The sequence below is a fragment of the Rhodococcus sp. G6(2025) genome (genome assembly GCF_058628105.1).
Genome location: NZ_CP179750.1, coordinates 6,271,503 through 6,325,804, shown reverse-complemented (window position 1 = coordinate 6,325,804; position 54,302 = coordinate 6,271,503). Strand labels below are relative to the sequence as shown.

The 54,302-nt window shown below is 68.4% G+C and carries 62 protein-coding genes (2 of these 62 cut by a window edge); 43 read left to right on the top strand and 19 right to left on the bottom strand.

Annotated elements, in window-relative coordinates:
- The 6 genes from ACLIVD_RS29360 to ACLIVD_RS29335 all read left to right on the top strand — a co-directional run.
- Positions 1–388, top strand: the 3' end of a protein-coding gene (locus tag ACLIVD_RS29360) for a DUF445 domain-containing protein (protein WP_491931065.1). It extends 884 nt beyond the left edge of the window; only the last 388 of its 1,272 coding nucleotides appear in the window; the start codon falls outside the window, past its left edge; it ends in the stop codon at positions 386–388.
- A 103-nt stretch (positions 389–491) separates the two neighbouring features.
- Positions 492–998, top strand: coding sequence for a helix-turn-helix domain-containing protein (locus ACLIVD_RS29355; RefSeq protein WP_005261063.1), 507 nt, complete (start codon positions 492–494; stop codon positions 996–998).
- On the top strand, positions 991–1,821 hold the full coding sequence (gene tadA / locus ACLIVD_RS29350) for a major lipid droplet protein TadA (protein ID WP_491931064.1): 831 nt from the start codon (positions 991–993) through the stop codon (positions 1,819–1,821). The genes ACLIVD_RS29355 and tadA overlap by 8 nt, the downstream gene beginning before the upstream one ends.
- 72 nt (positions 1,822–1,893) lie before the next feature.
- On the top strand, positions 1,894–2,187 hold the full coding sequence (locus ACLIVD_RS29345) for a DUF2516 family protein (protein ID WP_005251878.1): 294 nt from the start codon (positions 1,894–1,896) through the stop codon (positions 2,185–2,187).
- Positions 2,188–2,400: 213 nt separating this feature from the next.
- A complete protein-coding gene (locus tag ACLIVD_RS29340; protein WP_491931063.1) occupies positions 2,401–3,171 on the top strand; it encodes a MerR family transcriptional regulator in 771 nt (256 codons plus the stop codon).
- Between the two features lie 17 nt (positions 3,172–3,188).
- The gene (locus tag ACLIVD_RS29335) at positions 3,189–4,220 is read left to right on the top strand and encodes an alpha/beta fold hydrolase (RefSeq protein ID WP_280779854.1); all 1,032 of its coding nucleotides are present in this window, start codon (positions 3,189–3,191) and stop codon (positions 4,218–4,220) included.
- Positions 4,221–4,305: 85 nt separating this feature from the next.
- Here ACLIVD_RS29335 and purU read toward each other — a convergent pair whose 3' ends face one another.
- Together purU and ACLIVD_RS29325 are read right to left on the bottom strand one after the other, a co-directional pair.
- On the bottom strand, positions 4,306–5,190 hold the full coding sequence (gene purU, locus ACLIVD_RS29330) for a formyltetrahydrofolate deformylase (protein ID WP_317570161.1): 885 nt from the start codon (positions 5,188–5,190) through the stop codon (positions 4,306–4,308).
- A gap of 13 nt (positions 5,191–5,203) precedes the next feature.
- A complete protein-coding gene (locus ACLIVD_RS29325) occupies positions 5,204–6,037 on the bottom strand; it encodes a class I SAM-dependent methyltransferase (RefSeq protein ID WP_491931062.1) in 834 nt (277 codons plus the stop codon).
- A 57-nt stretch (positions 6,038–6,094) separates the two neighbouring features.
- Between ACLIVD_RS29325 and deoC the strand changes: the two genes are divergently transcribed.
- On the top strand, positions 6,095–6,760 hold the full coding sequence (gene deoC, locus ACLIVD_RS29320; protein ID WP_491931061.1) for a deoxyribose-phosphate aldolase: 666 nt from the start codon (positions 6,095–6,097) through the stop codon (positions 6,758–6,760).
- Positions 6,761–6,772: 12 nt separating this feature from the next.
- Here the strand turns inward: deoC and ACLIVD_RS29315 are convergent, their stop codons facing one another.
- A complete protein-coding gene (locus tag ACLIVD_RS29315) occupies positions 6,773–7,540 on the bottom strand; it encodes an LmeA family phospholipid-binding protein (protein ID WP_105416035.1) in 768 nt (255 codons plus the stop codon).
- Between the two features lie 113 nt (positions 7,541–7,653).
- Here ACLIVD_RS29315 and ACLIVD_RS29310 point away from each other — a divergent pair, with 113 nt between their 5' ends.
- Entirely contained in the window at positions 7,654–8,271 is a 618-nt protein-coding gene (locus ACLIVD_RS29310) for a type IV toxin-antitoxin system AbiEi family antitoxin domain-containing protein (protein WP_105416033.1), read from the top strand.
- An 18-nt stretch (positions 8,272–8,289) separates the two neighbouring features.
- Here ACLIVD_RS29310 and ACLIVD_RS29305 read toward each other — a convergent pair whose 3' ends face one another.
- The 4 genes from ACLIVD_RS29305 to ACLIVD_RS29290 all read right to left on the bottom strand — a co-directional run bounded on the left by ACLIVD_RS29305 (position 8,290) and on the right by ACLIVD_RS29290 (position 12,043).
- Positions 8,290–9,837, bottom strand: coding sequence for a TROVE domain-containing protein (locus ACLIVD_RS29305; RefSeq protein WP_317570159.1), 1,548 nt, complete (start codon positions 9,835–9,837; stop codon positions 8,290–8,292).
- A gap of 337 nt (positions 9,838–10,174) precedes the next feature.
- Positions 10,175–10,972 (bottom strand): hypothetical protein, encoded by a 798-nt coding sequence (locus ACLIVD_RS29300; protein WP_009474768.1) that lies wholly within the window; start codon positions 10,970–10,972, stop codon positions 10,175–10,177.
- 21 nt (positions 10,973–10,993) lie between these two features.
- Positions 10,994–11,494 (bottom strand): DUF2505 domain-containing protein, encoded by a 501-nt coding sequence (locus ACLIVD_RS29295; protein ID WP_073365587.1) that lies wholly within the window; start codon positions 11,492–11,494, stop codon positions 10,994–10,996.
- 51 nt (positions 11,495–11,545) lie between these two features.
- Complete coding sequence (locus ACLIVD_RS29290; RefSeq protein WP_491931060.1) at positions 11,546–12,043, bottom strand: DUF2505 domain-containing protein; 498 nt, start codon at positions 12,041–12,043, stop codon at positions 11,546–11,548.
- 25 nt (positions 12,044–12,068) lie between these two features.
- On the opposite strand from ACLIVD_RS29290, the gene ACLIVD_RS29285 reads away from it, so the two are divergent.
- Complete coding sequence (locus ACLIVD_RS29285) at positions 12,069–13,160, top strand: UDP-N-acetylmuramate dehydrogenase (RefSeq protein WP_491932931.1); 1,092 nt, start codon at positions 12,069–12,071, stop codon at positions 13,158–13,160.
- 32 nt (positions 13,161–13,192) lie between these two features.
- Positions 13,193–14,377, top strand: a complete 1,185-nt coding sequence (locus ACLIVD_RS29280) for a L,D-transpeptidase (RefSeq protein WP_491931059.1) — start codon at positions 13,193–13,195, stop codon at positions 14,375–14,377.
- A 290-nt stretch (positions 14,378–14,667) separates the two neighbouring features.
- Here ACLIVD_RS29280 and ACLIVD_RS29275 read toward each other — a convergent pair whose 3' ends face one another.
- Entirely contained in the window at positions 14,668–15,414 is a 747-nt protein-coding gene (locus ACLIVD_RS29275; RefSeq protein ID WP_037237881.1) for an SDR family NAD(P)-dependent oxidoreductase, read from the bottom strand.
- A gap of 9 nt (positions 15,415–15,423) precedes the next feature.
- Positions 15,424–16,371 carry a TauD/TfdA dioxygenase family protein gene (locus tag ACLIVD_RS29270; protein WP_317570152.1) on the bottom strand — a complete coding sequence of 316 codons (948 nt, stop codon included), beginning with the start codon at positions 16,369–16,371 and terminating at the stop codon, positions 15,424–15,426.
- 452 nt (positions 16,372–16,823) lie between these two features.
- On the opposite strand from ACLIVD_RS29270, the gene ACLIVD_RS29265 reads away from it, so the two are divergent.
- The 3 genes from ACLIVD_RS29265 to ACLIVD_RS29255 all read left to right on the top strand — a co-directional run bounded on the left by ACLIVD_RS29265 (position 16,824) and on the right by ACLIVD_RS29255 (position 18,884).
- Positions 16,824–16,976 carry a hypothetical protein gene (locus ACLIVD_RS29265; RefSeq protein ID WP_491931058.1) on the top strand — a complete coding sequence of 51 codons (153 nt, stop codon included), beginning with the start codon at positions 16,824–16,826 and terminating at the stop codon, positions 16,974–16,976.
- 33 nt (positions 16,977–17,009) lie between these two features.
- Positions 17,010–17,144, top strand: a complete 135-nt coding sequence (locus ACLIVD_RS29260; protein ID WP_491931057.1) for a hypothetical protein — start codon at positions 17,010–17,012, stop codon at positions 17,142–17,144.
- A gap of 465 nt (positions 17,145–17,609) precedes the next feature.
- Positions 17,610–18,884, top strand: coding sequence for an ROK family transcriptional regulator (locus tag ACLIVD_RS29255; RefSeq protein WP_009474758.1), 1,275 nt, complete (start codon positions 17,610–17,612; stop codon positions 18,882–18,884).
- A 91-nt stretch (positions 18,885–18,975) separates the two neighbouring features.
- Here ACLIVD_RS29255 and ACLIVD_RS29250 read toward each other — a convergent pair whose 3' ends face one another.
- A complete protein-coding gene (locus ACLIVD_RS29250) occupies positions 18,976–19,563 on the bottom strand; it encodes a DUF742 domain-containing protein (protein ID WP_283352844.1) in 588 nt (195 codons plus the stop codon).
- Between the two features lie 120 nt (positions 19,564–19,683).
- Between ACLIVD_RS29250 and ACLIVD_RS29245 the strand changes: the two genes are divergently transcribed.
- Positions 19,684–20,349, top strand: a complete 666-nt coding sequence (locus ACLIVD_RS29245) for a cysteine hydrolase family protein (protein WP_280779869.1) — start codon at positions 19,684–19,686, stop codon at positions 20,347–20,349.
- Here ACLIVD_RS29245 and ACLIVD_RS29240 read toward each other — a convergent pair.
- Both ACLIVD_RS29240 and ACLIVD_RS29235 read right to left on the bottom strand, forming a co-directional pair.
- Positions 20,342–21,373, bottom strand: a complete 1,032-nt coding sequence (locus ACLIVD_RS29240; RefSeq protein WP_283331003.1) for a tocopherol cyclase family protein — start codon at positions 21,371–21,373, stop codon at positions 20,342–20,344. The genes ACLIVD_RS29245 and ACLIVD_RS29240 overlap by 8 nt on opposite strands.
- Before the next feature lie 3 nt (positions 21,374–21,376).
- Complete coding sequence (locus ACLIVD_RS29235) at positions 21,377–21,781, bottom strand: PaaI family thioesterase (RefSeq protein WP_005251933.1); 405 nt, start codon at positions 21,779–21,781, stop codon at positions 21,377–21,379.
- A 63-nt stretch (positions 21,782–21,844) separates the two neighbouring features.
- Here ACLIVD_RS29235 and ACLIVD_RS29230 point away from each other — a divergent pair, with 63 nt between their 5' ends.
- Positions 21,845–22,489 (top strand): hypothetical protein, encoded by a 645-nt coding sequence (locus tag ACLIVD_RS29230; protein WP_491931056.1) that lies wholly within the window; start codon positions 21,845–21,847, stop codon positions 22,487–22,489.
- Here ACLIVD_RS29230 and ACLIVD_RS29225 read toward each other — a convergent pair.
- Positions 22,426–23,199, bottom strand: a complete 774-nt coding sequence (locus ACLIVD_RS29225; RefSeq protein ID WP_005251935.1) for a PIG-L family deacetylase — start codon at positions 23,197–23,199, stop codon at positions 22,426–22,428. The two genes, ACLIVD_RS29230 and ACLIVD_RS29225, sit on opposite strands and share 64 nt — an antisense overlap.
- A gap of 56 nt (positions 23,200–23,255) precedes the next feature.
- Between ACLIVD_RS29225 and ACLIVD_RS29220 the strand changes: the two genes are divergently transcribed.
- From ACLIVD_RS29220 to ACLIVD_RS29185, 8 genes are all read left to right on the top strand, one after another.
- Positions 23,256–24,458 carry an MFS transporter gene (locus ACLIVD_RS29220; RefSeq protein ID WP_491931055.1) on the top strand — a complete coding sequence of 401 codons (1,203 nt, stop codon included), beginning with the start codon at positions 23,256–23,258 and terminating at the stop codon, positions 24,456–24,458.
- Positions 24,404–25,231: an alpha/beta fold hydrolase gene (locus tag ACLIVD_RS29215; RefSeq protein ID WP_283331006.1), complete on the top strand. Its 828-nt coding sequence runs from the start codon at positions 24,404–24,406 to the stop codon at positions 25,229–25,231. The genes ACLIVD_RS29220 and ACLIVD_RS29215 overlap by 55 nt, the downstream gene beginning before the upstream one ends.
- Before the next feature lie 12 nt (positions 25,232–25,243).
- Complete coding sequence (gene mshA, locus ACLIVD_RS29210; protein ID WP_179443231.1) at positions 25,244–26,602, top strand: D-inositol-3-phosphate glycosyltransferase; 1,359 nt, start codon at positions 25,244–25,246, stop codon at positions 26,600–26,602.
- Positions 26,599–27,090 carry a type III secretion system chaperone family protein gene (locus ACLIVD_RS29205; RefSeq protein WP_105416006.1) on the top strand — a complete coding sequence of 164 codons (492 nt, stop codon included), beginning with the start codon at positions 26,599–26,601 and terminating at the stop codon, positions 27,088–27,090. The genes mshA and ACLIVD_RS29205 overlap by 4 nt, the downstream gene beginning before the upstream one ends.
- Positions 27,091–27,240: 150 nt before the next feature.
- Positions 27,241–28,833 (top strand): AMP-binding protein, encoded by a 1,593-nt coding sequence (locus tag ACLIVD_RS29200; protein WP_283352847.1) that lies wholly within the window; start codon positions 27,241–27,243, stop codon positions 28,831–28,833.
- A gap of 43 nt (positions 28,834–28,876) precedes the next feature.
- On the top strand, positions 28,877–29,632 hold the full coding sequence (locus ACLIVD_RS29195) for a phosphoglyceromutase (RefSeq protein WP_206031898.1): 756 nt from the start codon (positions 28,877–28,879) through the stop codon (positions 29,630–29,632).
- Between the two features lie 149 nt (positions 29,633–29,781).
- Positions 29,782–30,975: a sensor histidine kinase gene (locus ACLIVD_RS29190; RefSeq protein ID WP_280779878.1), complete on the top strand. Its 1,194-nt coding sequence runs from the start codon at positions 29,782–29,784 to the stop codon at positions 30,973–30,975.
- Positions 30,972–31,661, top strand: a complete 690-nt coding sequence (locus tag ACLIVD_RS29185; RefSeq protein ID WP_005251956.1) for a winged helix-turn-helix domain-containing protein — start codon at positions 30,972–30,974, stop codon at positions 31,659–31,661. Before ACLIVD_RS29190 ends, ACLIVD_RS29185 begins: the two co-directional genes overlap by 4 nt.
- Positions 31,662–31,747: 86 nt before the next feature.
- On the opposite strand, the gene ACLIVD_RS29180 is transcribed toward ACLIVD_RS29185, so the two are convergent.
- Both ACLIVD_RS29180 and ACLIVD_RS29175 read right to left on the bottom strand, forming a co-directional pair.
- The gene (locus ACLIVD_RS29180) at positions 31,748–32,083 is read right to left on the bottom strand and encodes a hypothetical protein (RefSeq protein ID WP_280779879.1); all 336 of its coding nucleotides are present in this window, start codon (positions 32,081–32,083) and stop codon (positions 31,748–31,750) included.
- Positions 32,084–32,152: 69 nt separating this feature from the next.
- On the bottom strand, positions 32,153–32,938 hold the full coding sequence (locus ACLIVD_RS29175) for a DUF3109 family protein (protein ID WP_280779880.1): 786 nt from the start codon (positions 32,936–32,938) through the stop codon (positions 32,153–32,155).
- A 66-nt stretch (positions 32,939–33,004) separates the two neighbouring features.
- On the opposite strand from ACLIVD_RS29175, the gene ACLIVD_RS29170 reads away from it, so the two are divergent.
- The 10 genes from ACLIVD_RS29170 to ACLIVD_RS29125 all read left to right on the top strand — a co-directional run bounded on the left by ACLIVD_RS29170 (position 33,005) and on the right by ACLIVD_RS29125 (position 41,512).
- Positions 33,005–33,958 carry a Ppx/GppA family phosphatase gene (locus ACLIVD_RS29170; RefSeq protein ID WP_105415996.1) on the top strand — a complete coding sequence of 318 codons (954 nt, stop codon included), beginning with the start codon at positions 33,005–33,007 and terminating at the stop codon, positions 33,956–33,958.
- The gene (locus ACLIVD_RS29165; RefSeq protein WP_491931054.1) at positions 33,955–35,187 is read left to right on the top strand and encodes an Rv0497 family membrane protein; all 1,233 of its coding nucleotides are present in this window, start codon (positions 33,955–33,957) and stop codon (positions 35,185–35,187) included. Before ACLIVD_RS29170 ends, ACLIVD_RS29165 begins: the two co-directional genes overlap by 4 nt.
- A gap of 7 nt (positions 35,188–35,194) precedes the next feature.
- Complete coding sequence (locus ACLIVD_RS29160) at positions 35,195–36,136, top strand: sugar phosphate isomerase/epimerase family protein (protein WP_280780020.1); 942 nt, start codon at positions 35,195–35,197, stop codon at positions 36,134–36,136.
- Between the two features lie 106 nt (positions 36,137–36,242).
- Positions 36,243–36,878: a MerR family transcriptional regulator gene (locus tag ACLIVD_RS29155; RefSeq protein WP_283352850.1), complete on the top strand. Its 636-nt coding sequence runs from the start codon at positions 36,243–36,245 to the stop codon at positions 36,876–36,878.
- Complete coding sequence (locus tag ACLIVD_RS29150; RefSeq protein WP_283352851.1) at positions 36,875–37,717, top strand: thioesterase family protein; 843 nt, start codon at positions 36,875–36,877, stop codon at positions 37,715–37,717. Before ACLIVD_RS29155 ends, ACLIVD_RS29150 begins: the two co-directional genes overlap by 4 nt.
- Positions 37,718–37,753: 36 nt before the next feature.
- A complete protein-coding gene (gene proC, locus ACLIVD_RS29145; protein ID WP_105415988.1) occupies positions 37,754–38,569 on the top strand; it encodes a pyrroline-5-carboxylate reductase in 816 nt (271 codons plus the stop codon).
- A 125-nt stretch (positions 38,570–38,694) separates the two neighbouring features.
- A complete protein-coding gene (locus ACLIVD_RS29140; protein ID WP_005258384.1) occupies positions 38,695–38,931 on the top strand; it encodes a helix-turn-helix domain-containing protein in 237 nt (78 codons plus the stop codon).
- A gap of 220 nt (positions 38,932–39,151) precedes the next feature.
- Positions 39,152–39,253, top strand: coding sequence for a 30S ribosomal protein bS22 (locus ACLIVD_RS29135; RefSeq protein ID WP_003402602.1), 102 nt, complete (start codon positions 39,152–39,154; stop codon positions 39,251–39,253).
- A gap of 199 nt (positions 39,254–39,452) precedes the next feature.
- Positions 39,453–40,496 (top strand): NAD-dependent epimerase/dehydratase family protein, encoded by a 1,044-nt coding sequence (locus ACLIVD_RS29130; protein ID WP_009474737.1) that lies wholly within the window; start codon positions 39,453–39,455, stop codon positions 40,494–40,496.
- Complete coding sequence (locus tag ACLIVD_RS29125) at positions 40,493–41,512, top strand: lysophospholipid acyltransferase family protein (RefSeq protein WP_016882763.1); 1,020 nt, start codon at positions 40,493–40,495, stop codon at positions 41,510–41,512. Before ACLIVD_RS29130 ends, ACLIVD_RS29125 begins: the two co-directional genes overlap by 4 nt.
- Before the next feature lie 15 nt (positions 41,513–41,527).
- Here ACLIVD_RS29125 and ACLIVD_RS29120 read toward each other — a convergent pair whose 3' ends face one another.
- Positions 41,528–42,514: an HAD family hydrolase gene (locus ACLIVD_RS29120; protein ID WP_164060735.1), complete on the bottom strand. Its 987-nt coding sequence runs from the start codon at positions 42,512–42,514 to the stop codon at positions 41,528–41,530.
- Positions 42,515–42,693: 179 nt separating this feature from the next.
- Here ACLIVD_RS29120 and ACLIVD_RS29115 point away from each other — a divergent pair, with 179 nt between their 5' ends.
- The 9 genes from ACLIVD_RS29115 (at position 42,694) to ACLIVD_RS29075 (ending at position 50,744) form a co-directional block, all read left to right on the top strand.
- Positions 42,694–42,954 carry a glutaredoxin family protein gene (locus ACLIVD_RS29115; RefSeq protein ID WP_283331011.1) on the top strand — a complete coding sequence of 87 codons (261 nt, stop codon included), beginning with the start codon at positions 42,694–42,696 and terminating at the stop codon, positions 42,952–42,954.
- A gap of 140 nt (positions 42,955–43,094) precedes the next feature.
- Positions 43,095–43,949, top strand: a complete 855-nt coding sequence (locus tag ACLIVD_RS29110; RefSeq protein ID WP_029539322.1) for a redox-sensing transcriptional repressor Rex — start codon at positions 43,095–43,097, stop codon at positions 43,947–43,949.
- Entirely contained in the window at positions 43,946–45,385 is a 1,440-nt protein-coding gene (locus ACLIVD_RS29105) for a glutamyl-tRNA reductase (RefSeq protein ID WP_016882766.1), read from the top strand. Before ACLIVD_RS29110 ends, ACLIVD_RS29105 begins: the two co-directional genes overlap by 4 nt.
- Entirely contained in the window at positions 45,382–46,347 is a 966-nt protein-coding gene (gene hemC, locus ACLIVD_RS29100; protein WP_283331012.1) for a hydroxymethylbilane synthase, read from the top strand. The genes ACLIVD_RS29105 and hemC overlap by 4 nt, the downstream gene beginning before the upstream one ends.
- Positions 46,348–46,422: 75 nt before the next feature.
- Positions 46,423–47,988: a bifunctional uroporphyrinogen-III C-methyltransferase/uroporphyrinogen-III synthase gene (locus ACLIVD_RS29095; RefSeq protein WP_005251986.1), complete on the top strand. Its 1,566-nt coding sequence runs from the start codon at positions 46,423–46,425 to the stop codon at positions 47,986–47,988.
- Positions 47,989–48,066: 78 nt separating this feature from the next.
- The gene (gene hemB, locus ACLIVD_RS29090) at positions 48,067–49,041 is read left to right on the top strand and encodes a porphobilinogen synthase (RefSeq protein ID WP_283352904.1); all 975 of its coding nucleotides are present in this window, start codon (positions 48,067–48,069) and stop codon (positions 49,039–49,041) included.
- A 28-nt stretch (positions 49,042–49,069) separates the two neighbouring features.
- On the top strand, positions 49,070–49,675 hold the full coding sequence (locus tag ACLIVD_RS29085; RefSeq protein ID WP_283331015.1) for a hypothetical protein: 606 nt from the start codon (positions 49,070–49,072) through the stop codon (positions 49,673–49,675).
- A 254-nt stretch (positions 49,676–49,929) separates the two neighbouring features.
- Positions 49,930–50,412, top strand: coding sequence for a transport-regulating membrane protein Mce1N (gene mce1N / locus ACLIVD_RS29080; RefSeq protein ID WP_105415978.1), 483 nt, complete (start codon positions 49,930–49,932; stop codon positions 50,410–50,412).
- The gene (locus tag ACLIVD_RS29075; protein ID WP_105415976.1) at positions 50,409–50,744 is read left to right on the top strand and encodes a hypothetical protein; all 336 of its coding nucleotides are present in this window, start codon (positions 50,409–50,411) and stop codon (positions 50,742–50,744) included. Before mce1N ends, ACLIVD_RS29075 begins: the two co-directional genes overlap by 4 nt.
- Here ACLIVD_RS29075 and ACLIVD_RS29070 read toward each other — a convergent pair.
- Positions 50,676–52,622: an acyl-CoA dehydrogenase family protein gene (locus tag ACLIVD_RS29070; protein ID WP_491931053.1), complete on the bottom strand. Its 1,947-nt coding sequence runs from the start codon at positions 52,620–52,622 to the stop codon at positions 50,676–50,678. The genes ACLIVD_RS29075 and ACLIVD_RS29070 overlap by 69 nt on opposite strands.
- A gap of 155 nt (positions 52,623–52,777) precedes the next feature.
- On the opposite strand from ACLIVD_RS29070, the gene ACLIVD_RS29065 reads away from it, so the two are divergent.
- The gene (locus tag ACLIVD_RS29065; RefSeq protein ID WP_283331018.1) at positions 52,778–53,110 is read left to right on the top strand and encodes a DUF3099 domain-containing protein; all 333 of its coding nucleotides are present in this window, start codon (positions 52,778–52,780) and stop codon (positions 53,108–53,110) included.
- Positions 53,111–53,115: 5 nt separating this feature from the next.
- Here ACLIVD_RS29065 and ACLIVD_RS29060 read toward each other — a convergent pair whose 3' ends face one another.
- Together ACLIVD_RS29060 and ACLIVD_RS29055 are read right to left on the bottom strand one after the other, a co-directional pair.
- On the bottom strand, positions 53,116–53,619 hold the full coding sequence (locus tag ACLIVD_RS29060; RefSeq protein WP_283331019.1) for a DUF427 domain-containing protein: 504 nt from the start codon (positions 53,617–53,619) through the stop codon (positions 53,116–53,118).
- 16 nt (positions 53,620–53,635) lie between these two features.
- On the bottom strand, positions 53,636–54,302 hold the 3' portion of the coding sequence (locus tag ACLIVD_RS29055; protein ID WP_491931052.1) for an alpha/beta fold hydrolase. The gene runs 188 nt beyond the window's last position; only the last 667 of its 855 coding nucleotides appear in the window; its start codon lies off the right edge, out of view — the gene reads right to left on this strand; the stop codon is at positions 53,636–53,638.

Sequence of the window (54,302 nt, the reverse complement as noted above, 5' to 3'; positions counted from 1 at the left end):
CGAGGAGGTGACCGGTCTCGCTGCGGCTACGTGGACGGTCGCCAAGCGCCTGATCATGGAATCCGTCGACGACCCGAACAGCACGCTGCGCACGAAGGTCGCGGAGAACGTCGTGCGATTCGGTGAGCGGCTGCGCGACGACCACGAGCTGAGGGCCAAGGTCGACGGGTGGGTGCTCGCCGGCACGCGCTACGTCGTCGTCCACTACACCGACGAGATCACCGCGATCATCTCCGACACCGTCGAGCGCTGGGACGCCGAGGAGGCGTCCAAGAAGATCGAACTGCAGGTGGGACGGGATCTCCAGTTCATCCGCATCAACGGCACCGTGGTCGGGTCGATCGCGGGGCTGCTGATCTACACGTTCTCGACGGTGCTGTTCGGCTGACATCGGCCTCGGCGGAGGGTCCGCTAGCTGGGTGCTAACAGAGTGCTTGCAATTGCTAGCACCCTGCTTTAGGCTTGGTTCTGCCCAGCAACACGGAGGACTGATGGCAAGCGATGATCGCGACGCAGCCGGTGCAGGAGATCTGGCAGCTCGCGTAGTCAGCAACGCCGCTCACGACATCGGAGGTTTCATTCGTGCCCAGCGCGAAGCGGCCCAGGTGTCGATGCGGCAGCTGGCGCAGCTGGCCGGTGTCAGTAATCCGTATCTGAGTCAGATCGAACGTGGGTTGCGCAAGCCCTCGGCCGAGGTGCTTGGGCAGATAGCCAAGGGTCTCCGGGTCTCGTCGGAGGTCCTGTACGTCCAGGCGGGTTACCTCGAGCAGCGGCCACACGGTCCCCTCCGTGACGCTCTGCTCGCGGATACGGCCATTACCGAGCGGCAGAAGCAAGTGCTGCTCGAGATCTACGAGTCGTTCTGTCGTGAGAACGAATCGGCGGAAGCGGCCGAATCCCGGACGTCCGAGCTTCGGACAGAAGAACACCAGCGTTCTGATTCCCAGACGCCGGAACCAGAACCCCCCACCGTTGAACAGGAGAAAGCCGATGACTGACCAGAAGACCATCGACAGCGTCAAGACCTCGCTGTACGCGGCCGTAGGCGCCGGCGACGTCGTCGTGCAGGCCGTGGCCGACGTCGTCGCCCAGGTCCGCTCGCGCGCCGAGTCCACCCAGGGCGACGTCGAGGAGCGTGTCGGCGGCGCCAAGGAGCGCATCGCCGGACTCCAGGAAGAGGTCACCGAGGGTGTCGAGAACCTTCGCGACCGCCTCGCCGGACTGCCGTCCGAGCTGCCCGAGGAGCTTGCCGAGCTGCGTGAGAAGTTCACCGCCGACGAGCTGCGCAAGGTCGCCGAGGCCTACCTGAAGGTCGCCTCCGACCTGTACACGTCGCTCGCCGAGCGCGGCGAGGACACCGTCGAGCGCATCCGCAAGCAGCCGGTCGTCGAGGAGGGCATCGGCCGCGCCGAGACCGCCTTCGGTGACGCCGTCGAGCTGACCGAGGAAGCTCTCGGCACCGTTGCACGCCAGACGCGCGCCGTCGGCGAGCAGGCCGCGAAGCTCGCGGGCCGCGCTTCGGGTCGCATCTCCGACACCGCCGAGGGGCTCGGGGAGGCCATCGCCGAAGCCGGCGACGAGGCTGCCCTGAAGGTTCTCGACCTGGGCGACCAGGCCGAGGAAGCGTCGAAGGGCGCTGCCGATCGCGTCGACGCCACCGCTGCCGACGTCCAGGCTCAGGCCGACAAGGCTGCCCCGGCCAAGCACGCCGCTCCCGCCAAGAAGGCTGCTCCGGCCAAGGCTGCGGCAACTCCGGCCCCGGCTCCGGCCAAGAAGGCCGCCGCTCCGGCCAAGAAGGCTGCTCCGGTCAAGAAGGCTTGATCCTTCACGCTTTTCGGCCCCCGCACGTTCGGTGCGGGGGCCGTTTGCGTGTCGACCTCGTAGGATGGGGCTGTGATTCAAGTTGACGGCGTCGTCTCGGTGATCTTGTTGGTGATTCGCATCGTCGCCCTGGGTGGTGCTGCGTACGCGCTGTTCCACGCGGCTCGCCAGCGCAAAGACGCGTTCACCGCCGTGGACAAGTTGAGCAAACCGATCTGGCTGAGCATTCTCGCCGTCGCGTTCCTCGTCCTCCTGCTGTTCCCGGCCGTGCAGTTGTTCGGCATCGTCGCGGTCGTCGCGGTGTGCGTCTATCTCGTGGACGTGCGCCCGCGCGTCGACGACGTGCAGCGCGGGCCTCGCTGGTAGCCGCTCCCCACCCCATGAGCACGTGAAGGCGTGGCTCTCGTGCACCCAAACGATGACAATGGGCATTGTGACAATGCTATTGTGGTGACACGGCTACCGAGGAGCTGACATGTCCGTCGTCCATCTGCGTGACTCAGTGAGCGATGCCCACCCGGCCGCGGGACTCGTCGGCGGCCCGTCGCGGCTGCTGCTCCGACGGGCGCACATCGTCCGATGAAGGAATACCGGATCGACGACCTCGCGCGCGAGGCGCGGGTGAGCGTGCGCAACGTGCGCGTCTACCAGGACCGCGGACTGCTCCCGCCGCCACGGAAGCAGGGGCGCACCGGGTGGTACAACGAATCGCACCTCGCCCGTCTGCACCTGATCGGGCGCATGCTCGATCGCGGCTACACGTTCGCCACCATCAGCGAACTTCTCACGGCTGCGCACTACGGCCTCCAGGTCAAGGACGTTCTGGAGACCGACGACCCGGGCAGCCGATGGAAGAAGCGCAGGCGAGCGGCCCGCCTCACGATCGCCGAGCTGAAATGCATGTTCGGTGCGCAGACCACCGAGGCCAACATCGCCAAGGGCACCGAACTCGGAGTGCTCGTTCCCGCCGGAGGCGACTACTCGGTGAACAATCCACGACTGGTCGAGGCGGCGCAGGTCCTCGTCGACGCCGGCATCCCGCTCGAGGACGTCCTCGAACAGACCGCGGCGGTGCGACGAGACCTCTCGGACGTCGCCGCGCGGTTCGTCGCCGTCGTCGCGGACCGCTACCTCGCCGCCGAGGGCGAGCCGCTCGAACTCGACGAGGCGAAAGTCTCGGAGATCGCGCGGCTCGTCGACCAGATGCGTCCCCTCACGCGCGATGCCGTCCAGTCGCTGTTCGAAGAGGCGATGGAGGAACAGATCTCCAAGGCACTCGAACGGGCGGCCCGGCAACTCGGTGAGACACCGGGCCCGGCGACGAGCACAGACACCAACAGAGCAAGTTAGACAGGACAGGGGCAGGAATGACCAGCAGTTCGCGCACCATCGCCTTCCGGGCACTAGCCGGCGCAGCCGGAGTGGGCGCCGTCGTCGCCGCGGCAGCGGCGATCCGCCACAAGCGCGCCACCCGCGGGTTGACGTTGTCGACCGAGGTGGCGCCGAACGAGCTGCTGCGCACCCCGAACCTGCGCCCGGACGTGACGGAGATCCTCACCGACGACGGAGCGACGCTGTACGTCCGCGCCTACGGTCCGGTGGACGGCGATCCCATTGTGCTGAGCCATGGCTGGACCTGTTCCACCGAATACTGGTACCCGCAGGTGAACGCGCTGGCGGACGAGTACCGGGTCATCACCTACGACCAGCGTGGGCACGGCCGCAGCACCGTCGGCTCGCTCCCGCTCGGCCCGGACGTCCTCGCCGACGACCTGTCGGAGGTGCTGAAGGCGACGGTGCGTGACGACAAGAAGGCCGTGCTCGTCGGTCACAGCATGGGTGGCATGAGCATCATGGCGTGGGCAGGCCGTCACCCCGACGAGGTGAAGAAGTACGCGTCGGCAGTTCTGCTCGCCAGCACCGCCTGTGATCGGCTCATCGCCGAGACCACCGTCATCCCGCTGCCGAATCGTTTTCCGCGCGTGCCGGTTCCGGTCGGCCGCGCCGTCCTGAGCACCCCGGTTCCGTTGGTGTCGTCGCCGGTGATGACGCGCGCACTCCAGTACGTGTCGATGTCGCCGAACGCCTCCCGCGCCGAAGTCCAGTTCTGCGAGAACATCGTCCGGGACTGCAAGCCGCGCATCCGCGGCGGCTGGGGCGCCGCGCTCAGCGGCCTCGACATCCACGAGGCTCTCGACAACCTCGACGTCCCGACCACGGTGCTCGTCGGCTCCATGGACCGACTGACCCCACCCGTCCACGCCCGCAAGCTCGCTCGCGTCCTGGACGAGGCCGGTCACCTCGAGCGGCTCATCGTCCTGCCCGGCGTCGGCCACATGAGCTCCGTCGAGAGCATCGACGAGTTCGACAAGGAGATAGTCCGGCTGCGCAATCTCTGATCCGACAGTTGCCCGCGTATTGGTCAGGCTCACACACAATAGCCTGTGAGCCTGAACAATTCGTCGGAATCTATGTTTGCCGGGGCTAGCTGAACACCACGGTCTTACGGCCGTGGACGAGGACGCGGTCCTCGAGATGCCAGCGCAGGCCACGGGACAGCACGAGCTTTTCGATGTCGCGACCCTGCCGGACCATGTCCGCGACCTCGTCTGCGTGGTCGACGCGGATCACGTCCTGCTCGATGATGGGGCCCGCGTCGAGTTCGGCCGTCACGTAGTGGCAGGTTGCGCCGATCAGCTTCACACCACGGGCGAATGCCTGGTGGTAGGGGCGGGCCCCGACGAAGGACGGCAGGAAGCTGTGGTGGATGTTGATGGCCCGGCCGGCCCAGTGCTCGCACAGTGCCGAGGGCAGCACCTGCATGAAACGCGCCAGCACGACGGCATTTGGGTCGTGGGCGTCGACCAGTTCACGCACCTGCTCGAACGCGGGCCCGCGTTCGGCGGGATCCTTCGGGAACGGGACGTGATGGAAGTCGATGCCGTGCTGCCTGGTGACGGTCTCGAGATCGCGGTGGTTGCCGATCACCGCGCAGATGTCGGCGGGCAACTCGCCTCCGGCCGCGCGGCCGAGCAGGTCGTGGAGGCAGTGCGCCTCCTTGCTCACGAGCAGCACCACCCGCTTTCGCTGACCGGTGTCGGATACGGTCCACTCGGTCTCGGGGCCGAGTTCGGCGGCGACGGCCGCGAAGCGCTCCCGGAGTTCCTCGATCGACATGTCTACCGAGGAGGCACGCACTGCCTGCCGGGTGAAGAACCAGCCGGTGTCGGCGTCGGCGTGGTACGCCGCCTCGACGATCCAGCCGCCGACCTCGGCGAGGAACGTCGAGATCCGGGCGACGATGCCGGTGCGGTCGGGGCAGCCGAGAGAAAGAACGTACCGGTGGTCCTCGGTCGAAGCAGCGCTCATGGGCAACAGTCTTTCAGGTCGCGCTCCGGCCGTTCACCACGGCGGTGCCGACGAGGGTGCCGGCGTCGATGTCGTGAATCGCGCGTTCGGTGAGCAGCTGCAGGAGATCGAGGCGAATCTGCTCGACCGTCCCGGCGTCGAACGGGGCGAGCGCGCGACGGAAGTTCCCACCCAGGACGAGGTCCCAGGCGAACTCGGGGGTGGCGGGAATGCTATTGGACAGCTCCCGGACCTCGGTCGAGTGCGCGCCCAGCTCGCCCAGCCACTGGTGGAGCGCGTCCGGGGTGTCGATGCGTTCGAGTGGATCGAACGGCGACCCGGCCGGTTCTGGCTCGGGTTCCCGGTGCCGGGCCACGGCGTCCTGGAACGCGCTCGCGAAGTCGCGCAACGCGCCCTGCCGCCACACCGTGATCCCGACCTTGCCGCCCGGCCGGACGAGGCCGGCGAGCCGGGTGAACGCGGCATCCATGTGGGGCAGGAAGAACACGCCGTACGAGCAGGCCAGCGCGTCGTAGCCCGCTTCCGGGACGGTGCTCGGCGGCTCCCAGGTGGTGGCGTCCGCGCAGACGAACTCGATGTTCTGCAATCCACGCTCCGACGCCTTCAGCCGCCCCTGCTCGAGCAGTTCGTCGGCCAGGTCGACGCCGTGGACGAGGCCCGACGGACCCACGGCGGTGGCTGCGGGGAGCGCCGAAGAGCCTGCGCCGCAGCACACGTCGAGGACGGCGTCGCCGGGACGCAGTCCGAGCTGGAAGGCGAGTGACTGCCCGGCCGGCGTCCACACGGCCGTCGTCAGCCGGTCGAACTCCAGCCGCGCCTCGTCGAAGATCGATCCCGGATCGCTCATACGGCGATGCTAGGCCGTGCCGCAAGCCCCGGAAGGCATTGTGCGAAGCTCACAGGTATGTCCGACGTTGCACTGACCCGCTCCCAGGTGGCCGACCTCGTCGACCACACGCTCCTCAAGCCCGAGGCCACCACCGACGACGTGACGGCGCTGATCGCCGAGGCGCGCTCGCTCGGTGTGCTCGCCGTCTGCGTGTCGCCGTCGATGCTGCCGGTCAAGGCGCCGGGTCTGGTGACCGCGGCGGTGGTCGGGTTCCCCTCGGGCAAGCACCACTCGCTGGTCAAGGGGGCCGAGGCGCGGCTCGCCGTGGACCAGGGCGCGCAGGAGATCGACATGGTGATCGACATCGGGGCCGCCGTGGCCGGCGACTTCAACGCGGTGCTGGCCGACGTCCTCACGGTCCGCGAGGCGGTCGGCGACCACACGGTCCTGAAGGTGATCCTCGAGACCGCCGCGCTCACCGACGAGGCGATCGTGGAAGCGTGCCGGGCCGCCGAGCGGGCCGGGGCGAACTTCGTGAAGACGTCCACCGGATTCCATCCGGCCGGGGGAGCGACCGTGGAGGCGGTGCGGCTGATGGCGCAGACCGTCGGCGGGCGGATCGGCGTGAAGGCGAGCGGCGGGATCCGCACCGCACAGGCCGCGCTCGACATGATCGCGGCCGGGGCGACGCGGCTGGGACTGTCGGGAACCCGTGCCGTCCTGGACGGGTTGCCCGACTGACCCGACGGTCGATCAGACCAGGAGGCCGCAGCTGCTCTGCTGTTCCTGCTGCTGTTGCTGGGTGCCGGCGGCAGGCATCGTGTAGGCGCCACCCTCGAGGGTGATCTCGATGGCGTCGTCGGTGACCTTCAACGACGTCGGCTGCATGCCCAGCGGGTAGGTCTGCAGGCTCGAAGTCAGAATCTGGACGACCCCGTCCACCAGGTCGGTGGGGAGGCCGAAACCGAGGATCGCCGCACCCACCGTCTCCACTTTCACGGTCCCGTTCACGACCTCCGGTTTGACGGTCAGGTCCGCGAGCCCGGCCGGACCGACGGAGAACCGCAGGGTGCCCGCGCTCGAATCGGCGGTGACACCGCTGATGAGCGAGCCGAACGCCTGCTGCTGCAGCGTCGCGAGGATTCCCGCGGTGGACCAGGTGATGTCCGCATCGGAACTGCCGATGGTGCCGCTGCTGTCCGCGGTGTTCTCGATCCGGATGTCGTTGACCTGGGCGTGCACCTGCATCCCCTGGGCGGGGCCGAACTTGGTGTCGTCGCTGTCGATCGTGATGTATGGGACGTTCTTGTCGACCGACTGGAGTAGGACTGGCTTCCAGCTCAGGCCCACGTCCACCTGCGAGCCGAGTTGGCTCTCGAACTGGTCTGCCATGCAGGTCTTCACTCTGTTGCGCACGAAGAGTTCGCCGCCGACGAGGACCGCCACGAGCGCGGCGATGACGACAAGAGAGATGACGAGCACACGGTTACTTCGGGGTGCGGAGTTCGTTCGGGCTGCCATTACACGGATTCTTCCCGACAACTCTGAACAAATTCTGTGAATGCGCCCGCGGCGGGTCGCCGAGATCCGCAGAAATTGTGATGCGTGCCACAAACGCCCAGTAATCTAGGGGAATGTCCGGATGGTTGGCTCCACGTCCCGGTGACCCGGAGCGCGAAGGTGTCGGTGAAGAGCTGACACGCGTCGCGACGGCTCAGGCGGGTTTCTTCACCACTGCGCAGGTGCTGCGCCTCGGTTTCGCCGCCGACGAGATCGATGAGCGCGTCGCCGACGGCTCGTGGGTCAAGGTCGAGCGAGATCTGTTCCGCTTGAAGGATTGTCCGCACTCCGATCTCGAGGAGTTCGCGAAGTGGTGCACCTGGTTCGGTGCCGCCGCCGCGGTCTCCCACCAGAGTGCCGCCGAACTTCACGGCCTCGGGCACCTGTACCCGCGGTTCATCCACCTCTCGACGGTGCTGTCACCGCCGTCGCCGACGCAGCAACTGGCGCTGCACCGGCGTTCGCTCCGCCCGGAGGACTGCGAGCAGGTGGGACCCCTGCGCATCACCACGCCGCTGTGCACGGCACTCGACCTCGCCGCGAGCGGCATCTCGCAGGAACTGCTCGACGAAGTGGTCGCCGACGGCGTCGCGATCGGGCGACTGAATGCGCGCGCACTGCACGGGGAGTGCGGATCCCTGCCGGCGCAGGTGGCGCAGCGCGTCGAACACGCACTGGCCACCTGCACCTGACGGATCACCGATCCGGGATCAGAACGGCCACTCGCCGTCCCGGGTGCCCTCCAGGAGCGGGATCATCGAGAATCCGGCGTCCGATAGTCCGCCGAACGTGTGGCGGTTCGCGGACCCCGTCGGACCGTGTCCGTGGCGGTAGCCCGCCACGTTCCACGTGTACACGGGGACGTCGGCCGGGACGTGCCGGGTCGGATCGCCCCACGCCGCCTGCTCGTCGGTGACGATGACGACGCGGTCGTGGTCGCGGTAATGCTTCCGCACCGCCGACGCCGTGTCCGTGCCGCCCAGGTCGCCGAAACTGTCGACGACCCGCAGCACCGGCTGGTGCTTGAACGGCACGAACCGGCTGTCCGAGCCGAACTCGACCAGGTTGGCCCGCTCCGCGCGCGCCGCCAGTACGGTGCCGAACACCGCGGCCGCGTCCGCCCGCGTCAGTTCCGACCGCGCCGAGACGCGGCTGTAGAACATCGATCCGGACCGGTCGACGAGCACCAGGGTGCGGCCGGGTAGCGACGGGACCGCGGACAGCGACGCCCCGAGTGCCCGTTCGAGTGCGTGTCCCCACCGCAGGCTCGGCGCGTTCCGGTAGGCCGCGAGGAACCGCATCGGAAGCTGCCGCGACTTCACGACCTCCCCCGGATCGGCGATCCGGGCCGCTACCTGTTCCGCGACGTGGTCGGGGATCCCGGCCTCGTCGAAGTTCCTCAGGTTGCGCAGAAGAGCCATGTACCCCATGGACGGGATCACCGCCTGCCATGCTGCCGCATCCATCGGTCCCTGCAGCCAGCCGGCGAGCGACTCCCACGTCATGCCGGCCGCCGACAGCCGCTCCGGGGTCCGGAGGACGGCACGCCGATCCTCCGGCGGGAGCGCCGCCAGCGCCGCCCGTTCCGTGAGCATCCGCAGGCCGGTGGGGATCGTGTTCTCGCGTCCCTGCCGCCGGTCGATCGCGTGCCGGAACAGCTCGCCCTGCCACGTCGCCGACGGCGACGCATGGGTGAGCTCGAGGACGTCGCCGAAGCGGACGTCCCTGGAATCGGAATCCCACTTCAGCAGTGAGCGTTCCGAGTACAGGCGGACAGCGGCATCGGCGACACCGCGCTTGACCGGCTTCGGGATCGAACGACCGTGGCGCGCAATCCAGTAGGCGAGGATCTCACCCGGCTCGTCGGCCCGCTCCAGCGCCGAGGAGATCACGGCGCGGTTGCCGCCGTGCAGACCGGCGCCCAGCCGGGCCCGGACGAACTCGGCCGCGGCCACCACCGACGCCGAACGCAGATGCGCGTCGCGGCGCAGCCACCCGATCAGGCGGGCGGTCCACTCCGGGTCCGACAGCGTGACCTCGTGGACGAGCTGGACGAACCGGCCGTCGCGGTCCGGAGCCGACTCGTAGAACGTGTGCTCACCCACCATGTTGGTGACGGCGAGGAGGAACAGCTCGCTCTTCGCGTCGCGGGCGTAGCCGCTGCCGCCCTCGAACGTGCGGCCGGCCGGTTGCATTTCCGACGTGACAGGGCTCTGTACCTTGGTGCGGCGCAGCGTCTTCAGGTTGAACTTGCTCATGGGTGTTCCTCCTTCCGGGAGGTGTCGGTGCTCGTGGGGTGCGCGCCACCCGAGATCGAGGCGACGACGGGGTGCGGAGTCGAACCGCGTGCTTGCGCACTTCACCTGAGAAGTATCCGTCGTCTGCGCACCGGGTGGCGCGCACGCATGTCGTGCCGAGTTCGGAGTCGGCGGAGGCACGGACGCGCTCTACCACTGAGCTACAGGGACCTGCGTCCCTGACCGGATTCGAACCGGCGACCACGCGATCCACAGTCGAAGTAGCCCTCGCCTGCGCACCGGCACAACATGTTTCGTGAAGTGACTCTACGGGGCGCTGTGGGGGATGTCGCGTGAATTAATTCGTGCCGGAACCGGGCGCGACCAGGTGCCACGGAACGGTGAGGATGTTGTCGCGGAGCCGGCGGCGCTGGGGTTGCACGGGAAGTCCCTGCGCGCGCAGCAGTTCGAGGGCGGCCCGCCACCGCACCCGCGGTCCGAACGAGCCGTGCGGCGCCGCGGTGGCCCACGCACGATCCGCTGCCGCGAGGAGGGCGTGGACCGGCTCACCCGGGACGTTGCGATGGATCAGCGCCTTGGGTAGCCGTTCGGCGATGTCCGACGGCTTCTCCACGGCGAACGGATCCCATGCCAGCGTCAGCGACAGCGGGCGGGTGGCGTCGAGCAGCACCCACGCACAGCGGCGGCCCAGCTCGTCACACGTGCCGTCGACGATCAGCCCGCCCGGTGCGAGCCCGGACTGCATCCGCGCCCAGGCCGGCCCGACCGCATCCTCGGGATACTGACGCAGCACGTTGAACGCGCGGACCAGGACGGGGCGCAGTCCGGAGAGCTCGAACCCGCCGCGGGCGAAACTCACTCCGTTCCTGCTCTCGACCACACGCTCGGGATCGATCTCGAGCCCCACCACCCGGCGGTCGCCGCGCACGGCGGTCAACCGGTCGGCGAGCTCGAACGTGGTGTGCGGTCGGGCGCCGTACCCGAGGTCGACGACGAGCGGGTCGGCGGATGCGTGCAGCGTCCGGCGCACCAGCGCGTCGTGGACGAGCCAGCGGTCGCTGCGTCGCAGCCGATTGATGCCTGTCGTACCCCGGGTGATGACACCGTGAGGCCGCTTCAGCGTCGCTGAAGTCATGGGAAATCCGTGCGGTGGTTGCTAGTGCTGCGACAACCACGTTTCGGTGATCTCGGCCTCGGCGCGGAAGAGGTCGATCAGGTTGACGAGCATCAGCTGCTCGAGCTTCCCGCCGACGAACGGCAGGTACACCTTGGCCTCGGACGACGTGCGGAACGTGCACCCGGTCTCGGTGGCGAACAGTTTCATGGTGCCCGTGAGGCTGCCCGGCCCCGCCGGGATCGACGCCTCGTACGTGCCCGTGGTCGGCTCACCGAAGGGCGTGTACGACTCCTTGCGCGTGATGACCATGTCCTTCTTCATCACGGTCTGCGCGATCTCGGGGAGTTCCGAGCGCGGCAGGATGTGGTGCAGGACGATGTCGATCCCGTCGTCGGTCACCTCGAAGTGTTCGATGTGGTTCTCGGAGTACTTCCGCATCTCCTCGATGCGAGCATCCCAGTAGTCACGGTTGGTGAACGCGTTGTACACCTCTTTGGGGGTGTGCTTGTAACGGGCTGAGTAGTCGATGCGGCGAGCCATGATCGCCAAGGTTACCGGCTGTGACGGAACACAAGGGACACCCGCCCCAGGTCAGGCCCCGAGCCACTGCTCCGTGAACCCCTGCTCCTTCGCGATCAGGCGCAGGACCTCGTCCGCGATCGCGCTCTCGATCTTGCCGCCGATCAGCGGGATCCTCACGTCGGCCTTGCCTTCGACCTGCACGTTCGACCCGGAACCGGAAGCCGTCAGCGTCTGGGTCCCGGAGATCGTCGCGGGCGCACCCACGACCTCGGCGGTGAACGTGCCCTCGGCGTGATCGCCGTCGAGCGTGCCCCACGTCTCCGTGCGCTTGATCACCAGATCGCCGGAACGGACCTTCGAGACGATACTGGGCAGGTGCTCCGCGGGAATCGACTGCGACATGGCCACCGAGATGGTGCCGGGGCCGGTCGTGACCTCGTCCAGGGTTGCCCCCGGTCCTCCCACCCGGTCGAGACGGTCGCGCCAGTACTGCTCGGTGATCAGGCCCGCATGGACCTGGGCGACGGAAAACGCATAGGACGACGAATGCTCGATGCGGCGACTCACGATCCGCAGGCTACCGTTTGCGGTTGTGTGGGACGTGAGCATTGTCAGTCAACTCGTCGATTCGGGCGCATTCGTGTCCGAGAACCTCGAACTGTCGGGGATGACCACGCTGCGCGTGGGCGGGCCGGCGCGGATCGTGGCGGAGTGCCCGACCACGCAGGTCCTCGTCGACGTGGTGCGCCTTCTCGACGCCGCGCACATCCCGACGCTGATCCTTGCCGGCGGCTCCAATCTGGTGGTCGGAGACGGCGGATTCGACGGTGTGGTGGTGCGTGTGTGCAACACCACCGTCGGTCTGGAGGAGGGATTCGTCACTGCCGAGGCGGGCGCCGAGTGGGATCAGGTGGTCGCGCAGACCGTCGCCGCCGAGCTGGGCGGGCTGGAATGCCTGTCGGGGATTCCCGGGTCGACCGGGGCCACCCCGGTGCAGAACGTGGGCGCGTACGGCGTCGAGGTGGGGTCGATGCTGCGGCGGGTCCACCTCCTCGATCGACGCACCGGTGAGGCGCGCTGGGTCGAACCCGAGGCCCTCGGTCTCGGTTACCGCTCGAGCGTCCTCAAGCACTCCGATGCCGCCCTGGTGCTGGCCGTGGAACTGACCGTGCATCCCGACGGGCTCGGCGAGCCGCTGCGCTACCGCGAACTGGTGTCGGCGCTGAACAGTGCCGAGGGCGACCGGTTGCCGTCGGCGCAGGTCCGCGACGCCGTGCTGGACCTGCGGCGGGGCAAGGGCATGGTGCTCGATCCCGAGGATTACGACACCTGGAGCGCGGGCTCCTTCTTCACCAACCCCGTCGTTGCGGACGGCGAGTTGGCGGGTGTCCTCGCCGCGATCGAGACCCGCCTCGGCGACGTGCTTGTTCCTCAATACCCGGCCGACGGCGGAACCAAGTTGTCTGCGGGGTGGCTGATCGAGCGGGCCGGCTTCTCGAAGGGGTATCCCGGCGAGAACGCCGTCGCGCGGCTGTCGACCAAGCACACTCTCGCGTTGACCAATCGAGGTGCCGCGAAGAGCGAGGACCTGCTGGCATTGGCTCGCGACGTCCGGGACGGCGTCCAGGCGGCGTTCGGTGTCCGGCTCGAACCCGAACCCGTGACGGTGGGCTGCGCGATCTGAGACAGGTCCGTAGCGCAGGTAACCTGTTAGCTGTGCATGAACTGGGTTCTCGGACAAGTCGGTCGCGCGTCGCGTTGATCGCGGCGGCGCTGATCGCGTTTCTCGTTGTGCTGACCGGATGCACGGTCGGCTCCGAGTCGGGAACCGCCACCGCGCCGCCCGAACCGGCGGTCGAGGTCACCCAGAATCCGGCGTCGGGGACCGAGGACGTCAATCCGGTGGCGCAGATCTCCGCGACCGCGTCGCAGGGCACGTTCACCGACATCTCCCTCGTCAACGCGGAGGGGCGTGCCGTGCAGGGTGTGCTGTCACCCGACCGGACCACGTTCACCGTCGGGGAGGCGCTGGGCTACGGCGCCACGTACACGTGGAAGGGCACGGCGCTCGGCACGGATGGCAAGTCCGTCGCCGTCGACGGCAGCTTCACCACGGTCGAGCCCGAAGAGACGATCGGCGCCACACTCAACATCGCCGACGGTCAGGAAGTCGGGATCGCGGCCCCGATCATCGTCCAGTTCCACGAGTCCGTCGAGGACAAGGCGGCGGTCGAGAAGGCGATGATCGTCACGACCAACCCGCCCACACCCGGCTCATGGGCGTGGCTGCCCGACGACAACGGGTCGCGCGCGCACTGGCGTCCGCAGAACTACTGGGCGCCCGGCACCACCGTCGGCCTCGACGCCAAGCTGTACGGGCTGGACTTGGGCGACGGAGCGTATGGCGCGGAGGATCTGTCGCTGAACTTCACCGTCGGGCGCAGTCAGATCGTGATCGCGAACGCACCCAGCCACCGCATGCAGGTGGTGCGCGGCGGCGAGACCATCATGGACATCCCCGTCAGCTACGGCGAAGGGAACGAGGCCCGCAACGTCACGCGCAGCGGCATCCACATGGTGACCGAGAAGCACGAGGACTTCCTCATGTCCAACCCGCCGTTCTACGAGAACGTGCGGGAGCGCTGGGCGGTCCGCATCTCCAACAACGGCGAGTTCATCCACGCGAACCCCCAGACCATCGGCGTACAGGGTTCGTCCAACGTCACCAACGGCTGCATCAACCTGTCCCTCGGGGACGCCCAGCAGTACTTCGGCATCGCGATGTACGGCGATCCCGTCGAGGTCACCGGAACGTCCATCGACCTGTCGGCCGCTGACGGCGACATCTACGACTGGGCCCTCAGCTGGTCCGAATGGCAGTCCATGTCGGCCCTCGCATAGGCGAGCGAACTTTCTTCACACCCGGTGGAACCGAAACCGGGGCTGCTGCGTCTACCTGAATGAGGACGCGTCGACGGCGCCGTGTTCTCGGTTCACACAACTGTGGGGAGTCGTCCGCTGTCGAGGGGTCGACGGACGACCCCGACAGTCCGTTTCGGTCGAAAGTCGCTGATCGGCAGGGGGCTGTGGGATGGGATGGATGTTGCTGGGGGTCGTGACGATCGTGGCGGGACTGTGGACCGTGGTCCTGGTGCTCGAGCACCAGGACCGGCGGACAGCCGCGAACGCGTCTACGTCGTGCGGTGAAAACGCCCGGACGAAGCCTGATCTCGTGGCTTGACGACGATCTGGTCGATGTTCACGTGGGAGGGCCTCGAGGCGACGAACCCGACGACGTCCGCGACATCCGCGGCGACGAGCGGGGTGATGCCCTCGTAGACCTTGTCGGCACGCTCCTGGTCGCCTTCGAAACGCACCAGGGAGAACTCGGTTTCTACTGCGCCCGGCGCGATTTCGGTGAGACGGACCGGCTTGCCGAGCAGTTCTCCGCGCAGCGTGCGGTGCAGGACGCCCTCCGCGTGCTTGGCGGTCGTGTATCCGGAACCGTTGTCGTACGCCTCGAGCGCGGCCAGCGACGTGATGGTGACGACCAGACCGTCACCCGACTCGATCAACTTCGGCAGCAGCGCCTTGGTGATCCGAAGGGTGCCCAGGACATTGGTCTCCCACATCCACCGCCAGTCGTCGAGATCGGCCTCGGCGACGGTGGCCAGTCCCTTGGCGCCGCCCGCATTGTTCACGAGCACGTCGACCCTCGGCAGTACCGCGCTGAACGCGTCCACGGAATCCTGGTCCGTGACGTCGAGTTCGAGCGCGGTACCGCCGATGTCTTCGGCGATCTTCTCCAGACGATCCAGTCGCCGGGCCCCGATGACCACATGAAATCCCTGCGCGGCCAGGGTGCGGGCGGTGGCTTCTCCGATTCCGGAGCTCGCCCCGGTGACGACGGCGATGCGGGTGTCAGGTGAAAAGGTCATGCCGACATGTTAGGGCTCGTCGATGACGGAGTAGCCACTCGCGTCGCCGGCGACGCTGCGGCTGCGCTCGCCCCGGATGTCGACGGGGACGTCGCCGGCCAGGGTGATGCGGTTGAGTCGCCGGTACTGATCGTCGTAGTCGGCGACGGCGTAGTGCTGAGTGGCACGGTTGTCCCAGATCGCCACGTCGCCCGACTGCCAGTTCCACCGGGTCGTGAACTCGAGCGAGATCGCGTGATCCTGCAGAACTCGGAAGAGTGCCTGCGACTGGGTGCTGCTCAGGCCGACCAGGCTCTTGACGAAGTGACCGAGCAGCAGTGTGCGCTCGCCGGTCTCGGGGTGCACCCGCACCACCGGGTGCTCCGTCTCGAAGTAGGTGGACTGGAACTCGGCGCGGTACTCCTTCGCCTTGTCGTCCTGCGCGCGTTCCGCGCTGGTCGCCGCGTAGTCGTAGACGTTGGTGTGCGTCGCCCACAGGTTGTCGGCGAGGACCTTCAGCGGCTCGGGCAGCGCGTTGTAGGCGGCGACACCCGACGCCCAGGTGGTGGATCCGCCGTAGGTGGGGAGTTGCACGGCGCGCAGGATCGACGCCTTCGGGATGCGATCGACGAACGTGACGTCGGTGTGCCAGCTGTTGGCCTTGCCGTAGTCGGAGTCGATGGGCAGCACCTTGGTGCCACGCGACGTGACGGTCGGATGCGCGGTGGTGGGGGAGCCGAGAAGCTCCGCGAACTCGTACTGCGAGTCGTCGGTCAGATGTTCCTGGCCACGGAAGAAGATCACCTTGTGCTCGAGCAGGGCCTGACGGATGAGCGACACGGTGGCGGGGTCGAGGTTGCCGCCGAGCCGGACGCCGTCGATCCGGGCGCCGATGTGTGCACCGAGCTTGACGACGCTCGCCGCGTTCGGGGAACCCTCGGCGTCTGTCACGTGCTCGGGCGCGAAATCGATGGACATGGTGAGCCTTTCGGATACCGGAGACGGTGTGGAGTCCCGTAACCGAACCATCGGGCGGTGTGTCGCCGGAAGGATTTGCGTCACCCTGATCGCAACGGGCCGCGGAGCTTCCGTGTGATCGCGACGACGCAGAGCAGGCTGAGCAGTGTGACCGCGGTGAGGTAGACCGGTCCGACAGCATCGACGCGACGGGGATGACGATCAGCCACACGAACGAGGCGATAAGCGTGAAGACGAGCACCAGTGTCTTGCTCATGCCCAGGACCTTCGTCGAATAGGACAGCAGGTACGCCATGAAGATGTATCCGACCGTGTTGATGCCGATGAACGCGCCCGCCGCCAGCAGCACTTCGCGCAGGTTCTCCCGCAGTACGGTGACGATCGGCAGTCGTTGATCGCGGTGGGTGCTCTTGACCTTCTCGAAGTCGGGGCTCTCGGTGATGGTGAACCGGATGACGAGCCCCATCAGCACCATTACCGCGCCGCCGATCGGCCGTGCGATGAAGCTGACGGAGAACGTCGCGAACGCCGCCAGCGTGCCCGCGATGGAGGAGAAGGACGGAAAGAACAACGGGCCGAACACGATTGCCGCGGCCATGCCGTAAATGAAGTAGTCGTACCACTCGATGGCGGTCCCGATGAGACTGGCGCCGGCCACCTTCGGCGGCCGGACGGTCGCCCGGGGTGTCACGGAGATCTGGGTGGAGGTCATGTCGATTTCCTTCGAGGGCACGAACGACTGTTCGGTCAGGATGGCGATCTCTGCCGTCTGATCCGCGTCGTCGCGGAGGCGATCACGTCGGTACATCTCACCCCTGTAACCGTACGTTCGGTTGGTATCTTGGCGGTTCGTGTGGTGAGACACTCTTGTAGTCAAGAGTGGCGATGCTCTCCGATGTGCGCCGCAGGCGGCGCCTCGCAACGGCGGGAACTGCGGAAGTGGCGCGGCGCGGATCCACACGCCGACGCGCCCTCCGATTGGTGAAACCGACCGAAGCTGCTAGTTTCGTGTCATGTCTTCAGGCCAGTCGACCGCTCCGCGGGTCACCTATGTGACTTCCGCGCTGGGCTCGCGGCTGCCCTTGGCGCGGGAACTGTGTTGTCGCTGTCTCAGCATCTGCAGCTAATTCGCGCAGTCTTCTCCTGATCGATCGTCCTCGGTCGTCCCACTCTCGACCCGGGACGGATGCAGCGTTCGGACGAAGGTGCGCACCGCCTCCGCTTGCAAGGACTGCCACGTGTCTACCCCCACTCTTTCCAGCCCCACCCGGACCGGCTCCGCATCTCGATTCCAGCGGCCCGTGTCCCGTCCCCGTCTCCACATCGTTCCCCCTGAGCTGCGGATCAGCGACGGCCCGGCCGCCGGTGTACTGCGGGTGGCCCGGTCTCGCGGGCCGCTGTCCAGGGACGTCGCCGCGAAAGCGACCGGCCTGAGCATCGCCACCGTCAACCGTCAGGTGTCGGCGCTCCTCGACCTCGGGCTGCTGCGCGAACGCGGCGACCTCACGCCGTCCGGCGCCATCGGTCGTCCGCGGGTTCCGTTCGAGGTCAACCACGAGCCCTACCTGACGGTGGGCATCCACATCGGCGCGGTCGTGACCAGCATCATCGCCAGTGACCTGCGAGGGAAGGTCCTCGGCGCGGTCGAGGTACCCACCCCGCAGGGAGCGTCCGCCGACGCACTCGCCGGCATCGCACGCAGCGCGCGGGCCTTCGCCTCCCGCTGGCACCGGCGTCGCCCGCTGTGGGCGGGTGTCGCACTCGGCGGTCGGGTCGATCCGCAGACCGGTGTCGTCGACCATCCCCGACTGGGATGGAAGTCCGCCCAGGTCGGCGCCATCATCGCGACCGGACTCGGGTTGCCCGTCTCCGTCGCGGCGCACGTCGAGGCGATGGCCGCATCCGAACTGCTGCTGAGCCCGGACAGCGAAGACGGTGTCGCGCAAGGCGAAACGGGCCTGTACTTCTACGCCCGTGAGACGGCGGGCATCGCGATCACCATCGACGGCCGTGTTCACACTCCGTCGAGCGGTCCCGGATCGATCGCGCACTTGCCGACGGGCTCGTCGGCGCAGTGCTCGTGCGGTTCACGCGGGTGCCTCGAGGCGACGATCAGCGATCGCGCGGTCATCTCCGCAGCCCTCGACGCGGGCATCCTCGCGGAGTCGAACCAGCGGCCGACGATGAGTGCCCTCTACAAGGCGGCGTCGTCGGGTTCCGTTCCCGCGCATGAACTTCTGGTGGAACGTGCTCAGGTGCTCGGGAAGACGGTCGCCATGCTGCGGGACCTGTTCAACCCGGACCGGGTGATCCTCGGGGGCCAGGCGTTCACCGAGTACCCGGCCGGTATCCCGCACGTCGCCGAGGCCTTCGCGCAGGCATCGTCGCTGGAACGCAGGGACATTCGAATCTCCGGTTTCGGCAACCGGGTGCAGGAGTATGCCTCGACGGTGGTGTCGCTGAGCACCATCTACTCCGATCCGGTCGGAGCGATGCGCCGGACGTCGATCTAGCGTCACAGCACTTCGTCAGCCGCACAGGCAATAGCCTGTGCGGCTGACGAATTCGTGTGCATCGCTCCGGGCGCCGACTCCCCGGTGGATCTCAGAGTTTGCGCAGCCCGTCGAGGACGCGTTCCATCAGATTCCGGTCCGGGCCGGTGGACCCGGCGGTCTCGTTCACGGTGACCGCCCCGGCCGCCGCGAGGTCGCCGACGAGTACGCGCGCGACCCCGAGTGGGATCGACGCGAGCGACGCGATCTCGGCCACCGACCGCGGTTCGGCGCACAGCGCGAAGACGCGGCGCAGTTCGTCCGGCGCAAGCATCCCGTCCACCACGGTGTCGCCGTCCGCGCGGGCGACGATGACCGCCTCCAGTGGCAGATCGACCCCGGACTCGGTCCGCCCGCCCGTGAGGATGAACGGCCGGACGATGGAGACGGTGTCCTCGGGCGCCACCCACTCGGTGGACTCGACAGCAGCACTGTCGGCCGCCTCGGGAGTCCGATCGGCAGGTTCGGGCACGGGTTCGACCTGCTCGGGAGCGGCCTCGGCCGGGACGGGCTCCACCCATTCGGCCGACTGCGTCGGGCTCGGGTCCTGCTCTTTCCTGGCGCTGCGGCGCCGGCCGGCTGATCCGAAGCGCGCCCCTGTCGCGCCGATCAACGGCCAGTTCTCATCGCTCACAGTCATCGGTTGGGACCCTTCTCGCACTACCCCACCCGCTCCATGGTCCCAAACCCGCGTTGCGTGCGAACGAACCGGTCCCTGTGATTCCCGCTACAGGGTGTGCGTGAGCGTTAGATTTGCTGCGTGACCCACTGGCGGCAGAACTCGGATCCGTTCCTCGCTCCCGATCTCGGCCGGTCCGCGCTGCTCGTCGTCGACACGCAGGTGGACTTCGTGGACGGCGGGACCGCCCCGATTCCCGGCACCTCGGCGGTGCTGCCCGCGATCGCGCGTCTCGTGGACGCCTACCGGGAGGCCTCGGCCCCGATCGTGCACGTCGTCCGGTTGTACGAGGGCGACGACGTGGACCTGTGCCGGCGCCGCGTGATCGCGGCCGGACTCGACATCGCCAGACCGGGCACCGCCGGCTCCCAGGTGGCGCCGGAGCTGGGGGTGCCGCCGCTCGACCCCGAGTCGCTCCTCGGCGGCGGTCTCCAGACCGTCTCGCCCACCGAGCACATCCTGTTCAAACCCCGGTGGAGTTCGTTCTACCGCACCGAACTCGACGACCGCCTGCGCCAGTGGCGGGTCGACACCGTGGTGATCGCGGGATGCAACTACCCCAACTGCCCGCGCGCCACGATCGTCGACGCCAGCGAACGCGACTACAAGGTGCTCGTCGCAGCCGACGCGATCTCGGGCGTCGACGCGCGTCACCTGGAGGAGGCCGGGCGAATAGGGGTTCTCCACGCGGAGACCGACGAGATCGTCGAGGCATTGCAGCCACCCGAGCTCGAGGTGATCAGCTGAGCGGCGGCGCGGATGTCGCGTCCGGTGGCGCGCCCCGCCTGCGCAGCTCCGCCCGCGCCCGCCCGATACCGCCGTGTTCCAACGCGGCGAGTGGTGATTCGTCGGCCCAGACGAGCTCACCGCGACGGCGGACCGTCACACTCATCGAGCCGGCGAGGTGCTCGAGGGCGCCGGGAATGTTGCGACGCTCGGCAGGAAGCGGAACCGGCAGCACGTGCGCCGAGCCCAGCGGGGAACCGCCCTCGATTTCGACGCTCCACGTGCGATTGCGGCCCCGCAGCCACCACCGATCGTCCGTGACGTGCGCCCGGACGGGGGAGGTGACCGGGTTGCCGAGGCGGAACACCGTGCCGTCGGGCAGCGCGACGACGACGGCCGTGACCTCGGTGCGCAGCCCACCCGCGGTGATCTCGCCGCCCGCGAACGCGACACATGCCTGCCGGTCGGCGAAACCCTGAGCCTGGCCCCACCACCAGGAGTCGGGGAAACCGCCCTTGCCCCAATTCTTTTCGCCGTAGACCTGGGCGCCGTCGAGGTCGATCTCGGTGCCGCCCAGCACGGCCGTGCCCTCGGCCCGGCCGCCGAGCAGCCACGGGTGCCAGTACTGGTTCAGTGCGGGCACGGTCTGGAACACACTCGACCCGCCGAGCCTGCGCCGCGGCCACGGAACCTGGGCGCCGACCCGGACGTCGAGGCGGGCGTCCGGCCCGAGATCCACCCGCACGCGGTCGACGGACCCGCGGAACGCGTCGCCGGCGAACGCGCCGAGTCCGGCAGGGTTGGCGTAGCCCTCCGGATGCGCGGCGGTCCGCAGGAACCGGGTGGGATGACCGGCGAGACCGAGCGTCGCCCAGTGCCCGTCCGCGGCCCGGTTGATCCCCGCCAGCGCGATGACGACCTGTCCCGTCGCGGGCTGGGTGAACCGCCAGAAATAGCCTTCCATCGCGACGTCGTGCGCGGCGAGGAGGTTGCCGAACGGCAGATCCGCTCCCGTGGCGCGGTATGCCCGCAGCAGTCGTGACATCGGTCAGCTTCCCGGCTGGGGGTGAAGCACCGCCTGCGACTGCGTCACCTGCGCCACGAGACGGTCCTCGTCGTCCCGCAGTTCGGTGACGACGGCGACCGTGGTTCGTCCGGCGTGCAGCGGACGCGCGGTCGCGGTGACGGTGCCCTTGCGGACGCCGCGGGTGAACACCGTGCTCGAACTCGTGGTCGACGTCGACGCTCCCGCCGGAAGGTTGAGAAACGCGCAGACGGCTCCGACGCTGTCGGCGAGCGTCATCAGCGCCCCGCCGTGCATGCCGTTTCCCGCGGTCGTGCGGTGCTGTTCCCACTCGAGGTGCCCGACGACCTCCTCGGGTGCGGCCTTGGTGAGACGAACCCCGGTGTGCACGGCGAACGGCATGGTCGCGACGAGATCAGCGGGATCCATACCCGTGGATGCTAGGCGCGGAACCACACCCGCGCAGGCGGTTCGCGGGGCTAGATTGGCGGGATGTCCAGTCTGTCGGAAGCCGCCCGCCGGTCGGGCCGGGCGCGGGGGAGCGCCGCCGCGGTGGTCGGATTCTTCGCCGCAGGCTGGTTCGGCTGGGCCATGGCCGTCGACCTTCGCCGCCCCCTCACCGTGCTCCTCGACGCCGCCATCGTGGTGGCGCTCGTCGTCGCCGTGCTGGGAGCGGTACTCGCCGTGCGTAGTCCCGCCGAGAGTTCCGCGTTGGCGGACCGGGCGGTCCGGCGGCGGTACACCCTCGTGGTGGTGGTCGAGTTCGCGGTGATCTGGGCGGGCGCCGCCGTTCTCGGAAACACGGGTCTGTCGGCGTGGATACCGGTCTGGGTGTGCTTCGCCGTCGGCGTCCACTTCGTGCCGTTGGCCGGCGTACTCGGCGAGTCGTCGTTGACCGTCCTCGGTGCGCTGCTCGTCGTGGTCGCCGCTGCCGGGCTCGTCGTGGGTCTGACGACCACCGTGGCACCCGGCACGGTGACCGGGATCGGGGCGGGCGGATGCCTCCTCGCCGCAGCCGTCCTCACCCTGGCGGGGAAGCGGTTCTCCGGCAGGAGGACACCCGGGCCGGTCGATCAGAGGGGCAGCGAAGACTCCGCGAGGCCGGCCGGTGCCCCGCGGCGGCGGAACCATTCCTGACCGAACGCCGCCCGCAACTGGTCTTCGGGCATCTGCAGGAACGGGCCGAAATCCCCGATCTGGGTGGCGTGCGCGTGCATCGCGGCGCGCTTGGCGTCCATGGCCGAGGTGACGTCCACGACCGTGGTGATCTCGGAGTCCGGCAGACCGAACGTGTCGAGGTCCGGTGGCTGGGTGTTCTCGGACCACTCCGGATTGGCGGCCATGAGCCGCCGGATGTGGTCGCGGCTCACGGCGGCCTCGTAGACGTGCGGCACACCGGCCAGTTCGGCGGCCCGGATGCCCACGTGATGCACCTGGACATGATCGGGATGACCGTAGCCACCGTTGGGGTCGTAGATGGTGACCACGTCGGCGGATTCCTCGACGAGGATCGCGGCCAGCCGGGCAGCGGCCTCCTCGACGTCGACGTTGCAGAACGCGGCGGGGTTCTCGTTCTCCGGCGTTCCCGCCATCCCGGAATCCGCGTAGTGCAGCAACACCACACGCTGGGCGCCGAGCAGCGACGTCGACTCCTCCAGCTCGCGGCGCCGACGCTCGGCGAGTGATTCGCCGTCGGTCAGGATCCCGTCGGGGGCCTCGCCGAGCGCCCCGTCCGTCGCGGTGACCACGACGACGCGATGACCGGCGTCGGCGGCCTGACGCATCACGCCGCCCGTGGTGAACACTTCGTCGTCGGGATGGGCGTGGAAACACACCAGGACACTCATGAGCGCAATACTTGCACGTGCTGGAAGTCGCGGCCACGATCTGTGAGGCTCGACGCGTGCTCGGTACCTATCGTCAGATCTTCGCCGCCCCCGGCTCCGCAGCGTTCTCCGCCGCAGGATTCGTTGCGCGGGTACCGATCGCCATGGTCGGCATCGGCATCGTCACGATGCTGTCCGAACTGCGCGGCGACTACGCACTGGCCGGTGCCCTCGCCGCGGTGTTCGCGCTGACCTACGCGTTCATCACCCCGGTCGTGTCCCGGGCGGTGGATCGGTACGGGCAGTCCCGTGTCCTTCCCGTCGCGTCGGGGATCAGCGCGACGTCCATCGCCGCGATGCTGGTGTGCGTCCGGTTCGGGACGCCCGACTGGGTGCTGTTCGTGTGGGCCGTTCCCGCCGGCTGCATGCCCACGATCGGTGCGATGGTGCGCGCCCGCTGGACCGAGCTGTACCGCGGCACGTCACTGTTGCGGACGGCGTTCGCGTTCGAGGCGGTGGTGGACGAGCTGTGCTTCATTGCGGGACCGGTGGTCTCCGTCGGATTGTCCGTCACGGTGTTCCCCGAGGCGGGACCGCTCGCGGGTCTCGTCCTGCTGGTGGTCGGCACGCTCGCACTCGTCGCTCAGCGCGGCACCGAACCCCCCGTGCATTCGGCAACGCACGACGGTCGCCCGTCCGTCGTCCGGACCCCCGCCGTGTGGATCCTCGTGGCGGTGATGGTGTCGATGGGCACGATCTTCGGCGTCATCGACGTCGGTGCCATCGCCTTCACCCGAAGCCACGACGCACCCGCCTCCGCCACCGTGGTGCTGGCCCTGTTCGCGGCCGGTTCCGCTGTGGCGGGCATCGTGTTCGGCGCGATCCGGGTGTCGGCGCCGCTCCGGAAACAGCTGATGGTCGCGGTCCTCGCGGTGGCAGTCCTGACGGTTCCACTCCTTCTGGCCGACAGCATTCCGGCGCTCGCCGTCGCCTACGCGGTGGCGGGGATGACGGTGGCACCGATCATGATCGTCACGACCGGTCTCGTCGAGCAGATCGTGCCCGCGGCCGCGCTGACCGAGGGCATCACCTGGATCGTCACCGGACTGGGTGTCGGCGTCGCGATGGGGTCGGCACTCGCGGGCCGGATGATCGACGAATTCGGCACGACCGCGGGTTACGCGGTGGCGGCGGTCGCCGCGCTGCTGGCCTCTATGGTGACCCCATGGCTATTCGTGAAACAGTCGGCGTCGACGGAACGCCCCTCGTCTACTCGGTGACCGGTGCCCCCGACGCGCGGACCCTGGTCCTCCTGCACGGTTGGGCGCAGTCCTCGAAGTGCTGGGGCCCCGGGGTGCTCGACGAACTCGCGGCCCGCTACCGCGTCATCGCCGTCGACCTGCGCGGACACGGCTACTCAGGTGCACCCGACGCGGGCTACGACGACTCCGCGATCTGGGCCGGGGACGTCGACGCGGTACTCACGGCCGAAGGCGTCACGTCCGGCGCCGTGCTCCTCGGCTGGTCCTACGGCGGCCTCGTGATCTGCGACTACCTGGCGTCGCACGGCACGTCCGCCGTCGACGGCGTGGTCCTCGTCGGAGCCATCACCAGCATCGGTCGCGGGGAGGCAGGCGGCAAGGTCGGCGCGGCGATGCGCGCGGCGATCCCCGGCGCGATGTCCGAGGAGCCGCGCGACGCGATCCGCGCGCTGGGCGCGTTCGGCAACGCGCTCACCGGACCGCCGGAAGGCAAGGGCGCACAGTCGCAGGCGCTGTTCGGGGCCAGCCTCGCCACCCCGCCCCGGGTGCGGGCCGCCCTCTTCAACCGGTCCGCGAGTCACGACGAGCTGCTCCGCTCGCTCGACGTGCCGGTGCTCGTCCTGCACGGCACCGAGGACTCCGTCGTCGACGTCTCAGCTGGTAGGCACGCTGCAGAGCTGATCCCGCAGGCGCGGGCGTCGTTCTGGGAAGGCTGCGATCACGGACCGTTCGTGGAGGATCCCGACAGGTTCGTGAAAGAGGTCGGCGAGTTCGTCGACAACCTCGGTTAAAGGGGCCGATCGGTGAGGGAGCACTATGGAGTGGTGACGCCCATGCACAATTCGCGCCCCCGCAGGGTGGCCGTCCTCTCGGTCCACACCTCACCACTGGCGCAGCCCGGTACCGGCGATGCGGGCGGCATGAACGTCTACGTGCTGCAGTCCGCCATCCAGATGGCGCGTCGCGGCGTCGAGGTGGAAATCTTCACCCGGGCCACGTCGTCCGCCGACGCACCGGTCCAGGAAGCGGCCCCGGGGGTCCTCGTCCGCAACGTGGTGGCCGGCCCGTTCGAGGGGCTGGACAAGCAGGATCTGCCCACGCAGCTCTGCGCGTTCGTCGCCGGGGTGCTCCGCGAGGAGGCCCGCCACGAACCGGGCTACTACAACCTGGTGCACTCGCACTACTGGTTGTCGGGGCAGGTCGGCTGGCTCGCCCGCGACCGCTGGGGTGTGCCGCTCGTGCACACGGCGCACACGCTCGCGGCGGTCAAGAATCTGTCGCTCGCCGATGGTGACACTCCCGAACCGGCCGCCCGCCAGATCGGCGAGCAGCAGGTGGTCGCCGAGTCCGACCGGCTCGTGGCCAACACCACCGAGGAATCCGATCAGCTGGTCCGCCACTACGGCGCCGACCCGAACCGGATCGACGTGGTGGCGCCGGGCGCCGATCTGACGCGGTACCGGCCGGGCGACCGGGCCGCCGCCCGGGCGAAGCTGGGGCTCGACCCGCGTGAGACCGTCGTGACGTTCGTCGGACGCATCCAGCCGCTCAAGGCGCCCGACGTCCTGCTCCGCGCCGCCGCCGAGCTGATCGCCCGAGATCCCGAATCGACACTGCGGGTGCTCGTGGTCGGCGGCCCGTCCGGGTCCGGGCTGGCCCGGCCGGACGCGTTGATCGAACTCGCGTCTTCGCTCGGCATCGCCGCTCGGGTGACGTTCCTGCCGCCGCAGGCGCCCGACCGGCTCGTCGACGTGTACCGGGCTTCGGATCTCGTTGCGGTGCCGAGCTATTCGGAGTCGTTCGGGCTGGTGGCCATCGAGGCGCAAGCCTGCGGCACTCCGGTGATCGCCGCGAACGTGGGCGGTCTCGGCGTCGCCGTCCGGAACGGCGAAACCGGGCTTCTCGTGGACGGGCACCGCACCGAGGACTGGGCGACGGCGTTGCAGTCGCTGGTCTCCGAGCCGGGCAGGCTCGCCGCGCTGGCCGCCGAGGCTCCGCGTCACGCGGAGAATTTCTCCTGGGAACACACCGCCGACGGCCTCCTCGAGAGCTATCGGATGGCGACCGTCAACTACAACTACGGACACGGCCCCAGCGAATTCTCCCCGCGTCGCGGACGCGGATTGTGGAAGCTGCGCAGGGCCGGAGGGGTGCGCGCATGAGCGAGCTGGCCGACGTGATCGAGTCCGCCCTGACCGAACGTGAGATGGACTTCACCAGGAAGGACTCGACGCACTTTATCGTCGAGTTGCCCGGCGAGCGCAAGCTCAAGACCACCACGCTCCTGACCGTCGGCAAGCACGGTCTGCGCGTCGAGGCGTTCGTCTGCCGCAAACCCGACGAGAACTTCGAAGGCGTCTACAAGTACCTGCTGCGGCGCAATCGCCGGTTGTACTCGGTGGCGTACACGATCGACAAGATCGGCGACATCTACCTGGTCGGTCAGATCGCCGAGCACGCGGTGACCGCGGACGAACTGGACCGGATTCTCGGGCAGGTGCTCGAGGCGGCCGACGGCGACTTCAACACTCTCCTCGAGCTCGGATTCGCCGAGTCCATCAAGCGCGAATGGGAGTGGCGCGTCTCACGCGGGGAGTCGCTGGCGAACCTGAAACCGTTCGAGCATCTCATCGAGGACTCGCAGGCCTGAGTGCTGGTCGACCGCCCGCGGACGGGAAATACGCGCGGGTAGAGTTGCGGCGAGCTTGTGACTGTTGTCACAGGTTAGGTACATGTGTCTGATGTTCACAGAAACTTGTACCGACAACTGCTGCTGCAACACTTCGAGGGAGAGGCCCCAGTGAGCTTCAAGAGCCCGTTTCCGGACGTCGAGATTCCGAACCTCAGTGTCTACGATTTCCTTTTCGGCCAGGTCGACACGGCCGATGGGGACCGGCCCGCGCTGATCGACGGTGCCTCCGGCGCGGTCACCACGTACCAGTCGCTGGTCGCCCAGATCAACGGGGTGGCAGGGGCGCTGGCCGCGCGCGGTCTCGCCGTCGGCGAGGTGGTGGGTCTGCATTCGCCGAACGTTCCCGCGTTCGCGTCGGTGTTCCACGGGATCCTGCGGGCCGGTGGCGTCGCGACCACCATCAACGCCCTCTACACCGCCGAGGACATCGCCAAGCAGCTCACCGACTCGAAGGCGAAGTTCCTGTTCACCGTCTCCCCGCTGCTGCCGCAGGCCAAGGCCGCGGCCGCGAAGGTCGGGATTCCGGTAGCGAACGTGATCGTCCTCGACGGCGCCGACGGGCACCCGTCGCTGAAAGATCTGCTGGCCGAGCGCGCCTCCGCCCCGGAGGTGTCGTTCGATCCGGCGACCCAGCTGGCGGTGCTGCCGTATTCGTCCGGGACCACCGGCCGGCCGAAGGGGGTGATGCTCACGCATCGCAACCTGGTGGCGAATGTGTGTCAGATCAACCCGCGGATGGGCATCGGCGCCGACGACAAGCTCCTGGCGGTGCTGCCGTTCTTCCACATCTACGGGATGACGGTGCTGCTGAACGCGGCCCTGTACAACCGGGCGAGCTTGGTGACGATGCCGAAGTTCGACCTGGTCGAATTCCTGTCGATCGTGTCCGGCCAGAGGTGCACGTATGTGTTCATCGCCCCGCCGGTCGCGGTGGCGTTGGCCAAGCATCCGCTGGTCGACGATTACGACCTGTCGAGTGTGCATTCGATCTTCTCCGGCGCCGCCCCGCTGGATCAGGAGCTGGGCAAGGCCGTCGCGAACCGGCTGGGTTGCCGGGTGCGGCAGGGCTACGGGATGTCGGAGATGAGCCCGGTCTCGCATGCGATTCCGTTCGACCGTGACGACATCGCCCTGGATTCGGTGGGTCCGTCGATCGCGAACATGGAATGCAAGCTGGTCGACCCGGCCACCGGCGAGGAGGTCGCCTACCCGGCCGAGGGTGTCAGCGCACCGGGTGAGTTGTGGTGCAAGGGCCCGAACATCATGGCCGGGTACCTCGGCAACGACGAGGCCACCGCGGAGACCCTGGACGGGGACGGGTACCTGCACACCGGCGACATCGCGACCGTCGACTCCGAGGGCGTCGTGACGATCGTGGACCGGATGAAGGAGCTGATCAAGTACAAGGGCTACCAGGTGCCGCCCGCCGAGCTGGAGGCGTTGCTGTTGACGCACCCGCAGATCGCCGACGCCGCCGTCATCGGGGTTCTCGACGACGAGGGTGAGGAGGTGCCGAAGGCGTTCGTCGTCCGCCAGCCCGGTGCCGAATTGGACGAGGCTGCGGTCATCGCGTTCGTCGCCGAGCGGGTGTCGCCGCACAAGAAGGTCCGCAAGGTCGAGTTCATCGACCTGGTGCCGAAGTCCGCCGCGGGCAAGATCCTCCGCAAGGATCTGCGGGCCAGCGAGGCCGGCCGGAGCTGACGGCAGGGGTTCACGGCGCGAGGGTTCCGGGAGGCATGCCAGGATGAACGGCATGAGTACCGGAACCCTTGTGCTGCTCCGCCACGGCGAGAGCGAATGGAATGCGCTCAACTTGTTCACCGGCTGGGTGGACGTCCACCTGACCGATAAGGGCATCGCCGAGGGCAAGCGCGCCGGCGAATTGCTGCTCGAGCACAACCTGCTCCCCGACGTGCTGTACACGTCGCTGCTGCGCCGCGCGATCAGCACCGCCAACATCGCGCTCGACACCGCCGACCGGCACTGGATTCCCGTCACCCGCGACTGGCGTCTCAACGAGCGCCACTACGGTGCCCTGCAGGGACGCAACAAGGCGCAGGTCAAGGAGAAGTACGGCGACGAGCAGTTCATGCTGTGGCGCCGCAGCTACGACACCCCGCCGCCGCCGATCGAGGCAGGCAGCGAATACAGCCAGGACACCGATCCCCGCTACGCGAACCTCGATGAGGTCCCGCTGACGGAGTGCCTGAAGGACGTCGTCGTCCGCCTGATCCCGTACTGGGAAGACACCATCTCCGCCGACCTGAAGGCCGGCAAGACCGTGCTGATCACCGCGCACGGCAACTCGCTGCGCGCCCTCGTCAAGCACCTCGACGGAATCTCCGACGAGGACATCGCGGGCCTGAACATCCCGACGGGCATCCCGCTGCGCTACGACCTGGACGAGAACCTGAAGCCGCTCAACCCCGGCGGCACGTACCTCGACCCCGAAGCCGCCGCCGCGGGCGCCGCCGCGGTCGCGAACCAGGGCGGGAAGTAACCCGTGCGTCCGGCCGGACGTCCCGTTCGCGGGACGTCCGGCCAACGGCAGGTTAACTACGGACGAAGACTCCGGTTCCCGCGTGTGACGTGCGCGGAAATGCCTGGACCCTGCGTAACCGGCCCGCCGCGCGAACGTACGATTCAGGCGTGAGTGTTGTTCAAGCCGTCTTGCTTGCCATCGTGGGCGGCTTCGTCGGTTACCTCGTCGGTGGCGTGCTGATCCCCATGCTGTCCACCCGGCAGGCGCAGCGGATGGAAGAGAAGTCCGGGCTCACGATGTCGCAGGTCCTCGACCTGATCGTGCTGGCATCCGAGAGCGGCATCGCCGTGGTCGACCAGTTCCACGACGTCGTCCTGTTCAACCCCCGGGCGGAGGAGCTGGGCCTGGTGCGGAACCGGCTCGTCGACGACCGTGCGTGGGTGGCGGCGCTCCGGGTCCTCGAAACCGGCGAACCCGTCGAGGTCGACCTGAGTACCAAGAACCCGCAGCGGGGACGGGATCGGATCGCGGTGCGCGGCACCGCACGTCTGCTCAGCAAGGAAGACCACAACTTCGTGGTCCTGTTCGCCGACGACGACTCCGAGCAAGTCCGGATGGAAGCGACCCGCCGCGACTTCGTCGCCAACGTCAGCCACGAACTCAAGACCCCGGTCGGCGCGATGGGTCTGCTGGCGGAGGCACTCCTCGAATCGGCGGACGACCCCGAGTCGGTCCGGCACTTCGGCGAACGCGTGCTCAGTGAATCCGTCCGGCTCGGCAAGATGGTCACCGAACTGATCGCGCTGTCGCGGCTGCAGGGCGCCGAGAAACTGCCCGACCTCGAAGCCGTCTCCGTCGACGAGGTGGTGGACGAGGCGCTGCAGCGTTGCAAGATCTCCGCGGAAGCCGCCGGGATCGCCGTCACCACGGACCACAACAGCGGCTACGAGGTGCTCGGCGACCGCGCCCTGCTCGTCACCGCCCTGTCCAATCTGGTCCAGAACGCGATCGCCTATTCGCCGAAGGGCGCCCCGGTGTCGGTGAGCCGGTCGATCCGCGGCGACAACGTGGCGATCTCGGTGACCGACCGCGGCGAAGGCATCGCCAAGGCCGACCAGGAGCGCGTGTTCGAACGCTTCTTCCGCGTCGACAAGGCGCGCGCCCGCGCGACCGGCGGAACGGGACTCGGTCTTGCGATCGTCAAACACGTGGCCGCCAACCACAACGGATCCATCGACCTGTGGAGCAAGCCCGGAACAGGTTCGACGTTTACCCTGCAGATTCCTGCACACATCGAGACAGTGGACGCCGAGAGCGGAAACGTCGGGAAGAGAGAAACCGGTATGGAGGCCAAGCGATGACAAGTGTGCTGATCGTGGAAGACGAGGAGTCACTGGCCGACCCATTGGCATTCCTGTTACGCAAGGAAGGGTTCGAGACGACGATCGTCGGCGACGGACCGTCCGCGCTCGCCGAGTTCGACCGGGCCGGTGCCGACATCGTCCTCCTCGACCTCATGCTGCCCGGCATGAGCGGCACGGACGTCTGCAAGCAACTCCGCAGCCGGTCCGGTGTCCCCGTCATCATGGTGACGGCACGGGACAGTGAGATCGACAAGGTGGTGGGCCTCGAACTCGGCGCCGACGACTACGTGACCAAGCCGTACTCGGCGCGGGAACTGATCGCCCGCATCCGCGCGGTGCTGCGCCGCGGCGTCGACAGCGAACTCGACGTCGCGCAGGACTCGGCCGTCCTCGAGGCGGGGCCGGTCCGGATGGACGTCGAACGTCACGTGGTCCAGGTGAACGGCGAGGCTGTCACGCTGCCGCTCAAGGAGTTCGACCTCCTCGAGTACCTGCTGCGGAACTCGGGCCGGGTGCTCACCCGCGGGCAGCTGATCGACCGGGTGTGGGGCGCGGACTACGTCGGCGACACCAAGACCCTCGACGTGCACGTCAAGCGTCTGCGTTCGAAGATCGAGACCGACCCGGCCAAGCCGGAGCATCTCGTCACCGTCCGAGGCCTGGGCTACAAACTGGAGGCGTGAGCGGACGCCGATCCGCCACGGTTACAGAAGAATTCGTCAGCCGCACACGCAATTGCGTGTGCGGCTGACGAATTCGTGGGCGTGCGTCAGAACGGGTTGTACACGTAGACACCGCGGAACGGCGCCGAGATGACCTGCGTGAGGGCGTGTTCGCCTCCCTGGTCGTCGAACTGCCTGCAGTAGACCGCGACGTAGTGCCCGTCGCCCTTGCACTCGATGACCCGGCCGGTTCCGTACGGGCTCAGCACGAGCGCCCGGTCACCCTTGTCGCCGAACGCACCCGGATCGAACGGTGCGACGAAGTTCGCCGTCTTGTCGTAGAAGGTGTTCCAGTCCGGGGTCGGCTGGGCGGACGCGGTCGGCGCGAGGGCAAGCGTCGCGGCGGCGGTCAACAGGGCACCTGTCAGAATTCGAGCGAACATGATCTCTCCCGTCATGGCTGTGCCCGGAATGGGGCCGTGACGGGTAAATCGACCGATGGGTCTGATGCGTTACTCGGCGGCCTTCCGCTGGGCGGCGGCGGTGGCGGGGTGCACGGCGACGAGGCCGAGGCCTGCCCTGCGCTTGCACATCTTCGCCAACTCCGAGTACGCCGCCTTGCCGAGCAGTTCCGTCAACTCGGGTGCGTACGACTGCCAGACGGCCTTGACTCCGACGTGGGCGTCGGGGGAGCCGGAGCAGTACCAGTCCAGGTCCGAGCCGCCCTCGCCCCAGCCGCGTCGGTCGTACTCGCTGATGGTGGTCTTGAGGATCTGCTCGCCGTCCGGGCGTTCCACCCACTCCTGGGTGCGGCGGATCGGGAGCTGCCAGCACACGTCGGGCTTGACCTCGAGAGGCTCGATCCCGCGCTTGAGGGCCATCGAGTGGAGCGCGCAACCGACGCCGCCCTCGAAGCCGGGACGGTTCAGGAAGATGCAGGCGCCGTGGTAGCGGCGGGTGCGCAGCGCGGGCTCGTCCTCGAGGTCGTCCTCCTCGACGTAACCCTTCTTGCCGAGACCCTTCTCCATGAACTGCCAGTCCTCGGGTGTGAGCATCTTCACTGACTTGTTCAGCTTCTCCAGGTCCTCCTCGTCGGAGAGGAACGCGCCGTGGGAGCAGCAGCCGTCGTCCGGCCGGTCGCCGATGATGCCCTGGCAGGCGGGGGTGCCGAACACGCAGGTCCAGTGGGAGAGCAGCCACGTCATGTCCGCGGCGATGATGTGCTCGCTGTTGTCGGGATCGGGAAATTCGACCCATTCGCGAGCGAAGTCGAGGGGTACTTCCGGGCTGGGTGTCATCTTGTGTGAACGCCCTGCTTTACGTGCTGTCACAAAGCCCGACGGTAGACCCAGTACCGTGTCAATGTGCGACTAGGGGTACTCGACGTCGGAAGCAACACCGTCCATCTTCTCGTAGTGGACGCCCACAGGGGCGGCCACCCCACACCGATGAGTTCGACCAAGTCGACTCTGCGGTTGGCGGAGAACACCGACGACCGGGGTGACATCACCTCCCAGGGTGCAGATCGCCTGGTCTCGACGGTGGCAGACTTCGCCAGCATCGCGAAGACGTCGGGGTGCGGTGAGCTGATGGCGTTCGCCACGTCCGCCGTGCGCGACGCCAACAACTCGGACGCCGTGCTCGAGCGGGTACACGCCGAGACCGGAGTGACGCTCGAGGTTCTGTCGGGTGTCGACGAGGCTCGGCTGACGTTCCTCGCCGTGCGCCGCTGGTTCGGGTGGAGCGCGGGCCGCATCCTGAATCTCGACATCGGCGGCGGGTCCCTCGAGCTGACGGCGGGCGGCGACGAGGACCCGGACGTCGCGCTGTCGCTGCAACTCGGCGCGGGACGGCTCACCCGGGACTGGCTCGAGGCCGACCCGCCGGGCAAGCGTCGCGTGGCGGTGCTGAGGGATTGGCTGGACGCCGAACTGACCGTCCCGTCGAAGGAACTGCGCGCGGCGGGGCAGTGGGATCGGGCGGTCGGCACGTCCAAGACGTTCCGCTCGCTGGCCCGGCTGACGGGCGCAGCGCCGTCCGGCGCCGGCCCGCGGGTCAAGCGCACCCTCACCGCCAGCGGTCTCAGGCAACTCATAGCTTTCATTTCGCGGATGACGGCCTCGGACCGTGCAGAATTGGAAGGGGTGAGCTCCGACAGGTCGCAGCAGATCGTGGCCGGAGCACTCGTTGCGGAGGCCAGCATGAGAGCACTGGGCGTGGAGGAACTGGAAATCTGCCCCTGGGCTCTGCGTGAGGGTTTGATCCTCCGCAAGCTCGATACGGAAATGGGCGGTGAATTGATGGTGGGTGCTCGATGACCGAGGACAGTCAGCAGATCTCTGTGTCAGAGCTGCTCAAACGCAACGGGCAGCAGGTGGAGTCCCGGGGCGGGCGGCGTCGTCGCGGCGTCAAGGGGGGAATCTCCGTCGCCGAGCTGACCGGTGAAATTCCGGTGGTCCGGGATCCGTCCGATTCGCGGGCGCTCGACCCCGAACCCGAACCCGAACCGGAACCTGCCGCGCCCGAGCCGCCCCGCGCGTCCGCACCGTCGGCACCGTCCGCGCGCGCCGACGAGCGCACCGCAGCGTTCAAGGCTCCCGTCGACGACGACGATGACGACGAGCCCATCGCCAGTCGCCCCGCCGGCCGCGGCCGCGGAGTGGTGGCGGGTGGGACGTCGCGTGATCACCAGGGAACCTGGGTCAGCCGATCCGTCCAGAAGGAACGGCCGGCGCCCGAGGCCGCCGCGCCCGCACCGGCGCCCACCGTGGCCGCCCCGGCCGTGAAGAAGGCGGAGCCCGCCCCGACCGTCGCCGCTCCCCGCGTGAAGCCGGCGCCGAAGACCGACACCGCGGCGGCCGAGACCGCACCGGCGGCGAAGTCCGACGCGCCCGCGAAGCCCGCGGTCCCGGCGAAGCCCGAGGCGCCGGCGAAGCCCGGAACCCCCGCGACGGCGGGTGCCGCGGCACCGTCGAACGGCGCGTCGAAGTTCGTGAAGACGCCGAAGCCCGAGGCTCCCGCCAAGGCGAAGCCGGAACCCGCACTGCTGTCCGGCTCGACGCTGGCCGGCGACCTGATGCGGCAGTCCCGGGACTCGGAGGCGGCGAACGCGGGCGAGGAGACGGAACTCATCGAGGCCGCCACCGACGACGCGGACACGGAGAAGCACGAGGGCGACACTCAGAAGCCCGAGAGCCCTCGCCGTTCCCGCAAGGAGGCGAAGGCCGAGAAGGCCGAGGCCGCGAAAGCGGAGAAGGCAGGCAAGAAGGACGAGGCAGGCGAGAACTCCACTCGTGAGTGGGCCGTCCTCATCGGTCAGGGTGTCGTAGCCGTGATCGCCGGCGCCCTGCTCTTCAAGGGCTTCGAGAAGCTGTGGGACGTCTTTCCGTGGGTCGCGCTGATCCTGGCGCTGCTCGTCATCGTGGGCCTGGTCGCGATGGTCCGCATCCTGCGTCGCACCGACGACATCACCAGCTTCGTGATCGCCGTCGTGGTCGGGATGATCGTCACTCTGGGGCCGTTGGCCTTCATGCTTGCGTCGGGCTGAGTTGCTCATGGTCGGGGACAGTGGGCACGGGCAGGTTCGACGGTCATCGCGCGGGCGGAAGGTACTGGTGGGCCTGTCGACGGCCTCGGTGTACCCGGAGAACACGGAGGCGGCGTTCCGGTACGCAGCCGATCTGGGGTACGACGGCGTCGAACTGATGGTGTGGGCCGAATCGGTCAGCCAGGACGTCGGGGCCGTGGCCGGGCTGGTGCGCAGGTACGCGATTCCGGTTCAGGCGATCCACGCGCCGTGCCTGCTCATCTCGCAGCGGGTGTGGGGCGCCGACCCGGTCGCGAAGCTGGAGCGTTCCGTGCGCACCGCCGAGTCGCTCGGGGCGACGAGTGTCGTGGTGCACCCCCCGTTCCGCTGGCAGCGCCGGTACGCCGAGGGTTTCGCCGATCAGGTGGCCGACCTGGAACAGCGCAGCGACGTGATCGTCGCGGTGGAGAACATGTTCCCCATGCGGGCGGACGGCTTCTTCGGCAGCAAGGAGCGATCCGCGCAGCGGCTCCGGAGGCGGGGCGGACCGGGGGCGGCGCTGTCGGCGTTCAGCCCGTCCTACGACCCCACCGATTCGGGACACGCCCACTACACCCTCGACCTGTCGCACACGGCGACGGCAGGCATGGATGCGATGAAGCTGGCGGAGCGTATGGGGGAGGGCCTCGCTCATCTCCACCTCGCCGACGGCCGCGGCGCGTCGATGGACGAGCACCTCATCCCCGGCCACGGAGCCCAGCCCTGCGCGCAATTGTGCCGGCATCTCGTCGACACCGGATTCGACGGGCAGGCGGTGATCGAGATCAACACGCAGAACGCCCGGACGCAGCGGGAACGGTCGTCGATGCTCGCGCAGGCGCTGGCCTTCGCCCGTGAGCACCTCGAGCCGGGCCGCGCCGCCTCGGGGTCGCCCCGCAGCCACTCCGGTGGCGATCACGACGACACCTGACCTATCTGCCGCCTTCCTGCTGCGGTAAGCTCGTCGCCATATTGGATAGTCTCAGTATCTAGTGCTGGGTATCTGAAGTCGACAGTCGATGAGCCGGAGGAGGGCCGTGCGCGTTTCCGAGTTGGTCGCCCGTACCGGCATTCCGCTCGCGACGGTGAAGTACTACCTGCGCGAAGGTCTGCTGATGCCCGGCGAGGCGACGAGCGCCACCCAGGCCCGGTACGGCGAGAAGCACGTCGAGCGACTCGGCCTCGTCAAGGCGCTCGCCGGGGCCGGACTCCCGATTCCGCGCATCCGGGAGATCCTCCGGCTCGTCGACCATCCCGGCGGCTCGCTGTTCGAGGTGCTCGGCGAGGCCATCGCGCAACTCCCGCCCTACCTCGACGCCGCCGTCGACGACGGGGACGAGTTCCCGCGGGCACGCGCCGTCCTCGACAGGCTCGGGCAGGTGTACGACCCGCGGTACGTCGCGGTCGGACAGCTCGAACGTGCGCTCGAGGGGCTCGAAGAGGCCGGCATCCCGATGACCGACGAGCGACTCGACGCCTACGGGCGGCACGTGCGCGGGATCGCCGAGATCGACATCGGACTCATGCCCACCGAATCGACCGAGGACGCGATCCGCTACGCGGTGCTCGGCACCGCCATCTACGAGCCGGTGATCGCCGCGATGCGCCGCCTCGCACACCAGGACCTCGCGCAGAAGCGCCTCCGGAACCCCGAAGAACAGGATCAGCAGTGAGCTCAACTCCCTTCCGCGACCTCAACGTCCTCACCGCTGCCGGTGACGGGACCTATCGGGCGTCGATCGACCCGATCTGGACGATCGGCCCCAAGGTGCACGGCGGTTCGATGATGTCGCTCTGCGCGGCCGCCGCCCGCAGGCGACTGCTCGACGAGAGCGGCGACGCCGAGCTGTCCCGGGTGCAGCCCCTCGCGGTCGGTGCCAACTACCTGTCCGCCCCCGACCCCGGCGAGGTGACGCTGTCGACGACGGTCCGCAAGCAGGGCAAGCAGGTGTCGTTCGTCGACGTGGAGCTGAAGCAGGGCGACCGAGTGGCCGTGCACGCGTCGGTCACGCTCGGTGTCCCCGACGCGGGGGAGCCGCAGTACAGCGGAGTCCACGCCCTGTCCCAGCTCCCGGTGGAACCGCCCACCGACGCCGTCGTGCTCACGGCCGACCATCCGATGGGAAAGATCGTCCACGTGTCGCAGGGCTGCGACATGCGGGTGGACGGGACGTCGGCGCACTTCCTCACCGGCAACCAGGGCGAACCCGAGGTGCGCATGTGGGTGCGACCGCGCGCGGGCGACGAGGACGATCCCGACACGGCTGCCCTGTTCGCGATCATGACCGGAGACATCAGCGCCCCCGTGACGATGAACCGCGGCATGTTCGGCTGGGCGCCCACGGTGCAGCTGACCACGTACCTGCGCAGGCAGCCGGCGCCGGGGTGGCTGCGCGTGATGGCCAGCAGCACGGTGCTCGGCGGTGCGTGGTTCGAGGAGGATCACACCGTGCTCGACTCGACCGGGGCGATCGTCGTGCAGAGCCGGCAGTTGGCGATGATCCCCCGCTAGGAAGGCGCCGCGGAGCGTCGTGGCAGGCTGTTCGGCATGACGAGAATTGCGGTAATCGGAGGCGGCAAGATCGGCGAGGCCCTCATCTCGGGGCTTCTGCAGGCAGGTCACGCCGTCAAGGATCTGGTGGTGGCCGAGCAGCATCCGGCGCGCGCCGACGAGCTGGCCGCGGCGTACGCGGTGCGGGTCACCACCCCCTCCGACGCCGCGGAAGGCGCCGACGTCATCGTGATGGCCGTCAAGCCGGGCGACGTCGAGGCCGCGCTCACCGAGGTGTCCAAGGTGGAGCTCGACGGCGAGCGCGAGCAGCTGCTCGTGTCGCTCGCTGCGGGGATCCCCACCGCCTTCTACGAGACGAGACTGCCCGCCGGGTTCCCGGTGGTCCGGGTCATGCCCAACACGCCCATGCTGGTCGGTGAGGGCGTCAGCGTGCTCGCCCCCGGCAGGCACGTGAAGAAGGAGCACCTCGAACTGGTGCGCGGCGTCCTGTCGTCGGTCGGCAAGGTCGTCGTCGTCCCCGAATCGCAGATCGACGCCGTCACCGCCGTCTCCGGCTCCGGTCCTGCCTATTTCTTTCTGGTCGCCGAGGCCATGATCGACGCGGGCGTCGGGCTCGGACTGACCCGGGCGACCGCTTCCGAGCTGGTCGTGCAGACCATGGTCGGCTCCGCGGCGATGCTCGACAGGTCGGGGGAGAGCGCGACCGAACTCCGTGCCGCCGTGACCTCGCCCGGCGGAACCACCGCGGCCGCGATCCGCCGACTGGAGGGAAACGGGCTCCGAACAGCCTTTTTCGACGCTCTCGAAGCCGCGAAGATTCGTTCCGCCGAACTCGGCACGTCGACCGAATGAATATTCGATTGCCCACACCCGTCGCAGTAACCCCATCCGTCCCGCTAAGCTCGAAGTAGCACGTGCGTGTCTGTTCCGCCGGAGGGGAAGCCGGCGGCGCGAGACGTGCCGGAGGTAAGTGGTTGATGACGTCTGCAAAAAAGCCGTCCAAGGGCTCGGCCCCGGACGGACAACCGGCCCTGGCCGGAACGCAATTTCTCACCGTCGCCGAGGTAGCGACGCTGATGAGAGTGTCCAAGATGACTGTGTATCGGTTGGTGCACAGCGGCGAACTGCCCGCCGTCCGTGTGGGCCGCTCGTTCAGAGTGCATGCGAAAGCAGTGCACGACTACCTCGAAACCTCGTACTTCGACGCCGGTTGACCGATCGGCACGAAGAGGGTCACCTCGGTTTCGCCGGCAACGGTGCGACCTAGTTTTCAGAGAGCGGACCCGCACCGGTACGATTAGCGACTGTCGTACCAGCCAGCTGGTGTCGTAAGGCGCTGAGCTAGTTAAAACGAGGCCCAGGCGCCAGAGCGGCGCAGGCGTACGTGACCGGCGTGCGCAGGAACGCTAGAGAAGAACGTGAGGGACACCCGCTATGGGTTCAGTGATCAAGAAGCGACGCAAGCGCATGTCGAAGAAGAAGCACCGCAAGCTGCTTCGCCGCACCCGAGTGCAGCGCAGGAAACTCGGTAAGTAAAGAGTTGCGTCTGGATGCCCGTCACCTCCGGTGGCGGGCATCCGTCGTTTCCCCGGCACTCTCCGCGTAGTGGGCGGACCGACCAATTGTCGTTGTGCGGAGCGCCATCCCCCTCCTGCACGTATCGTTGACGTCACTCGCTACGTGATCGGGGGTCCTAGTGGTTGTGAGTGACGGAGACAGTACTACGCGGACGGCGGTGCCGCGCGTCGTGCTGGTCACTGGGGCAAGCAGGTTTCTGGGTGGGTACCTGGTCACCCGGCTCGCTCAGAATCCGGACATCGAGCGGGTCATCGCGGTGGACGCGGTGTCGCCGAGCAAGGACATGTTGCGCCGCATGGGCCGCGCCGAGTTCGTGCGCGCCGATATTCGGAATCCCCTGATAGGCAAGGTCATTCGCAACGCCGAGGTCGATACCGTCGTGCACGCCTCGACGCTGGCGCGCCCGCCGAAGTCGGGCAGTCGCGCGGCCATGAAGGACATGAACGTCATCGGCGCGATGCAGTTGTTCGCCGTCTGCCAGAAGGCGCCGACCGTCCGGAAAGTCGTGCTGCGGTCGGCCTCCGTGGTGTACGGCTGCAGCGCCAAGGACCCTGCCAAGTTCACCGAGGAGATGAGCGCCCGGCGGCGTCCCGCGGGTGCCTACGCACGGGACTGCATCGAGATCGAGGGATATCTGCGGGGAATGGGGCGCAGGCGCCCCGACATCGCGGTGTCGATTCTCCGCCTCGCACCGCTGGTCGGTCCCCGCCTCAACGCAACCGTCGCGCAGTACCTCACCTCACCGGTGGTGCCGACCATTCTCGGACGCGACGCACGCCTGCAGGTGCTGCACGAGGAGGACGCGCTCGCCGCCCTGGAACGGGCCACGGTATCGGGCCCGGCGGGCACGTTCAATGTCGCCGGCGACGGCGTGGTCATGATGTCCCAGGCCATCCGCCGCGCCGGGCGGATCGAGGTCCCGATGCCGTTCGGGTTGTTCCGCAACGTCGGACGTGCGCTGATGGGTCCGGTAATGCGGTCGTACACCACCGAGCAACTCGAGTACTTCCACTTCGGTTGCGGACTCGACACCACCCGCATGCGAAGCGAACTATCCTTCGAGCCACGGTGGACCTCGATGCAGGCGCTCGACGACTTCGCTCGCGCGGCAGGCGTCAAGGCGATCATCAAGAACGAATGGGTCGACGCAGCAGAAAACGCACTACTCGCTCTTACCGGCACGGCGAAAGGAGAGAGGTGAACGAAGTGGCGAAGGTCATTCCGCTGCACGGTGCGACAGCCGCGCGCGGGGCCGCTATCGGACGTTCGAGGCGTGAGCAGAGCGAGAGCCGACATCCGTCCGCGATGCCTCCACCCGCCGTGATCACCCCACCCGAGCCCGTCACCGAGACTTCGGCCGTCGACGCCGTCCGCAACGCCCTGGCCGAGCAGATCGTCAACACCGCCGAGTTCGTGCGGCGCCGGCTGTCGGGCGACTACCACGTCGACGACTTCGGCTACGACCCGCACTTCGCCGAGAACGTGTGGCTCCCCATCCTGCGGCCACTGTTCGACAAGTGGTTCCGCGTCGAGGTCAGCGGTCTGGAGAACATCCCGTCTACCGGTGGCGCGCTGGTGGTCGCCAACCATGCCGGTGTCCTGCCCATCGACGGTCTGATGACGTCCGTCGCCGTCCACGACCATCACCCCGCGCACCGCCCGCTGCGGATGCTGGCCGCCGATCTGGCCTTCGAGATGCCACTGGTCGGCGGTGTCGCCCGCAAGGCCGGGCACACCCTCGCATGCCACCCGGACGCCGTGCGCCTCCTGCAGGACGGGGAGGTCGCCGCCGTGTTCCCCGAAGGCTTCAAGGGCATCGGCAAACCGTTCAGCGAACGCTACAAGCTGCAGCGGTTCGGCCGCGGCGGCTTCGTGTCCGCCGCCATGCGGACCGGTGCGCCCATCATTCCGTGCTCGATCGTCGGATCCGAGGAGATCTACCCGAAGATCGGCGAACTCGGGACGCTCGCCCGGTTGCTGGGGATGCCGTACTTCCCGGTGACCCCGCTGTTCCCGCACTTCGGACCGCTCGGACTCGTCCCGCTGCCGTCGAAGTGGTACATCGAGTTCGGCAAGCCGATCGTCACCGACACCTACGACGCGGCGGCGGCCGACGACCCGATGGAACTGTTCGAGGTCACCGACCACGTCCGGGAGACCATCCAGCAGACGCTGTACCGGCTCCTCGCGAAGCGCCGGAACGTGTTCCTCGGCTGAACCGCCGCGGGCGGCTCAGGCCGCCTGTTCGCGGCGGCGCGCGACGATCGCGGCGAGTGCGCCGCCGGCAGCGCCGAGGAGCAGCGCCGTGGGGACGCCGATCTTGGCGGCTTTGCGTCCGGTCCGGAAGTCGCGGATCTCCCAGCCCCGGTTCTTGGCGAGTTCGCGCAGGTCGGTGTCGGGGTTGATCGCGACGGCCGTGCCGACCAGCGACAGCATCGGCACGTCGTTGTGGCTGTCCGAGTACGCGGTGCAGCGCTTGAGGTTGAGCCCCTCGCGGACGGCCAGGGCGCGCACGGCGTGCGCCTTGCCGAGGCCGTGCAGGATGTCGCCGACCAGACGTCCCGTGAACATCCCGTCCTCGCTCTCGGCCACCGTGCCGAGGGCACCGGTGAGGCCGAGGCGCTTCGCGATGACCTGGGCCAGCTCCACCGGGGTCGCGGTGACCAGCCACACCTGCTGCCCGGCGTCGAGATGCATCTGCGCCAGCGCGCGGGTGCCGGGCCAGATCTTGTCGGCGATCACCTCGTCGTAGATCTCCTCGCCGAGCCGGGCGAGCTCGGCCGTCGACCGTCCGGAGACGAACGAGAGGGCCTTCTCCCGGCCGGAGGCGACGTCGTCGCTGCTCTCCTTGCCGGTGACGCGGAACTTGATCTGCTTCCACGCGAAGTCGACGAGGTCGGACGTCTTCAGGTACTTGCGGGCGGCGAGTCCGCGGGCGAAGTGGATGATCGAGGCGCCCTGGACCATCGTGTTGTCGACGTCGAAGAACGCGGCCGCCGTGAGGTCGAGGGGAACGTCGTGTTCCACCAGTTCGGTTTCCTCGCCGGACGCGACGTGGAGCGCGAGGGCCGCATCGGCACTCGCCTCACCTGCGACATTGGCACGTACCTCGGCTTCGCTGGGTCCCAGCGGATTCCTGAACTGGCGTCGGCCCGGGAGGATGATCCCCGCCAGACCTGAACCGAAACCCGTGCCGTTCGGTAGTGATCGCGCAGGCACTCGCACCTCCCGTATCGCAGAAGCCTCTGGGAGCAGCCTATCCCCCGAATCGGGGGCGGGGCGGGTGGATGGCCGCGCTGAGGGAACTGTGTGACGTTCATCTCCGAGCCGATTGGCGTCTGCGGACCCCGAAACGGCACAGTGACTCCACCGGAGGCGTCGAAAGGAAGTGACGAGGCATGAGCACGGGCGGACACGAGGTGACGCTTCTCACGAGGGCGGGGTGCGGTGCGTGCGCGCCGGCCCGCGAGCTGCTGCTGGTTCTGTGCGAGGAGTTCGGGCTGGAACTGACGTGCATAGACGTCGACGAGGCGGCGGCCACGGACCCCGAATTGCGGGCCGAATTCGGCGACCGATTGCCGGTGGTATTGCTCGACGGACGTGAGCACAGTTACTGGGAGGTCGACGACGAGCGCCTTCGCTCGGATTTACGCAAGTAAGGGAACCCTAAAAGTGGGATCTTCCGATGCCGTGCAGGTAGGACCGCATGTCGCGCAGTCGCAGCGACTTTGTGCATGGGTTCACAAGCAGTTACCGTGGTGTGAACAATTCCCCGGAGCATCGTGAAGAACGGCATCGAATGCCGGTCGGACGAGGAGCCAACGACGTGACCGAAACGCACCAGACGCATGGGTCTGTGGCCCCTGGCGTCACGGGGGCGGTCGGGCAGTCGATGGTCGGGTCTCCGGCCCCCTCGGTCGCCGGCGCCGCTCCGCTCCCCGAATCGCGGGACATCCCCCAGGCTACGGTGACGCGCCTCGCGACGTACCTGCGGGTCCTCGGAGTGCTGACGGAACGCGGCACGATCATCGTCTCGAGCGAGGAACTCGCCGCAGCCTCCGGTGTCGGCTCCGCGAAGCTCCGCAAGGACCTTTCCTTCCTGGGGCCGAACGGTGTGCGCGGCGTCGGCTACGACGTGACGCGCCTGCGGGCCCGCATCGAACGCGCGCTCGGCCTGGACCGCGGACACAAAGTGGTGCTCGTCGGCGTCGGAAACCTCGGCCAGGCGCTCGCCGGCTACGGCGGCTTCGGCCGTCGCGGGTTCTCCATGGTCGGACTGTTCGACAGCGACCCGGCGCGGGTCGGTGCGCCGGTGGGCGACCTCACCGTGCGGCACGTCGACGAACTCGAGCAGGCCTGCGCCGAACTCGAGGCCACCATCGGCGTCATCTCGACGCCCGACGAGGCGGCGCAGGAAGTCGCCGACCGTCTGGTGCGCGCCGGACTGCGCTGCATCCTCAGCTTCTCGCCGACCTCGCTCGACGTCCCCGATCACGTCGAGATGCGCCGCGTTGACCTCGCCGTCGAAATGCAGGTTCTCTCGTTCAACAGCGCACGCAACACGGAGTCGGTCCCCACCGCTCCCCGCGTCCGCATCGGACATTCGGCTGTCCCGTCCACCGCACCAAGAAACGGATCAGTGATCGCGCCGTGAGTGTTCTGCTTGTCGGGGTCTCGCACAGAACGGCCCCGGTGCCGGTTCTCGAGCGGGTAGCTGTCACCGACACCGATCGCCCGAAGTTGACGGACAAGCTTCTGGCGTCGTCGCACATCTCGGAGGCGATGATCGTCTCCACCTGCAACCGGGTGGAGATCTACGCCGTCGTCGATGCGTTCCACGGTGCGCTGGCCGAGGTCGGCGAATTGCTCGCCGACCACTCCGGGCTCGATCTCACCGATCTGCACCGGCACGCGTACGTCCGCTACAGCGAGGCTGCGGCGGAGCACCTGTTCGCCGTGGCCAGCGGCCTCGACTCGATGGTGATCGGCGAGCAGCAGATCCTGGGGCAGATCAGGACCGCCTACGCGTCGTCCGACGCGCAGCAGGCCGCAGGCCGCACCCTGCACGAACTCGCCCAGCAGGCGCTGCGCGTCGGCAAGCGGGTGCATTCGGAGACCGGTATCGATTCGGCGGGCGCGTCCGTCGTGTCCGTGGCCCTCGACCGGGCCGCCGGCATCGTCGGCGACGGCGGACTGACCGGACGCACCGCCGTTGTGGTCGGTGCCGGATCCATGGGCGGCCTGTCGGTCGCCCACCTCACGCGGGCCGGGATCGGCCGCATCGTCGTCGTGAACCGGACCAAGGAGCGTGCGGAGCACCTCGCCGACACGGCCCGGTCCAACGGCGTCGAGGCGGAAGCCCTCGAACTGAGCGAACTCCCCGCCGCGATGGCCCAGGCGGATGTCCTCGTGACCTGTACCGGCGCGGTCGGCGCCGTCGTCACGCTCGCGGACACCCACCGCGCGCTGGCACAGCCCGGCCGCGACGCCGAACGCCCCCTCGTCATCTGCGACCTCGGTCTGCCCCGCGACGTGGAGCCCGCCGTGTCGGGTCTGCCCGGGGTCACCGTCCTCGACATGGAATCGCTGCAGCGCGATCCCGCCGCAGGCGCCGCTGCATCCGACGCCGACGCCGCCCGGACGATCGTCGCCGCCGAACTCGCCAACTACCTCGCCGGCCAGCGGCTGGCGGAGGTCACGCCGACCGTCACCGCCCTGCGCCAGCGCGCCGCGGACGTGGTTGAGGCGGAGCTGATGCGACTGGATTCGCGTCTGCCCGGACTCGACGACCCCGAGCGCGACGAGGTCGCCCGCACCGTGCGGCGAGTGGTCGACAAGCTTCTCCACGCGCCCACCGTCCGGGTGAAGCAGCTCGCCTCCGCACCCGGTGGCGACTCCTACGCCGCCGCCCTGCGCGAGCTGTTCGAACTCAGCCCCGGATCCGTCGAGGCCGTCGCCAAGCCCACCGACCTCGGCGGCGCCACCGACCTGAGCGCCATCGACATCACCGACGGCTTCATCGCCGGCCAGGACCCGCGCCTGCGCCGCTTCGTCACAGACGACAACCATGGGAAGGAATCGCAGGCATGAGCGCCGTCGGCACCCGTACGCTGCGGATCGGAACCCGTGGGAGTGAGCTCGCGACCACCCAGGCCGGGACCGTGCGCGACGCACTGATCTCGGCCGGGCACGACGCCGAGCTCGTCATCATCAAGACCAAGGGCGACCAGTCCATGGAATCGGTGGAGAAGATCGGAGTCGGCGTCTTCACCGCCGAACTCCGGGAAGCGCTCGCCGACGGCCGCGTCGACGTGGCCGTCCACTCCTACAAGGACCTGCCGACCGCCCCCGACGAACGGTTCACCATCGCCGCCATTCCGCCGCGCGAGGATCCCCGCGACGCGCTCGTGGCCCGCGACGGACTGGTCCTCGGAGAACTGCCCGCCGGTTCGAAGGTCGGCACGTCCGCACCGCGGCGCGCGTCGCAGCTCCGGGCGCTGGGCCTCGGCCTCGACATCCGTCCGCTGCGCGGCAACCTGCAGCGGCGCCTCGGCAAGGTCGAGTCCGGCGAACTCGACGCCGTCGTCCTGGCCCGCGCGGGCCTGGCGCGGATCGGACGTCTGGACCTGATCACCGAGTCCATCGAACCGGTCCAGATGCTGCCCGCACCCGCGCAGGGCGCGCTCGCCGTCGAATGCCTGTCCGCGAACACGGCGCTCGTCGCGATCCTGTCGGAGCTCGACGACCCGAACAGCCGCGCCGCCGTCACTGCGGAACGCGCGCTGCTCGCCGAGCTCGAGGCCGGCTGCACCGCGCCCGTCGGCGCCATAGCCGAGGTCGTCGAATCACTCGACGACGACGGCCGCATCTTCGACGAACTGTCCGTCCGGGGCTGCGCCGCAGCCATCGACGGTTCCGACGTCATTCGCACGGGGGCCGTGGGCTCCCCGGAGAACGCCGCAGAACTCGGCCGCTCCGTCGCGCGGGAGCTTCTCGAGCTCGGTGCGCGGGAGCTGATGAATGTCACCGAGGCCGGTGATGCCGATGTTTGATGTGCGAAGGCCGACTGATCGGCCGATCCGCTTCCTGTACCCATCTCGACACATGATCGCACTGGAGAATTACCGATGAGCCGAGTCCGTAAGAACACCCCCGGACGAATCCTGTTCGTGGGATCCGGACCGGGCGATCCGGCACTGCTCACCGTGCACGCACGGGACGTCCTTGCCGCAGCGACCCTCGCCTTCACCGACCCCGACGTCGACAAGGGCGTCACGGTCCTGGTGGGCACCGACCTGGGCGTCGACGCCGAGACCGGTGAGCCGCTCGCCGAGGTCCGTCCGGCACTGGGTGAGCCGGCGGAGGTCGCGAAGACCCTCGTCCACGAGGCGAGGAACGGCCACGACGTCGTGCGTCTGGTGTCCGGCGACCCGCTGACCACCGACTCCGTGATCGCCGAGGTCACCGCCGTCGCCCGCACCCAGGTGCAGTTCGAGGTCCTGCCGGGCCTGCCGTCCGCGTCCGCCGTCCCGTCCTACGCCGGTATGGCACTGGGGTCGGGACACACCGAGGCCGACGTCCGCGGCGAGGTCGACTGGGCTGCCCTGGCCGCCGCACCCGGACCGCTGGTCCTGCATGCCACGTCGGGTCACCTCGCCGAGACGGCGAGCGCGCTCGTCGAGCACGGCCTGGCTCCGCAGACCCCGGCCGCCATCACGGTCCGCGGCACCACCCGGCAGCAGCGCACCGTCGAGGCCACCCTCGCGACGCTGAACGAGGCCGGTTCCGAACTGGTCGGTTCGCTGGTCGTGACGGTCGGCAAGGTCGTCGCCCAGCGCAACAAGATGTCGTGGTGGGAGTCGCGTGCACTGTACGGCTGGAAGGTCCTGGTGCCGCGCACCAAGGATCAGGCAGGCGAAATGAGCGACCGCCTCGTCACGCACGGCGCCATCCCGATCGAGGTGCCCACCATCGCCGTCGAGCCGCCCCGCAGCCCGGCGCAGATGGAACGGTCCGTGAAGGGCCTCGTCGACGGCCGCTACCAGTGGGTGGTCTTCACGTCCACCAACGCGGTGCGTGCGGTGTGGGAGAAGTTCGAGGAGTTCGGGCTCGACGCCCGCGCGTTCTCCGGCGTCAAGATCGCCTGCATCGGTGAGGCCACGGCCGCCAAGGTGCGCTCGTTCGGAATCAACCCCGAACTCGTGCCCTCCGGTGAGCAGTCGAGCGAAGGCCTGCTGGCCGAATTCGCCCCCTACGACGACGTGTTCGACCCGGTCAATCGGGTTCTGCTGCCCCGCGCCGACATCGCCACCGAGACGCTGGCCGAGGGCCTGCGCGAACGTGGCTGGGAAATCGACGACGTCACCGCCTACCGCACCGTCCGGGCTGCGCCGCCGCCGGCCGAGACCCGCGAGATGATCAAGACCGGTGGGTTCGACGCCGTCTGCTTCACCTCGTCCTCGACCGTCCGCAACCTCGTCGGCATCGCCGGAAAGCCGCACGCGCGCACCCTCGTCGCCTGCATCGGTCCGAAGACCGCCGAGACGGCCATCGAATTCGGCCTGCGCGTGGACGTGCAGCCGGAGACCGCTCAGGTCGGCCCGCTGGTGGAGGCTCTCGCCGAGCACGCCGCGCGCCTGCGTGCCGAGGGCGCACTGCCCCCGCCACGCAAGAAGTCCCGCGCTCGGCGATAGGCGCTACGCGCCCGTGCGCCTTTTTGGTTGTTCCCACTACCAAAAAGGCGCACGGGCCCGACGAAGGAGGGCATGTCCTTGTTCCCGACCCACCGACCGCGACGCCTCCGCCGGACACCGGCGCTGCGTCGTCTCGTCGCCGAGACTTCGCTCGAGCCACGGCATCTCGTGTTGCCGATGTTCGTCGCGGACGGTATCGACGAGCCTCGTGAGATCTCGTCGATGCCCGGCGTCTTCCAGCACACACCCGACTCGCTGCGTCGGGCGGCGACGGAAGCGGTCGAGGCGGGACTCGGTGGACTCATGCTCTTCGGGGTGCCCCGTCCCGACGACAAGGATGCCGAGGGGTCCGGCGCGTCCGACCCGGACGGCATCCTGAACCGCGGATTGCGCTGGCTCGCAGGCGAAGTCGGCGATGCGACGGTGATCATGGCGGACACCTGCCTGGACGAGTTCACCGACCACGGTCATTGCGGAGTTCTCGACGAGAGCGGTGCGGTCGACAACGACCTCACGCTGCAGCGGTACGTCGACATGGCGGTCGCGCAGGCCGAGGCCGGCGCGCACCTGCTCGGTCCGAGCGGAATGATGGACGGCCAGGTCGCCGCCATCCGCAAGGCCCTCGACGACGCGGGCTACACCGACGTCGGTCAGCTCGCGTACTCGGCGAAGTACGCGTCGGCGTTCTACGGCCCGTTCCGGGAGGCCGTCGGGTCCTCGTTGCAGGGTGATCGCCGCACGTACCAACAGGATTCGGCCAATCGCCGGGAATCGCTGCGGGAGGTGGACCTCGACATCGACGAGGGCGCCGACATGGTGATGGTGAAGCCGGCGATGTCCTACCTGGACGTCCTGCGCGAGACGGCGGACCGCTCTCCCGTCCCCGTTGCGGCGTATCAGATCTCGGGCGAGTTCTCGATGATCACGGCCGCCGCGCAGAACGGCTGGATCGACCGGGACGCCGCGATCCTCGAATCGCTGACCAGTATCCGCCGCGCTGGCGCGGACGTCGTGCTGACGTACTGGGCGACCGAAGCGGCCGGCTGGTTGTGATCGTCTCGTCGGCGGATACGGTAGTGCCATGACCCAGCAGTGGCCACCGACACCGCCGCACCAGGCTCCGCATCAGCAGAGCCCGTCTCCGCACGATTTCCCGTACCCCCCGCCGGTGCCGCAGCCGAAGCCCGAACGTCCGGCACCGGTCGACGTGGGCACGGCAGCCCAGTTGCTGTGGGCGGTGGCCGGGCTCGGGCTGATCCAGGCGCTGGCCGCGATGGTTCTGGTGGTGGGGGAGAAGTCGACGTTCGTCGACGAACTGATGAACAACCCCAGCGTCACATCCGGCGAGGTCGACATGAGCCGCGACAGCGTGGAGAAACTGTTCTACGTGGGTATCGGGTTCACGGTCGTCCTCATCCTGATCCTCACCGGGCTGTTCCTCCTGTTCGTGCACTTCATGCGCAAGGGCCGGAACTGGGCCAGGATGCTGCTCACCATCGCGTGCGTGATGATGGTGGTGTGGACCGTCCCGGTGCTCTTCGGCATCGGATCCGACGGAAGCGGCACCGCGCTCGCTCTCGGCGGCGTGCAGATCCTCCAGGCCGTGGTGGCCGTCGGAGCCGTCGTGCTGATGCACCGCAAGGATTCCAACAGCTACTTTTTGAGGTTGCCCCCCTCCGACGAGTAGCTTCGATTTGCTCGTGAAATATAAAGATGTACCGTGAAGTACGTCACAAGGGCAGACCGCAGACTTCATTTCGACCGAAGGACTTTTCTCCATGCGCGCTGACGATCGAGCACACGGGTCTCGCAAAGAAGCACTGATGTTCGCCATCATCGTGGCCTTCGTGCTGCTGACTCTGTTGCTCGTCGTGATCCCGGGCGCCCTCTCCTGACGTGCCCCACGTTTTCCTCCGCGCCACGATGTCGCAGGATGAGCGTGTGAGCGAACCAGCCGTCCTGTTCAGTGAGCCCGGCGCCCGGTGGCGGATGGTGGCGTTCGGCCCGGTCTTCTGCCTGATCGCGCTGATCATCGAACTACTGACCGGCCCGGTGGTGCACTGGTTCGCGCTGTCGTTGTTCGCAGTGTTGCTCAGCGGTTTCGTCTACGTGCAGGTGGTGGCCGCCCGTAGGCATGCCAGCGTCGAACTCACGACGTCGTCGTTGCGGCAGGGCACCGAAGACCTGCCGATCACCGAGATCGTGAAGATCATGCCCCCCGCCGACCCGGAGTCGTACGAGCAGCAGCCGTGGGAAACCGCCCGGAGTCTGGGGGAGCTGTCCGCGGTTCCCCGCCGGCGGACGGGCATCGGACTGCGACTGCGGGGCGGCGCCCTGGTGCAGGCGTGGGCGAAGGACGACGAGGCATTGCGCGCGCAGCTCGAATCGCTGCTCGCGAAGTCGGCGGGCGGGTCGGCGGAATGAACCGCCGGACCGCGGTGGTGACAGCGGAGTGGATCGGTGCCGTGGCTGGTGTCGTCGCCGCGGTGTGGTGCTGGAACCACGCGCAGGTCACATCGGAGTTCGGTCCCGTGGCGCCGGGTGCACCCTCCTTCGAGGGAACCGCGTACTCGGGGTCGTGGATCGCCGTCGCCGCCGGACTGCTGACGGTCGCGGGGTTGCTGGTGATCGATTCGGTGCGCCGGCTCCGGTCCGGCCCGGCGGGCGAACCCGCCGAGCCGTCCTCGTCATCGGAAGATCTGGGTCTTGCGGACGGTGTCGGTCCCGGGACCGTCGAGCATCGCGGAGCCGAGTAGCGCCTCGGGAACCCCGAGACCCTCGATCAACGTCTGGGCGTGCGGCCGCAGCGACCGGCAGCGCTCGTTGATTCCCCGCTGCACCGCCTTCGACCGCTCCACCGACAGCTGCCGGTGCTCCATGAACCATGCCTTGTCTTCTTCGATCACGCTCAGCGCGTAGAGGTCGCAGACATCGCTCAGCAGGGCGCGGGCGTCGTCGTCCTCGCATTCGTCGATGCCGGCGACGAACGCCTCGAGCACCACCCGGTCGATGTGCGCCTGCGCGGCGTGCAGCACGTGATCCTGCACGAAATTGAAGGCGTCGAACGGGTTCTCCTCGCGCTTCTGCGCAGCCTGGAGGCGACGGGCGGCGGTCGCGAGCAGGTACTGCTCGCGGTCCTCGAACATCGTCAGCTGCGTGCCGCGGTTGAAGAGGCTGCCGTCCTCCTCGTTGTCCTGCCGCGTGTCGAGGATCGTCTGGATGATCTGCTGCGCGGCGGTGCGCTTCTTGACGACGTCGGAAACCGTGGTGGCCGCGAAGCGCATCCATTCGACGGGGCTCATGCCGCGCACCTCGTCCGCGTAGGACGTGAGCAGTTCCTTGGCCACGAGCTGCGTCAGGACGTGGTTGTCGCCCTCGAACGTGGTGAACACATCGGTGTCGGCCTTGAGCGCCGTGAGACGGTTCTCGGCCATGTACCCGGCGCCGCCGCACGCTTCACGGGCCTCCTGGATCGCACGGGTGGCGTGCCAGGTGTTCGCAACCTTGAGCCCGGCGGCGCGGCCCTCGAGTTCACGCTGTTCCTGGGGGTCGGCGTCGGCACTGCTCTGGATCTCGTGCATCTTGGCGACGAGCTCGTTCTGCGCGAACTGCAGAGCGTAGGAGCGTGCGATCAACGGGAACAGTCTGCGCTGGTGGACGAGGTAGTCCATGAGCAGCACCTCGTCCTCGGCCTGCGGGGCATTGAACTGCCTGCGCTGCAACGCATATCGGGTGGCGATCGACAATGCGACGCGGGCGGCGGCGCCGGCGGACCCGCCCACCGTGACGCGTCCCCGCACGAGAGTGCCCACCATCGTGAAGAATCGGCGGTTCGCGTTGTCGATCGGCGAGGTGTACGTGCCGTCGGGTTCCACGTCTGCGTATTTGTTGAGCAGGTTCTCCCGCGGAATTCTGACCTGGTCGAACGTGATTCGGCCGTTGTCGACGCCGGGAAGTCCACCCTTGTACCCACAGTCCGACGTGTGGACGCCGGGGAGGTCGTTGCCGTCCTCGTCCCGGATCGGCACCACGAAGCAATGCACGCCTTGCGACTCGCCGCCCGTGATCAACTGCGCGAACACGGCCGCCATCGTCGCGTGCTGCGCCGCCCCGCCGATGTAGTCCTTGCGCGAGGACGGCGTGGGGGAGTGGATGACGAATTCGCCCGCGTCCGCGTCGTACGTCGCGGTGGTCTCGAGGGCCTGCACGTCGCTGCCGTGACCCGTCTCGGTCATCGCGAAACACCCCAGCAGATCCAGATCGACGAGACGCTTCACGTACGCCTCGTGATGGCGCGCGGTACCGAGGTTCTCGATCGCGCCGCCGAACAGTCCCCACTGCACGCCCGCCTTGACCATCAGGGACAGGTCCGACATCGCAAGCATCTCGATGCTCGTGACTGCGGCGCCGGCGTCACCGGTGCCGCCGTGGTCTTTCGCGAATCCGTCGGCGGCGTAGCCGTTGCTCGCGAGCAGACGCAACTGCGCCAGCGTCTTGGCGCGGGCCTCGTCGAGGTCGGGGGTGTAGTGCGGTGCGAAGTCGGGGGATCCGGACAATTCCGCCCTGACGCGCTCGCGTACCTCCCGCCAGCGTCCGTCGAGGGTGCTTCTCAGGTGGTCAGCTGTGGTGGCCATGACTCGACAGTAGCGGTCGCTCCGAGGCGCGTGATGTCGGTCGAGGAACAGGTCCGGCGATCAGGGGACACCGAAGGTGCCGAAGCCTTCCTCCGGCCGGCCGTAACACCGGTGATGGGCGTTGCATGCGGCAATGCTCTGGGTATTCCGGTGTGGTGAGCATTTCCCACGCACTACGGTCCCTCGTCACGGGCCCGACCTTCCGGTGGACGTCCGCACCGAGTGGCACCGCCCGCCACCCGATCAGTATCACCACGGCATCGGTGTCACTCGAACAACAGCATCGGGTGCGGGTGCGCAAGTACGTGATCGTGGCGTCGTTCAGGATTCTCGCGTTCGTGCTGTCCGCGGTGGTCTACGGTCTGTCCGGTAACCCGTGGGTGGCCGTGGCGATCATCGGTGTGTCGCTGCCCCTGCCGTGGCTCGTCGCCCTGATCGTCGACGACCTGCCGCCGTGGGAGACGGACGAGTCCCACGGTAGTGGGTGAGGCGTTCACCAGAAGCGACTCCCGGGCCCGCCCTTGAACGGGCCGACCACCTGATCGGTGATCCACCCGCCGTAGAAGCCCCCCGTCTGGGGCCGAACCCGCTCGCCGCCGACGAAACAGCCGTCCACCGATCCCGGCATGACCGCCACGTGCCCGAGGAGAGATTCGTACCCGGCGACCGGCCGCGGATAGTGCCACGCCGCACGCTCGGCGACGTGTCCGCCCGCGACGACGTCGAAATAATCCGCCCGCCCCTTCCACTCGCACACCGTGCTCCCGGCAACCGGACGCAGGACCCCCTCGGCGAAACACGTGCGCGGCAGGTAGTACGTCGGCGGGTGGCTCGTCTCGAGCAGGCGCAGCGGGTTGCGTGTGCGTGCGACGAGTTGCCCGCCGAACCGCACCTCCACCAACTCGCCGCTCTGCTCGACCACGGGTGGCCGCGGGTAGTCCCACACCGATTCCTGGCCCGGACCGACGGGGTCCGGGATCGGGTGGCCGCTCGTCATGCGTGGACCAGTCGAGTCAGGCCGAGGTGCTGATCATCGCGAGATATCCCACGGGGTCGCGCCAGAACGCGGTGATCAGGTCGGCGAGTGCGGCCGGGTCGGCGATCAATGGTGTGATGTGGCCGGCGCCGTCCACCGTGTTGGCTGCGGCGTGCGGCATCGTCGCCGCGGCGGCCCGTGCCTGCTCGAGGGAGATCATCGTGTCTGCGCGGGGGACGACCATCAGCGTCGGCGCTCCGATCCGGGGGAGGAGAGGGCCGAGGCCCTTGCGGTGCAGCATGATCGACTGCATCGCCTGGTGCATGCCGCGGCGTGGTGCCTGCCGGAAGGTCCGGGAGACGGCCTGGAACTGTTGCGGCTGCGTTCGTGAAAGCTCGGTGCCGAGAAGGACGTTCATCACCGCATTCGTGAGCGGTGGAATCGGCCCGGCGATGCGGTAGGCCCACACCATCGGCACGATCCTGGCGCGTTCCCTGCGGGTGAGGGCTTGGGTCGGTGTCCCGATGGTGACCACGGTGCGGCACAGGTCGGGAGTGTCGGCGGCCGCGACGAGCCCGACGTGTCCACCCCAGGCGTTGCCCACCCAGTCGGCGGGCTCGGTGACGCCGAGTACGTCGAGGACGGTGATCGCCGCCTCCGCGCACTCCTCCATCGTGAACCGGCGCGGTACGGCGGTGCTCGCT

Bases quoted from the DNA above. Each gene is read 5' to 3' on its own strand.
- ACLIVD_RS29240 (WP_283331003.1), bottom strand. From the start codon at position 21,373: ATGTCACGACTGCTGCGGGCATACCGCGCCACGGGAGCGGATCTGCCG.
- ACLIVD_RS29270 (WP_317570152.1), bottom strand. From the start codon at position 16,371: ATGTCCATCGATTTCGCGCCCGAGCACGTGACAGACGCCGAGGGTTCC.
- ACLIVD_RS29265 (WP_491931058.1), top strand. From the start codon at position 16,824: ATGACGAGCCCCATCAGCACCATTACCGCGCCGCCGATCGGCCGTGCG.
- ACLIVD_RS29185 (WP_005251956.1), top strand. From the start codon at position 30,972: ATGACAAGTGTGCTGATCGTGGAAGACGAGGAGTCACTGGCCGACCCA.
- ACLIVD_RS29140 (WP_005258384.1), top strand. From the start codon at position 38,695: ATGACGTCTGCAAAAAAGCCGTCCAAGGGCTCGGCCCCGGACGGACAA.
- ACLIVD_RS29095 (WP_005251986.1), top strand. From the start codon at position 46,423: ATGAGCCGAGTCCGTAAGAACACCCCCGGACGAATCCTGTTCGTGGGA.
- tadA (WP_491931064.1), top strand. From the start codon at position 991: ATGACTGACCAGAAGACCATCGACAGCGTCAAGACCTCGCTGTACGCG.
- ACLIVD_RS29300 (WP_009474768.1), bottom strand. From the start codon at position 10,972: ATGACTTCAGCGACGCTGAAGCGGCCTCACGGTGTCATCACCCGGGGT.
- ACLIVD_RS29205 (WP_105416006.1), top strand. From the start codon at position 26,599: ATGAGCGAGCTGGCCGACGTGATCGAGTCCGCCCTGACCGAACGTGAG.
- ACLIVD_RS29060 (WP_283331019.1), bottom strand. From the start codon at position 53,619: ATGACGAGCGGCCACCCGATCCCGGACCCCGTCGGTCCGGGCCAGGAA.
- purU (WP_317570161.1), bottom strand. From the start codon at position 5,190: ATGAGCGCTGCTTCGACCGAGGACCACCGGTACGTTCTTTCTCTCGGC.
- ACLIVD_RS29335 (WP_280779854.1), top strand. From the start codon at position 3,189: ATGACCAGCAGTTCGCGCACCATCGCCTTCCGGGCACTAGCCGGCGCA.
- ACLIVD_RS29165 (WP_491931054.1), top strand. From the start codon at position 33,955: ATGACCGAGGACAGTCAGCAGATCTCTGTGTCAGAGCTGCTCAAACGC.
- ACLIVD_RS29315 (WP_105416035.1), bottom strand. From the start codon at position 7,540: ATGGCAGCCCGAACGAACTCCGCACCCCGAAGTAACCGTGTGCTCGTC.
- ACLIVD_RS29250 (WP_283352844.1), bottom strand. From the start codon at position 19,563: ATGACTGTGAGCGATGAGAACTGGCCGTTGATCGGCGCGACAGGGGCG.
- ACLIVD_RS29260 (WP_491931057.1), top strand. From the start codon at position 17,010: ATGAGACTGGCGCCGGCCACCTTCGGCGGCCGGACGGTCGCCCGGGGT.
- ACLIVD_RS29325 (WP_491931062.1), bottom strand. From the start codon at position 6,037: ATGAGCGATCCGGGATCGATCTTCGACGAGGCGCGGCTGGAGTTCGAC.
- ACLIVD_RS29135 (WP_003402602.1), top strand. From the start codon at position 39,152: ATGGGTTCAGTGATCAAGAAGCGACGCAAGCGCATGTCGAAGAAGAAG.
- ACLIVD_RS29310 (WP_105416033.1), top strand. From the start codon at position 7,654: ATGTCCGGATGGTTGGCTCCACGTCCCGGTGACCCGGAGCGCGAAGGT.
- ACLIVD_RS29230 (WP_491931056.1), top strand. From the start codon at position 21,845: ATGTCCAGTCTGTCGGAAGCCGCCCGCCGGTCGGGCCGGGCGCGGGGG.
- ACLIVD_RS29235 (WP_005251933.1), bottom strand. From the start codon at position 21,781: ATGGATCCCGCTGATCTCGTCGCGACCATGCCGTTCGCCGTGCACACC.
- ACLIVD_RS29075 (WP_105415976.1), top strand. From the start codon at position 50,409: ATGAACCGCCGGACCGCGGTGGTGACAGCGGAGTGGATCGGTGCCGTG.
- ACLIVD_RS29085 (WP_283331015.1), top strand. From the start codon at position 49,070: ATGACCCAGCAGTGGCCACCGACACCGCCGCACCAGGCTCCGCATCAG.
- proC (WP_105415988.1), top strand. From the start codon at position 37,754: ATGACGAGAATTGCGGTAATCGGAGGCGGCAAGATCGGCGAGGCCCTC.
- ACLIVD_RS29180 (WP_280779879.1), bottom strand. From the start codon at position 32,083: ATGTTCGCTCGAATTCTGACAGGTGCCCTGTTGACCGCCGCCGCGACG.
- ACLIVD_RS29355 (WP_005261063.1), top strand. From the start codon at position 492: ATGGCAAGCGATGATCGCGACGCAGCCGGTGCAGGAGATCTGGCAGCT.
- ACLIVD_RS29115 (WP_283331011.1), top strand. From the start codon at position 42,694: ATGAGCACGGGCGGACACGAGGTGACGCTTCTCACGAGGGCGGGGTGC.
- ACLIVD_RS29295 (WP_073365587.1), bottom strand. From the start codon at position 11,494: ATGGCTCGCCGCATCGACTACTCAGCCCGTTACAAGCACACCCCCAAA.
- hemC (WP_283331012.1), top strand. From the start codon at position 45,382: ATGAGCGCCGTCGGCACCCGTACGCTGCGGATCGGAACCCGTGGGAGT.
- ACLIVD_RS29215 (WP_283331006.1), top strand. From the start codon at position 24,404: ATGGCTATTCGTGAAACAGTCGGCGTCGACGGAACGCCCCTCGTCTAC.
- ACLIVD_RS29110 (WP_029539322.1), top strand. From the start codon at position 43,095: ATGCCGGTCGGACGAGGAGCCAACGACGTGACCGAAACGCACCAGACG.
- ACLIVD_RS29195 (WP_206031898.1), top strand. From the start codon at position 28,877: ATGAACGGCATGAGTACCGGAACCCTTGTGCTGCTCCGCCACGGCGAG.
- ACLIVD_RS29070 (WP_491931053.1), bottom strand. From the start codon at position 52,622: ATGGCCACCACAGCTGACCACCTGAGAAGCACCCTCGACGGACGCTGG.
- ACLIVD_RS29225 (WP_005251935.1), bottom strand. From the start codon at position 23,199: ATGAGTGTCCTGGTGTGTTTCCACGCCCATCCCGACGACGAAGTGTTC.
- deoC (WP_491931061.1), top strand. From the start codon at position 6,095: ATGTCCGACGTTGCACTGACCCGCTCCCAGGTGGCCGACCTCGTCGAC.
- ACLIVD_RS29275 (WP_037237881.1), bottom strand. From the start codon at position 15,414: ATGACCTTTTCACCTGACACCCGCATCGCCGTCGTCACCGGGGCGAGC.
- ACLIVD_RS29305 (WP_317570159.1), bottom strand. From the start codon at position 9,837: ATGAGCAAGTTCAACCTGAAGACGCTGCGCCGCACCAAGGTACAGAGC.
- ACLIVD_RS29340 (WP_491931063.1), top strand. From the start codon at position 2,401: ATGAAGGAATACCGGATCGACGACCTCGCGCGCGAGGCGCGGGTGAGC.
- ACLIVD_RS29160 (WP_280780020.1), top strand. From the start codon at position 35,195: ATGGTCGGGGACAGTGGGCACGGGCAGGTTCGACGGTCATCGCGCGGG.
- ACLIVD_RS29175 (WP_280779880.1), bottom strand. From the start codon at position 32,938: ATGACACCCAGCCCGGAAGTACCCCTCGACTTCGCTCGCGAATGGGTC.